Raw genomic sequence first — 57,671 nt, forward strand, 5'->3', positions numbered from 1 at the left:
ACGAAGCCGATAAAAATGACATTGTTGTAATGGACTGGAAGTCTGGTGCTAAAAGTAATATGACGGGCAACTGGGACGAAAGCGTCACCGGAACATCTTTTTGGAGCAAAGATTCTAAAAACATTTATTTCAATGCAGCATTTCGCGGTACAGTTCAACTGTTTTCTGTAGATCTTAAAAATGCAAAGATTAATCAGATTACAAAAGGTGATTTCGACATTACAGATATTTTTGCAGACCAGAAAAATTCACTGTTGGTTTCAAAAACAGACATTAATCATTCAGCAGAACTCTATTCTGTCAATCTTAAAAATGGAGAATTAAAGCAGGTTACCGATGCGAACAAAGATACTTATGCAAAGTTAGCACAGGGGAAATCTGAACTGAAAATGGTGAAAACCACAGACGGAAAAGAAATGGGCGTGTGGTTTCATTATCCACCCAACTTCGATCCAAATAAAAAATATCCAACTTTGGTGTATTGTCAGGGCGGACCACAATCAGCATTAACTCAATTTTTCAGCACAAGATGGAATTTTGCATTAATGGCAGCCAACGGATACATCGTTGTTGCCCCAAACAGAAGAGGTATGCCGGGCTGGGGAACAAAATGGAATGAGGAAATCTCAAAAGACTGGGGCGGACAACCAATCAGAGATTATTTGGCGGCAACAGATTTTGCCAGAACTCTTCCTTACGTTGATGGCGAAAGAGTAGCGGCAGTGGGAGCGAGCTACGGTGGTTACAGCGTTTTTATGCTGGCCGGAGTTCACAACAACAGATTCAAAACTTTCATTGCTCACGACGGTTTGTTTGATATGAAATCATGGTACTTAACAACCGAAGAACTTTGGTTTGCCAACTGGGATTTAGGTTCTCCATGGGAAAAGCCTTTACCAAAAGCTTATACAGAATTTAATCCAAGTAATTTTGTAGATAAATGGAACAGGCCTATCATGATTTTCCAGGGCGGAATTGACTTCAGAGTTGGATATGAGCAAGGCCAGGAAGCTTTCCAAGCAGCAAAACTGAGAGGTCTGAAATCAAAATTTGTATATTTCCCGAACGAAAATCACTGGGTACTTCATCCGCAGAACGGTTTGGTTTGGCAGAGAGAATTTTTTGACTGGTTGAAAGAGACTTTGTAAGTTTAAATCAATCCTAAATAAAATGAATTTCAATTTCACAAATGGGATTTTATGAGATACAATCTTATAAATTTGATACTGTGAATGTTATTTGTCCAGTAATTGTTGTTATTAAAAAACCTTGTCCATTGGACAAGGTTTTTTATGAAATATAATTTTCCGATTAAGTGACTTAGGAAATCGCAGCGTTAAGAAAATTAAAAATCAATTCGTTAAAAAATTCCCACTGTTTGAGTGCGGCTATAATCTTCTTTAATAAATGAAGTTTAAATCCGCACGAGTTTGGGAATTTTAGGATTGATTTTTAATTTTTAGCGAAGAGTTCCAAGTCTTGAACTTTTGGTTCTTTTGTTTCAAGACAAAAGAACTATTTACCATCCTGCGCCCCAAAAACCTTCTGCAGAATACTCGTGGTTCTCATCACAGAATTATTTCTGATGCCGCTTTCTTTTTCCGCCACCATTTTAAAAACGCCGTTGATGGTTTCGTTGGTCACATATCCATTTAAATCTGTGGAAACGGCTTGTCCGGTAAGCGTATTGTATTTAGAAATCAAATTATTCCAGACTTTATCGGCGCCTACTTTTCCTAATGAAGCTTTTACTTTTGGCTGAAAAGCGGTGAATAATTGAGTTTGGGTTTTACTCTGTAAATAATTGGTTGCAGAATTGTCGCCTCCCAATAAAATGTTTTTAGCATCAGTAATCGTCATCGAGGTAATGGCCTTGGTGAAAATCGGAGCTGATTCAGTCACTGCATCTTCGGCAGCTCTGTTCAGTAATTTTACACCCTGATCTGCTAAACTTCCCAATCCGAATGCGCGGAGTTTGGTATCAATCACTCTTAATTTTTCGGGCATTAAAATTTTTACTGCTTCATTTTTCAGGAAACCATCCTGTACAGCGAGTTTTTTCACACCTTCAGTTACACCCAGATTTAAAGCTTCCTTTAAACCAGATGAGATTTGAGTTGAAGTCAGACTTCCCAAATTGACTGAAGAAGTATTTTTTATTGGAGTTTGCTGAGTAGTTGTAGGTGCAGTGGTTGTGTTGGTTTTAGGATTGTTTAAATCAACACCCGTTTGGTTTTTAACCGTAGATTTAATTATATCTAAAATCTGTGCCTGTGCAGAAACCGAAAATAATAATCCGGCTGCCAAAAGAAAAGTTTTTTTCATCATTTAATTTTATACAAAATTAGATGTTTCAAAGCTGAAATAGTTAAATGATAGACTGAATTTTTCAGAAAAGAATTATATTCGCTAAAATCTAAACTCAACCAGATGCAGCGTATTCTTTTGGCCTTTTCTTTATTGATTTCAATGTGTTTTTTTTCTCAAACCAAACTGAATTTAATTCCTTATCCCCAAAAAGTTGAGTTTCTAAAAGGAGAATTTGTTATTCCTGCATCATTTAATTTTAGTAATAATCTTCCTGTAAAAGAGACAGAATATTTAAAAAATAAATTAAAATTAAAATTCAGTAACGCAAAAAATTCGGATGCGCATCTGTTGTATTCTAGATTAGAAAATCAATCAAAACTCAATAATGAGGCTTATTCGATTGAAATTTCTTCCAAACAGATTCATATAAAGTCCTACACAGATCAGGGGTATTTTTTAGCTATTCAAACTCTGATTCAGTTATTTGAAACGCAGAAAAACGGAAGAATTCCTGTATTAAAAATTGAAGATTCTCCAAAATTCGCATGGCGAGGAATGCACCTCGACGTTTGCCGTCATTTTTTCACAGTAGAAGAAGTAAAACAGTACATCGATTATCTGGCAATGTACAAACTCAATACTTTTCACTGGCATTTAACCGACGATCAGGGTTGGAGAATTGAAATTAAAAAATATCCAAAACTGACTGAAATTGGTTCAAAACGTAAAGAATCCATGATTGGTGCTTACGTTGATGATACTTATGACGGCAAACCTTACGGACCCTATTTTTATACTCAGGAACAAATTAAAGATGTCGTAAAATACGCACAGGAAAGACACATCACGATTGTTCCTGAAATTGAAATGCCAGGCCACGCTCTTGCCGCACTTTCTGCGTATCCTGAACTGGCTTGTACAAAAGGACCTTTTGAATCAGCGACAAAATGGGGCGTTTTTGATGATGTTTTCTGTCCGAAAGACGAAACGTTTACTTTTTTGGAAAATGTTTTGGATGAGGTGATTCAGCTTTTTCCTTCGCAATATATTCACATCGGTGGTGACGAATGTCCGAAAACAAGATGGAAGGAATGTGCGCACTGTCAGGCATTAATTAAGAAAAATAATCTGAAAGATGAGCATGGACTGCAAAGTTATTTCATTCATAGAATTGAAAAGTACGTGAACTCAAAAGGCCGGAAAATCATCGGCTGGGATGAGATTCTGGAAGGTGGATTGGCGCCAAATGCGGCAGTAATGAGCTGGACAGGAATTAAGGGTGGAATTGAAGCCGCAAAAACAAATCATTTTGCCGTGATGACGCCCGGAGCATACTGTTATTTCGACCATTATCAGGGCGATCCGCAGACCGAACCGAATGCGTTCGGAGGTTTTACACCTTTGGATAAAGTGTATTCTTACAGTCCGATTCCTGCGGAGTTGAATTCTGAACAGTCGAAATATATTCTGGGAGTTCAGGCAAATTTATGGACGGAATATATTCTGGATTTCAAACAGGTTCAGTACATGATCTTTCCAAGATTATTCGCACTTTCAGAAGTGGGATGGGGAACTTCAAAACCGGAAAATTACAAGGAATTTGAAAACAGAGTGGTGGAGCATTTTAAAATTTTAGATAAAATGAACATCAACTATGCAAAAAGTATTTACAACATTTCAGGAAAGGTAATTCCCAATAGCAAAGGTGTTTCTTACGAACTTTCAACTTCACAAAATCCAGGCGGAATTAAATTTACGACAGATGGAAGTGAGCCAAAAGCAAATTCTTCAACCTACCAGAATCCGATTCCTGTATCAAAAGCGATGACTGTGAAATCTGCTTATTTTGAAAATGGTGAATTAAAATCTGCGGTTTCTTCTCAGAATTTTTCTACCTCAAAAACGACCGGAAAAAAAATCACTTTGGAACATCAGCCCAGCGAAAATTATTCTTTTGGCGGAGCTTTCACTTTAGTTGACGGAATTATCGGAAACGTAAAACAATTGGGAAAAACATGGCTTGGTTTTCAGGGAAAAGATGTGGTTGCGACAATTGATTTAGGCGAAAAAACAAACTTCTCAGAAGTTTACTTTAATACATTAGACAACAAAGGAAGCTGGATTCATCTGGCAAAATCAGCGACGGTTTCCATATCGGATGACGGCAAAACTTTCAAAATCATTAAAGAAATCGGAAAAGAAGAAATTCTTTCGGCAAAAGGAAAAATCAATCTGAAGGTCGGAAATCAACAGGCAAAATTTATTAAAATTAAAATAGAAAACGCAGGAATTATTCCCGCAGGAAATCCAGGAGCAGATTCAAAAGCATGGCTTTTCGTCGATGAAATCGGAGCGAAATAATTCAAGATTCAATATTTAAAATTTAATATTCAAGATTAACCTAAACCTAAACCTTAGCCTCAACCTATGAATTCACGAAGAAAATTTTTAAAAACCACAGGAATATTATCATCCGCATTGTTGCTCAATCCAATGGATTTAATTGCAAAAGAAGTTCCTGAAAATGAAAATACGTTGATCAGTAAACCCATCGTCCTTTCAACCTGGGATTTTGGTTTAAAAGCCAACGAAGAAGCGTGGAAAATTTTAGGAAAGGGAGGAAGAGCTTTGGATGCGGTTGAAAAAGGCGTGCGTCTGGTCGAAAATGACCCGAACGAAAGAAGCGTTGGCTACGGCGGCCGTCCTGACAGAGACGGAAGAGTAACTCTGGATGCTTGCATTATGGATGAAAATTACAACATTGGTTCGGTAGCGTGTCTGGAAAATATTAAAAATCCAATTTCTGTAGCGAGAATGGTAATGGAGAAGACACCTCACGTGATGTTGGTAGGTGATGGAGCGTTTCAGTTTGCCATTTCACAAGGTTTTAAAAAAGAAAATATTCTCACAGCAGAATCCGAAAAAGAGTGGAAAGAATGGCTGAAAGACAGCAAATATAAGCCGATTGTCAACATCGAAAATCACGATACGATTGGAATGATTGCTTTGGATGCTCAGGGAAATCTTTCCGGAGCCTGTACGACGAGCGGAATGGCTTTCAAAATGCACGGCAGAGTAGGTGATTCGCCGATTATCGGTGCAGGTCTGTTCGTTGATAATGAAGTTGGTGCTGCAACGGCAACCGGTCATGGCGAGGAAGTGATCAGGACAGTCGGAACTCATCTCGTTGTGGAGTTGATGCGACAGGGAAGAAATCCGCAACAGGCCTGTAAAGAAGCGGTTGAAAGAATTGTGAAAATTACTCAGCGAAGAAATAAAAATTTAAAAGATATTCAGGTGGGCTTTATTGCCATTAATAAAAAAGGGGAATACGGCTCATATTGCATTCAGGACGGATTTAATTTTGCCGTTTACGACCAGAAAGGAAACCGTCTGGAGAAACCTGAATTTGCTTTAAAGTAAGGAAAGAGCCAAGTAAAAAGTAAAAAGAGCCAGGTGAAAAGAGACAAGGAAAAAGTAAAAAGAGCCAAGTGCAAGATTCTAGTCATAAATCCCTAACCTCACACCTCAAACCTCGAATCCCGAATCCCGAATCCCGAACCTTGAATCCCGAATCTCAAATTTCAAACCTCAAATCTCAAATCAATCTATGTTTTTAGAAATCGCCACCTTCGATATCACATCCGCTGAAATAGCCTTAAATTCCATTGCCGACAGAATTGAATTCTGTGCCGACATCAATTCCGGAGGAATCACGCCCGACCTTGAAGAGTTAAGATATTTAAAAGAAAAATATTCAAAACCGATTCATGTGATGATCCGCCCAGTTGGAGGCGGTTTTATGTACAGCGATGGAGAATTTATTCGAATGCAGAGAGATATTATTGAATTTACAAAAGCGAAGGCTGATGGTTTTGTCTTTGGAATTTTAGATGAAAATCAGGAAATTGATTATGAGAAAAACAAACTTTTGGTCGATCTGGCCAACGGCAAACCTTGCGTTTTTCACCGTGCCATCGATCGAACTAAAAATATTTTCAAATCTTCGGAAAAACTGATTGAATTAGGGTTCAGAGAAATCCTCACTTCCGGCGGAGAAAATTCTGCCATGGAAGGAAAGGAAAATTTAAAAAAACTCATTGAGAACTGTGGCGATGATATTAAAATCTTAATCGGTGGCGGCGTCCGTTCAAATAATATTTCAGAACTGAAAAACGTAACGGGTGGGAAATATTTTCATTCTTCGGCGGTGCTGCCATATGAATCTTTTGCGAATGCTGAGGAGATTAAAAGATTGAAGGTTAATTTGTGAAATTAATCCAATTCTTTTGATTAAATATACATCGAATTTGTCATCCTGAAAGGATCTAAGCACAGATTAAGCATTAGCATATAGTGTAACTATTATCAATCTGAAAAATTAATTTTTATCGTTAAAACCGTTGAGATCCTTTCAGGATGACAAACTGTAGTTCTAAGTCTTATTTACAATCAAATTAAATGAACAAAACCATACTTTTTGCCTTATTTTTCATTCAAACATTCATCAGCGCCCAATTTTCAGAGCGTAATATTTCCGCAGAACAATGGCAGTTTAAAAATGCAAAAGATAATAAATGGCTGACCGCCACGGTCCCGGGAACCGTTCATTTAGATTTGATGGATCATAAAATAATTTCCGATCCGTATAAAGATGAGAATGAAAAAAAAGTGCAGTGGGTTGAAAATGAAGACTGGGATTATCAAACGGTTTTTAAAGTTTCAGATAAAGAATTAGAAAATCAAAATGCCGATTTGGTTTTTCATGGATTGGATACTTTTTCTGAAATTTATTTAAACGGAAAACTGCTGAAGAAAACAGACAACATGTTCAGAACATGGAAAATTCCGGTGAAAAATGATTTGAAAGTTGGAGATAATTCGTTGCAGATAAAATTTAAATCTTCAGTCAATGTCGGAAAAGAATTAGCCAAAAAAGTTCCGTTCACCATGCCGGAATCGCCACGAAGTTTTGTCAGAAAAGCCCAATATCAGTTTGGTTGGGATTGGGGACCAAGATTAGTCACTGCTGGAATCTGGAAAGATGTCAAACTGAATTTCTGGAATCATGCAAAACTTGAAAATATAAAAATAGAGCAGAATTCTTTAACAAAGCAAATAGCTGATTTAAATATTATTGCAGAAATTTTTGCAGAGAATGAAGGTAAATATAGTTTTACAACAGATAAAGCAAATCATGATATTGTTCTGAAAAAAGGTTTAAACAAAATTTCAGTTCCATTTAAAATTGAAAATCCACATTTTTGGCAACCGAACGGATGGGGAAAAGCAATGACTTATGTATTAAAATTTGCGCTGAAAAAGGATGCTCAAATTATTGATCAAAAAGATGAGACAATTGGTCTAAGAACTATAGAATTAATTCAGGAGAAAGATGAAAAAGGAAAATCTTTCTATTTTAAAGTCAATGGAAACCCGATGTACGCAAAGGGAACCAACTGGATTCCGTCTGACAGCTTTACACCTCGAATTACCAAAGAAAAATATCAGAAGCTCATCAAAGACTGCAAAGATGCCAACATGAATATGATCCGCGTTTGGGGCGGCGGAATTTATGAAGATGATGAATTTTACAAAGCCTGTGACGAAAACGGAATTCTCGTGTGGCAGGATTTTATGTTTGCCGGAAGTTTTTATCCGTCAGATGAAGATTTTTTAAATAATGTGAAAGAGGAAGTCAGAGATCAGGTCAACCGGCTTCAAAATCACCCGTCGATTGCCTTGTGGTGCGGAAATAATGAAATTGACGAAGCAATTGTCAACTGGGGATATCAGAAACAGTTCAAATATTCAAAAGAAGATTCGCTGCAGGTCTGGAAGGACTATAAAAAGGTTTTCCATGAGGTAATACCGAATGCTTTGAATGAAAATTTAACTTCAGAAAAAAATATCTACTGGCCGACTTCTCCATCGATCGGTTGGGGACACAAAGAAAGTTTAACCGAAGGCGATTCTCATTACTGGGGCGTTTGGTGGGGCGAATTTCCGTTTGAAATTTACAACGAAAAAGTACCGCGATTTGCCTCAGAGTACGGTTTTCAGGGAATGCCAAGTCTGGAGGCGGTGAAATCTATGTTTTCAGGAAAACCAGATTTAAGTTTAGAAAATCCAACCATCAAAGCACACGAAAAAAATGCCCGTGGTTTTCATATCATCAACGAATATATGAAGCGGGATTATGTGGTTCCGAAAGATTTTGTAAAATACAATTACGTTTCCCAGCTGCTTCAGGCCCGTGGAATGCAAATCGCAATTGAAGCCCACCGCCGCGCAAAACCTTGCAATATGGGAACTTTGTATTGGCAGCTCAACGATTGCTGGCCTGTCATCTCGTGGTCATCGATTGATTATTTGGGAAACTGGAAAGCACTCCATTATCAGATTAAAAGAAGCTTTGAAAATCAGGTGATTTTAACGGAAGAAAAAGACAATATTTTAAATTTTTATGGAATTAATGATGAATTGAAAAAGTTTGACGATGTTTTCATTGAAATTCAGGTGATTGATTTTAATGGTAAAACTGTGACTGAAACAGTGAATGTTCCCAACGGAAAAATCTTAAACGATATCGTGAAATTTGATCCGGTTAGAATTGAAAATTTAATTTCCAATTCAAATAAAAATGAAGTTTTTCTAAAAGTGATCATGAAGGATGTTACTGAAAAAATTATCTCTGAAAACATTCATTTTTTCGCAAAACCAAAAGATTTAAAACTCACAAAGCCTAATCTTAAAATCAAGAAAATTTCACCGACAGAAATTGAAATTTCAACCGATGTTATGTCGAAAGACGTTTATCTGATGGGAGAAACGCATTTCAGCGATAACTTTTTTGATTTACTGCCAAAAACTTCCAAAAGAATTAAACTTTCAAAACCTTTGGAAAAAGTAGAAGTAATGACTTTGTGGGATACGGTGAATTAATTAAACCATGATTGTTCAAAGGTCTTGCTATATCAGATTATTGAATTTATTTTAAGTAGTTTTTTTATTTGGGCAGCTGTATCCGCCCTCCGTTCCCGCTTTTTTTCTGTCATCGCGAACAACTTGTAGCGATTTTACCTGATTTTTTCATCGCAATGCCAGAAAAAAGAGCTCCACTCAGGTCGGGCTGCGAGCGATTCGACATTTTAACAGTATTCATTGTAACGAAGACTCATCCTTAACCTTAACCTTAACCTTAACCTTAACCTTAACCTTAACCTCACAAAAAATTGCACTTCTCTTCAGAAACAATTAATTTTACACATTAAACATTTCTCTTGCACTACGCCCAGATTATTTTACCGCTAAACCTTAAAGGATCTTTCACCTACAAAGTTCCGGAAGAAATTATTGAACAGATTCAATGCGGAATGCGTGTGCTCGTACCTTTTGGCGGAAAAAAAATCTATACGGGGATTGTTTTTGAACTTCATGATCAGGCACCTGAAAATTTCGTTGCAAAGGAAGTAATCAGTATTTTAGACAGCAAACCCATTGTTCCCGATGAACAGATAAAATTCTGGAACTGGCTTTCAGACTATTATCTGTGCAGTTTGGGCGAGATTTACCGTTTTGCATTTCCATCTTCTTTAAAACTGGAAAGTGAAACATATTTAAAATTAAAACCCAATGCGGTCATCAATTTTGAGATTCTGGATGTCAACGAAATGTATCTTATTCAGGCGCTTGAGGTCCGTCAGTTGATTAATCTCACTGATATTGAAGCATTTATTCCGAAGAAAGATATTATTAAAACCATCAATTCATTAATCGATCTTCAATACATTGAAATTGATGAAAAAGTTGCTGAGAAGTACAAAGCCAAAGAAGTTGCGTACGTAAAGATTAACGATGAGGTTCTTAAAAATGAAAGCCTCACAGGAATTCTTTTAGGTTTAACAAAAGCCAGAAAACAGAAAGAATTATTTCTTCACATTCTCGAAAAACAGACCGAAAATCCGAACCAGCCTCTGAAAAAATCAGATTTGTTTGAAGACGGTTATTTTTCGTCTTCTCATTTTAAAGCTTTGGCAGATAAAGGTTTTATTGAGGAATATTACAGGCAGAAAGACAGAATTGAAAGCTACAGCGGAGAAATTGAAGAGATCGAAGAACTTTCGGATATTCAAAAAGTTGCAAAAGAAGAAATCGATATCGCTTTTAAAGAAGGCAAAAATGTGTTGCTTCATGGCGTCACTTCTTCAGGGAAAACGCATATTTATTTAGAAAAAATTGAAGAATGCATTGCTGAGGGCAAAAATGTACTTTTTTTATTGCCGGAAATTTCTTTAACCAAACAGATTACACAGCGTTTAGAGAAAAAATACGGCAGCCAGCTTGGATTTTACCACCAGAAACTGACCGATTTTGAAAGGGTGGAAGTCTGGAAGAGAATCAGCCGTAATGATATAAAAATCCTGATAGGCACGCGGAATGCGCTGTTTTTGCCCTACGAAAATCTGGGTCTGATTATCGTTGACGAAGAGCACGATTCTGCTTACCGACAGAAAGATGTTTCGCCGTATTTCAATGCCAGAGATGTCTCTTTGGTGCTGGGAAATTTCTATGATGCCAATGTGATTTTAGGTTCGGCAACACCTTCGGTGGAAAGCTATTATTTAGGTCAGAAAGACCGTTTGAGATATGTTTTTTTAGATAAAAGATTTGGCGAAGTTGCCCTTCCCGTCTTTGAATTAATTAATTTTAAAGAAGCTCAGGATTCCAAACATGTCAACGGGAATTTTTCTTTCAGAATGCTGGAAGAACTTAAAAAAACAGTTGACGAAAACAATCAGGGCATCATTCTTCACAACCGCCGTGGTTACGCCAATGTAATTGAGTGTGAAAGTTGTGGTTACGTCAATTACTGCTCAAATTGTGACGTGGTGATGACCTATCACAAATCGGCCAACGAGATGAAGTGCCACTACTGCGGTCAGCGTGCTTCAAAACCAAAGGCCTGCCCGAAATGTTTTTCAGAAAATCTCAACGAAAGAGGCGTTGGTGTAGAGCAAATTCATGAGGAAGTTTCAAAATTATTTCCGGATAACGAAGTTGACCGCATGGATGTAGATTCGATGCGTAAAAAATTTGCCTACGAGAAACTCTACGAGAAAATTGAGGAAGGAGAAACCGACATCGTGGTCGGAACTCAGATGATTTCCAAGGGCTTGGACTTTGATCATATTGAACTGGTGGCTATTCCAAAAGCGGATTCTATGCTTTACGTTCAGGACTTCAGAGCGGAAGAACGTGCGTACCAGCTGATCACTCAGGTTTCGGGAAGAGCGGGTCGTGTTTCCGGGGAAGGAAAAATTTTAATTCAAACCTATAATCCGGATCATTCTGTTTTTCAGTTGATTAAAATGAATGATCCTGCGAAAACATATGACTATTTTTTAAAGGAAAGAAAGAAATTTCATTATCCGCCGTACACCAAAATGATTATGCTGCAGCTCAGCCATAGAAAAGAAGACAAAATTACAAGAGCTTCACAGTTTATGGGCTCGGTTCTCCGAAAATACTTGCCTGAAGAATGCGTTTTAGGCCCTGAAAAATCACCGGTTTTTAAAATTAATAATATGTTTCAGTTTCAGATTCTGATCAAACTTCCGAGAGGAAATAAATATGCTTCGTTTAAAAAGTTAGTTTTAAAAAGCATCGAAGAGTTTGATGAGATCACGGCCTATCAGAGCGTCAAAAAACACGTATTAATAGACTTTTAACAAAGTTTAACATATTTTAATTCGTTTTATCAGTGGCTAATGTGCTGATTTCTAACAATAATTTCTACATTTGATCGTTGGTAATATGTTTGACTGTGATGTTTAGGTTTAACTTTTATATCGCAGCTCAATCATAAATACAGACAAAAAAGAAAAAAATTGATAGTAAATTTCAGAAAATACATTTCAGGTATTACGGTATTGGCCTCAGGTTTATTCCTCGCTCAGACTACCGTTTCTACAGTTCTTTTCAATTCCAATTCAGAAAGTCAGAAATCTTTTAACCTTCCGTCGCCGGTTGCGATGATAGAGAAGACAATTCTGTCTCCAAAAGAACTTGTAGATATCAATGTAAACACAATGATGGCTGATCCCGTGCTGAAAAATGCAACCTGGGGATTTGTAATCTATGATCCGAAAACCAAAAAAGTGATTTCATCTTATAATGAAAACACGCCTTTGGTACCTGCTTCTACAACAAAATTGCTCACTACAGAAACCGCTTTAAGCCTTTTAGGTGAAAACTACCGTTGGATGACTCAACTTGAATATTCAGGAAATGTTGATGAAAATGGAGTTTTGAATGGTAATCTTTATATAGTTGGCAGTGGCGACCCGTCTTTGGGAACCAATAAAGCCGGTGCTTGGTCTTATAAAGAGATTATTACAGATTTCACGGAAGGACTTTCCAGAGAAGGTATTAAAAAGGTAAATGGTGATATTGTCATTCAGACAGCGCTTTTCAAAGGTAACATTACGAGACTTCCGGAAAATGTTGTGTGGTTGGAAAACAATAATTACTATCTTCCTGCCGGTACTACCAAGGAAATCAATCCGATGAATGAGAAGCTGATCGTTAAAAAGAATACAACCATCAGCAACGACAAAAAATATTTTTACGTTTCGCCATATACCAATCAGATGGTATATGCTGAAAAATACGACGGCGATGGTATCTTAACAACGAAACTGCCTGATGCACCTGCTTTTCTTGCCAACTCTTTCAGAGCAAGTCTTGTGAAAAGCGGTCTTGCAGTTACCGGAAAAGTACAGACCAAAACTACCGACGCTCAGCCGGAAATCAGAAAGACGGTAAGTATGTATAAATCTCCTACTTTAGCCGATATCGTTTATTACACCAATCAGAGAAGTGATAATTCACTTGCTGAAGCTTTGTTGAAGACAGTTGGTTACTTTAAAAAAGGAAATCAGACTCCGGAAGCAGGCAGGGAAACGGTAACTGAACATTTAAAGGATGCTGCTTTTGACCTTGAAGGCTTGACTTATATGGATGGAAGCGGTCTTTCCAGAAGCAATAAGGTAACCCCAATTTCTCAGGTAAAATATCTGACCTCTTTGATGGGAACAAAATATTATCAGACCTATTTCAATTCTCTTCCAATCGGTGGACAGTCGGGAACCTTAAAAAGAATGTTTCTTGAAACAGGAAACGGACAGGTTTTTGCCAAAACAGGAACTTTAAATAAAGTTAAAGCTCTGGCAGGTTATATTAAAACTAACTCCGGCAAAACTTTGGTTTTCTCTTTATTGGTTAATAATTATGCTGGCTCTGTAGATATGGTAAAGAAAAGAATGGAGCAGTTGATCGAACCAACATTAGATTTGTAAAAAATTTAATTTAGATAAACTTTGAAACCTTTTAATCTCAGATTAAGAGGTTTTTTTTATCTTTGATGCAATATAATTATTGATTTAATGAAAAAAATATATATTCTTTTCCTGGTGAGTTTTACATTTCAAATATTTTCCGCTCAAGACCAAAATATAGATATGAAAGGATTGAGAAGTAAAGAAATGAAATCGTACGCAGCTAAAATGAATGCGGGTAATACCAATCCCAATACACTCAATTACGATTTGCAATATCAACGGATGGATTTGTCTCTAAATCCGGCAGTATACAACGTTTCCGGTTCGGTAACTTCTCATTTTAAGCCCAATCAGGCAATGAGCAGTATTTATTTTGATCTTTCCAATACGCTTACCGTATCGTCGGTTCAGTATCATGGTGTAAATCTTACTTTTCAGCAGCTGGCAACAAAGGAAGTGAAAATTGATTTTCAAAACCCAATCTCTGCTAATGTTCTGGATTCACTTACCATTAATTATAGTGGTGCTCCGTCAACAGCACTCAATGCCTTTTCTACAGGCACACAGGCGGGAACTGCAGTAATGGCAACTTTGAGTGAGCCATATGGAGCTCAGGACTGGTTTCCAACAAAACAAAGTTTGAATGATAAAATCGAAAGATTTGATATTAAAATAACAGCTCCATCTCAATACAATGTAGCCTCAAACGGCAAACTCATGTCTGAAACTACACTTGCAGGAAGTCTTAAACGAACATTTTGGAGAACGCAATATCCTACAGCAGCCTATCTGATCGCAATTTCAATCACAAACTTTACCAAACTTACCGATACGATGGGAACACCTCCGTTTCCGTTTATCAATTACGTGTATCCGTCAACGGCTGCCGACGTCGGAAGTATGGCTAATATTGCATGGACTAAAGAGGTGATGAATACTTTCGAGACCTATTTCGGACTATATCCTTTCCGAAACGAAAAATATGGTCACATGCAGTTCATGTATGGCGGTGGAATGGAACACCAAACGATGTCGTCAATGGGAGGTTGGGATCGGGGCTTAATTGCCCACGAGCTTGCTCACCAATGGTTTGGCGATAAAGTTACCTGTGGAGCATGGAATGATATCTGGCTGAATGAAGGTTTTGCAACTTTCGGTCAGCATCTCGCTTATGAAAAACTGATCATGACCAATGCACAGTTTATGACCTATCTTATCGGCGAGCGGGATTACATCACAGGTCAGCCTGGTGGAAGTGTTTACGTTGCTGATGCCAATCTTGGAAGTGTTGGAACCATTTTCAGCGGAAGATTGTCTTATTCTAAAGGTGCTTACGTTCTTCGAATGATGAAGTGGATTTTGGGCGAAACTGCTTTTTACAATATGATAAAAGACTATCATGCAAGACCTAATCTCGCCTATAATTATGCGGTTACTTCAGATTTTAAAAATTCTGCTTTGACTTCAACAGGTACAGATTTTACAGGTTTTTTCAATGACTGGATTTACGGACAGGGTTACCCAACCTACGATATCCGTTGGAAACAGACCGGAAATACTTTAACTTTTAAAGCGGCGCAAACTCAAAGTCACGCATCTGTAAGTTTCTTCGAAATGCCTTTGCCAATTAAGGTCAACGGAACCGGCGGTCAGGTTGCATATTTTGCTTTGAACAATACGGCCAACAACCAGTATTTTACTGAAACAGTTTCTTTTCCAGTTGCAAGTGTTCAGTTTAATTATGAATATCAGATTTTAGAAAAAAATTCTACAGTAGCTCAGGATGCCACTTTAGGGATTGAAGAAATTGATCTGGAAAATTTCGGATTATATCCAAATCCTGCTAAGAATGAAATTTATCTGAAAGGCGTGAAAAAGTCCACAGATTTTAAGATTTATTCTGCTGATGCCCGTTTGGTGAAAAGTGGTGTTTATAATCCTGCAAAACCCATTAATATTTCAAATCTGTCTCCCGGCATTTATCTCTTACAGATCCATGAGCGCAATTTAAAATTTGTAAAAGAATAATATTGAAATCTGCTTTTAAGAGCAGATTTTTTTGTTTAAAACTTTACCTTAGAGAAAATGTTTAATTGAAATTCAATTTTAGCAATGTTTTGCATATAAGTTTGGTAAATTGTTAATTATTTGGCAGAAATTTTGATGCGATTTTATATTATCAGATGATATTATGAAAATTAATTATTTTATAAATCCCTTAATGAATTATTATTATGAAACATTTATTCTCAGATCCGGAATTTAGTTTTAATCAAATTGTTTTTGAACACCGTAATAAAGAGTACGGAGCTTACGATTTAAGAACAGAATCCAATAGAATCTTAGCAAAATCTTTGTTTTTAAGTTTGGCTGTGATTGCAGGAATTTCTTTGACAGCTTATGTAATATCTCCAAAAGGAGATTCTATTACAGAAACTGAATATACACCTGTTATTTTAGATCCGATCTATGAGATACCGGACAAAAAGCCAGAACCTGAAATAAAAAAGCAGGAACCTCAGGCAGTAAAACCTGCTGCTCAGGATATTAAAACATACGATAACCGTGAGCTTAATCCGACAAGAAATGCGGATGATTCAAAGATTCCAACTAAAAAACCTGATGATGCTGTTGCCGGAACTGTAAATAATCCTGATGGTGCCGTGACGACTCAAAATCAGCCAACAACCATTACACCGGATAATGGCACTGGAAATTTACCAATTAAAGATCCTGTAATCATTAAACCATCTGGTGATGGAGTTGTAGGTACAAATGAATTATCAGTCGCTGCCAATTATGTAGGAGGTATAGATCTTTTCAGAAATAAAGTAATTGATAAATTTGACACTGCAGATTTTGAAAACGAAGGATTACTTTCCACAACGGTAACATTTATCGTAGAAAAAGACGGAACAATCTCCGGTCTTAAAGCGGATGGCAAAAATGCAGATTTCAATAAGGAGGCAATCCGTACAATTATGAGTATAAAGGGAAAATGGACCCCAGGAAAAGATAAATTCGGTCAGGCAGTGAGAAGCTATTTTAAGTTTCCGGTAAAAATGAAATTTGATCAGTAAATTTTAAACAATAAATTTCAATACTTATCCACAAAGATTTTTTTTTGTGGATAATTTTTTTTTAGCTTAAAATGTTTGTTAACAATACTTTAACTCAATTTTGATTTTATCCGTTCGCGCAAAGCAGAGAAAATTGTGTATTTTTGAGCCTTAAAGTTCTAATAATGGGTAAAATCATAGGGATCGCCAATCAAAAGGGAGGCGTTGGAAAAACAACTACCGCTGTAAATCTTGCAGCTGCACTGGGTGTTTTGGAAAAGAAAATCTTAATTATCGACGCCGATCCGCAGGCCAATGCTACGTCTGGTCTCGGGGTTGATGATGTGCAGTATTCTACCTATAACTTGTTGGAACACAGTGTCGATACAAGAACATGCATCAAGCAGACTTCCACGCCGAATCTTGATATTGTACCTTCCCATATTGATCTGGTAGCAGCCGAAATCGAGCTTGTAGACAAGGTTAACAGAGAATATATGATGAAAAAAGCACTGCAGAGTGTGAAAGATGATTACGATTACATCATTATTGACTGTGCACCCAGTTTAGGTTTGATTACTGTAAATGCACTTACTGCCGCAGATTCTGTTATTATTCCAATTCAGTGTGAATATTTTGCTTTGGAAGGTTTAGGAAAACTATTGAATACTATTAAAAATGTTCAGAAAATCCACAATAAAGATCTTGATATTGAGGGATTGTTGCTTACAATGTACGACAGCCGTCTGAGACTTTCAAATCAAGTGGTGGAAGAAGTAAATTCTCACTTCCCGGAAATGGTTTTTGAAACAATCATCAGCAGAAATGTGAGATTAAGTGAGGCACCAAGTTTTGGAGAAAGTATTTTAAATTACGACGCAGAAAGCAAAGGTGCAATTCAGTACATTCAATTGGCTGAAGAAGTATTATTAAAGAACGAAAAATTAGTAAAAAACTAAATTGATTTTGATTCATTTGAGTCAACAGTCAATAATCATTTATAAAAAATGAAAGACAGAAAAAGAGCAATGGGTAGAGGGCTAGGCGCAATTTTGAGTGCTGAGTCCAAAGCGACAATCAACTCTGCAACTGACGAAGGTGCAGACAAATTTGTAGGGAATATTGTAGAGGTCGCTCTTGAAGATATCTACCCGAATCCTACCCAGCCAAGAACTTATTTTGACGAAAAAGCTTTAAACGAACTTGCGCAGTCGATCACGAATTTAGGGGTTATTCAGCCTGTAACTTTGAGAAAAGACGGTGAAAAGTTTGAAATTATCTCTGGTGAAAGACGTTTCCGTGCAAGTAAAATCGCGGGTCTTACTTCGATTCCGGCTTATATCCGTTTGGTAAACGATCAGGAGCTTTTGGAAATGGCTTTGGTTGAAAATATTCAGCGTGAAGATCTTGATGCGATCGAAATTGCATTGACCTATGAAAGGCTGATGGATGAAATTGGTCTTACTCAGGAAAATCTGAGCCAGAGAGTTGGGAAAGACAGAAGTACGATTACCAATTCGATCAGACTGTTAAGATTAAGTCCGGATATTCAGAATGCGATCAGAAGCGGCGAAATTTCTGCAGGTCACGGCCGTGCCATCATCAGTCTTGAAACTGAGGAGCATCAGCAGATTTTGTTTGATTTAATTATCAAGGAAAAACTGAATGTGAGACAGACCGAGCAGGCTGCTTCAGCGATTAAAAACCCAAAAACTCCAGCCGCTAAAAGAGCTAAGGCAGAGCTTTCGAATAATTATAAAAGAGCTCAGAAAACCATTTCCGATATTTTGGATGTAAAAGTAGAAATTAAAACTACCGGAACAGGAAAAAAAGGGAAAATAGTTCTTGACTTTAAAAATGAAGATGAGCTTGAGTATATTTTGTCTCATATTAAATAAATGAAAAAAGTATTTTTAGCCTTTTTTATATTCATTTTCAGTCTGAGTTTTGCTCAGATTGTAACTCCAACAGATTCTCTGCGTCTCGATCATTATGCGAAAGACAGTATTCCTGCTGCGAAGCCGAAAAATGCTGCCAATGTGGTGTCGGAAATTGAAAAAGTAAATGCTCCGGCAAAAAAGAATGCCGTTAAAAAGCTGAATCCTACAAAAGCAGGTCTGTACTCAGCCGTTTTGCCGGGACTTGGACAGGTTTACAATAAAAAATACTGGAAAGTACCTATTGTTTTAGGTGCTGTAGGAACCGGTGCAGGAATTGCCATCTGGAATCAAAATCAGTATTTGAAATACAGAGAATATTTTATCGCAAAACTGAACGGAACACCCAATGAATTTGTCGATGAAAGACCTTATCTTGATGCTATAGCTTTAGGAAATGCACAGGATAGAATTAAAAGACAAAGGGATTATGCAATAGCCATCACAGGGTTAATTTACATTCTGAACATCGTAGACGCCGTGGTTGACGCGCATCTGTACGAAGGTAGAAAAGATCCGGATCTTACAATTGCTCCGGCAGTTATTTACGATGACTTCCGTACACAGCCACCGAAAACAGGTTTGGCTTTAAATTTTAGATTTTAAACAAAACAATACCTGATCGCCATTGAAATCGTTGGTTTCATTTGGCGATTTGATATTTTAAAAATAATAAACTTCAGACATGAAAATAGCATTAGTTGGATATGGTAAGATGGGAAAAATAATTGAGGAGATTTCTCAGAAGAGAGGTCATGAGATTGTAGCCCGTTTAAAGGAAACGCCAACTGCTGAAAACCTCAATAACCCTGATGTTGTAATCGAGTTTTCTGTTCCCGAAGCGGCTTTCAGCAATATTAAAGCCTGTCTTGAAAACAAAATTCCAGTAATATGCGGAACTACCGGATGGCTCGGAAAGAGGGAGGAGATCGACAGAATTGCTAATGAAAATGAAACTGCGTTTTTATATGGGTCAAATTTCAGTTTAGGTGTAAATTTATTTTTTGCTTTAAATGAGAAATTAGCAGATTTGATGAAGAATGTTGATGAATACAATTGTCAGTTAGAAGAAATTCATCATATTCACAAAAAAGATGCTCCAAGCGGAACGGCTATTTCTATTGCGGAAGGAATTTTCAAAAATAATCCAAAATTTGATGCCTGGAAACTGGAGGAGACTAAAGATAATCAATTGGGTATTTTTGCAATTCGTGAAGATGAAGTTCCGGGAACACACAGCGTTTTTTACAGAAGTGAAGTGGATGAAATTGAAATTAAACATACCGCATTCAACAGAAATGGTTTTGCACATGGAGCTGTAGTCGCTGCAGAATTTATTAAAGATAAACAGGGAATTTTTACAATGAATGATGTTTTAGGACTTTAATTCTGTAACAAATTTTGAATTATCATACTAATGCTGATGAAACATAAGTTGATAAAACTTTGTCAAAGTAAAAAAATACCGCTTTACAACTTTGACAAAGTGCAGAAATAATCATCCAAACAATCAGTTTTTATATTAAAAATCATATTTAGAAAATATATGAATTACTTTTTAACCTACGCAGTTTACGTTCTCATTTTATCTGTATTGATGGGACTTTCCAGTTGGAAACTGTTTAAAAAAATGGGATACAGTCCTGCTCTGGCATTTGTTCCTTTTTACAATTATTTTATTATTCTTAAAGAAACCAAACATCCTAAGTGGTGGGCAATTCTGTCTTATCTTCCGATTGTTGGGCCGATTATGATGTCTGTTTTTCATTTGTATCTGATGAAAAAGTTTGGAAAGACTCTGGTGCAGCATCAGATTCTTACCGTCATTTTACCTTTCATTTATATGGCTTCTGTTAACTATTCGAAAGATGCAGAAATTGAGGATGAAGAGGCGAAAAATATGTTTCTGACTGATAAGGAGAAATCATTGAAGAAAAAAGATTCATTTATGGGATCTATTACTTTTGCCGTTGTTTTCGCAACAATCATCCACGTCTTTGTAACGCAGCCATTCGGAATTCCTACTGGTTCCATGGAAAGAACTTTGCTTGTAGGGGATTTCCTTTTTGTGAACAAATGGAGCTATGGTTACAGAATGCCGATGCGTCCTTTGGCAATTCCTTTCCTTCAGGGAACAGTTTATGATTTCCAAAAAGACGGAAACCCTAAAAATGACGGTAAATCTTATGTTGACGGTGTAAAATTACCTTACGAAAGAATTCTTCAGTTTAACAAACCTCAGAGAAATGATATTGTAGTTTTCAATTATCCTCAGGATTCTGTACACACTGCAATCGACAGAAAAGATCCTTATGTGAAAAGATGTGTAGCTGTAGCTGGTGAAACTTTTGAAATGCGTGGCGGAAGACTTTTTGTCAACGGGAAACCTGAGATTGTTTTAGGTGATCAGGAACGACAACACAGATATATCGTCAAAACCAGCAGTCAGCTTGATGTTCCTGGATTGTACGATATTTACGGCTTTTTGCCTGTACAGGAAATTCAAGACGGTAGCGGATTTATTTACGCTTTTCAAGGTCTGACAGATAAAACTGCAGCTGAAATTAAAAAACTTCCTCAGGTAACTGAAATGAAGGAAGATATTATGCAAAAAGGTCAAGCAGCAATTGCATACAAAGATGAGAATAAAACAAAAATTGATACAACTCAATCTATTTTTCCTGTAAACAAAGCGTGGAACCAGGATTGGTACGGTCCGGTAAGAATTCCAAAAAAAGGCGATGTTGTGGCTATAAGCAAAGAAACTTTACCGATGTATCGCTGGATTATTTCTGAATACGAGCATAACAGCGTTTCAGAAAATAACGGTCAGATTTTGATTAACAATCAACCTGCAACAAACTACACCATCAAACAGGATTATTATATGATGGTGGGAGACAACAGAGATGCTTCTTTGGATGCGAGATTTTTTGGTTTTGTACCAGAGGAAAACATTGTTGGAAAACCGATGTTTACGTGGATGAGTTTGGAAGGAGCTTTTAAAGATAATAGTTCAAGCTATCAAGCCAATAAAGGTTGGTTTTTTGGTATGAAGTTTCGTTGGGAAAGAATGTTCAAAGCGACCAACACCGGCGATGCAAACAAAACTTCGTACTGGTGGATTGCAGCAATGATTTTAATTCTCTTCTTCGGCTGGGAGTATTTTGTAAAGCTTTTCAGAAAAAATCAGACAGAAGAATAATAAAATTTTTAATCAATAATTAGATGAAGTATTTGAAAAAGTACTTCATTTTTTCAATATAACAATGCAAAATATATTATTACCGGTATTTTATTTACCACCGATTTCATGGTTTTCAGAATTTTTAAATGATGAAAATGAAATCATCTTTGAACAGTTTGAAAACTTTCCAAAACAGACCTACAGAAACCGTTGCAATGTTTACGGAGCCAACGGAAAACTTTCCCTTATTATACCAATCAATCACAACGGCGTGAGAGAATATAAAAATATTGAAGTCTCTTACCGTGAAAACTGGCAGCATCTTCACTGGAAATCTATAAAAACTGCTTATCAGAGTTCACCTTATTTCGAATATTATGAAGATAAACTGGTTAAAATTTTTGAAAAGAAAGAAAAATTTCTTCTGGATTTTAATTTAAAAAGCCTTGAAACCATTCAGCAGATTCTGAAATCAGAAAAGGCATATTCTTTGAATACAGAATACCGCAAAATTCCGGAGGCTTCAGATTTCAGAGAAAGTTTTTCAGCGAAAAAAGAGTCAGATTATGAAACGGAAGAATATTATCAGACGTTTTCAGATAAGCTCGGTTTTATCAAAGATTTATCCATAATTGATCTTCTTTGTAACAAAGGCCCGGAATCAGCTACTTATATTAAAAATGTAAAAAATATTTCCAGATGAAAATATTTTCCTCAGAATTTGAATCAATTCTTTTAAAGGAAATCACTTTCATCTGATTTTAAAAAATGTAATTATCAGCTTATGAAAAAATTATTCTTAGCAGCGGTTTTTCTTACAGGTTTCACAATGTCTTACGCACAGGAAACCTCTGCACAATCAGCAGATCCTAAGTCGGATAAAGATTTAATGACTTGGTATCATAAAGATTTTTCTACTACCAAAGTTTATGGTGTAAACACTGAAAACGCTTATAAATTTCTTGAATCAAAAGGTTTAAAGCCAAAAACTGTAATTGTTGGGGTTTTAGACAGTGGAGTTCAGGTAGATCACCCGGGATTGGCAAAAAATATGTGGTCAAATCCTAATGAAGTTCCTAATAATGGCAAAGATGATGACAACAACGGTTACATCGACGATATTCACGGATGGAGTTTTATTGGAGGAAAAAATGGCGACATCGATGTTGATAATATGGAAGTAACACGTGTTGTAGCTAAATACAAGCCTGTTTTTGAAGGTGATGATTCCACTAAAAATAAGGCGAATCAGGCAAAAATGCCGGAAGAATTTGCAATGTACATGAAATCTAAAGAAATGTACGGCAAAAAAAGTGTTGAAGGGCAGCAAAGCGTTAAGTTGTACACCATGATTCAGGAATCAATTCCTACAATGGTAAAAATGCTTAATGGAAAGCCTTTCACAGCTGAGACAGTTAAAGCTATAAAACCAGCTGATCAAAATGAAGCGAGAGCTTTACAGGTAATGAATCAGGTTGTAAATAACCCTGAATTCGCCGGAAAATCTGCTGTAGAGTTTGAAAAAACAATGAAGGAGCAGATGAAAGAAGCTTTAGATCACTTCACTCCACAGGCTCAGCAGTATGATATCAACTTTGATCCGAGAAAAGAGATTGTAGGAGACAACTACGACGATTATTCTGAAAAGAAATACGGTAATAACCACTATGAAGGTCCGGATGCAGTTCATGGAACACACGTTGCAGGTATTATCGCAGGTCTTCCTCAGGGGAAAGAAGTTCAGTATGGTGTAGCTTCAAAAGTGGCGAAAATTATGTCTGTTCGTACCGTTCCAAATGGGGATGAAAGAGATAAAGACGTTGCCAATGCAATCAGATATGCTGTAGACAACGGTGCTAAAGTTTTAAATATGTCATTCGGAAAACCGGTTTCTCCAGGGAAAAACGTGGTTTGGGATGCATTCAAATATGCTGAAGACAAAGGTGTTCTTTTGGTAAAAGCAGCGGGTAACGAAAATCAGGATGTTGCCGAGCATACAGCATATCCTACCAACTTTAAAAATGCTTCAGACGCAGCACCTTTTGTAAGCAACGTTTTGGTAGTTGGTGCCAGTACAAACGACAGTGCTTCTCTTAGAGCTGGATTCTCTAACTACAACAAGAAAATGGTAAACGTTTTTGCACCGGGTCAGGAAATTTATTCTACAACTCCGAAAAACGAATATCAGTACTTGCAGGGAACTTCGATGGCTTCACCGGTTGTAGCAGGAGCTGCAGCAGTATTGTTAGCTTATATGCCAAACCTTACTCCGGCACAGATTATTGAATCATTAACAAAATCAAGCAACCTGAGTACTGTGGGAACATTCGCAGATTATTCCCAGGCTGGAGGCGTTATCGATCTCAAAAAAGCTGCAGAATATGCGTTTGCAAATTATTATAAAGGAAATACAGGTAAAGCAAATAAGCCTGCGAAAGCTGCAAAAAAAGCAGTGAGAAAATAAATATCAGCATTTATAGCTGTAAAGAGTCCGCATTTTTTTTGCGGACTTTTTTTGTTTTGTGGCATATTGGCACACTTTTTTATGTCTTTAAATTTTTTATTAAATTATTAAACAGAAATTATGAAAAAGCTAGTTTTAACAGGTTTTGTAGGCATTTCGCTTCTTAACCTTTCCTGCTCAGGAGTAAAGAAAGCAGGAGACGCACAGCAAAACCGATCCGAATTTCTTAAAATGAAAGGTGATTATGATATTGTGAGTATAGATTATGACAAGAAGTTCAAAATAAAACCTTTCGATGATGGCATCGATGCACAGTGTTTTGTAGGAAGTCACTGGAGGCTTATTCCAAATAATTATACCGGAGCTTATACAATCAATGGTGGCGGAAACTGTGGCGGAGGATTCACACAGCCTATTAAAATTGATGTAGTGAACGGATCTACATTTAATTTTAAAAAGATCGCAGACGGTACCAAAGCTAAACAAAATACTGCTGGTTACACCCTAACGCTTGTAAAACAGGCAACTGACCAGTTTTCTTTAGAGCAGAATATTCCTTTCGACGGTGAAAACGTAAGAGTTGTTTACAACTTCGAGAGAACAGGAATGAAATAATCAATTTTTAAAACTTATTTGAAATGAAATTTACAAAAACATATATCGCAGGCTTCTTTTTGTCTTCAGCATTATTGCTTACAAGTTGTGAAGCTGTACAGAATTCTAACCATCAGCAGAGAGGTACCGCAGTAGGTGCTGCTTCTGGTGCTGTTATCGGAGGTATTTTAGGAAATAACGTAGGAAAAGGTAAAAATGCTGCTCTTGGTGCCGTTTTAGGTGGCGTGATCGGTGGTGTTGCCGGAAATGTTATCGGTAATAAAATGGACAAGCAGGCTAAAGAAATTAAGGATACTTTGCCAGGTGCAGAAGTGGAAAGAGTAGGTGACGGTATTAAAATTACCCTTAATGAAAGCATCGTAACTTTTGCTTTTAATTCATCAGATTTAACTTCAACTGCGAAAACAAACTTAGATAAACTGGTAACAGTTTTAAAGAACAATCCTGATACAAACATCAATATCTACGGACATACAGACAGCGTAGGTTCAGATGATTACAACCAGAAATTATCAGAGAGACGTGCTAATTCAGTAAAAGCTTATCTGAATGGAAAAGGCATCGCAACGGCAAGACTTTTTGCATTGGGTGAAGGTGAGTCAAACCCAGTAGCAACCAACGATACAGATGCAGGAAGAGCTCAGAACCGTAGAGTGGAGTTCGCAATTACTGCAAACGAAAAAATGATCAACGACGCAGCTCAGGGTCAGTAATTTATTATTGATTTATTAAAATATCTAAACCGCTTTTATAGCGGTTTTTTTGTGTAAAATCATTATTTTTGCAGCTGATTACACATAAATGAAACAATATTTAAAGCTGCTTAGGGTAGAGCAATGGGTGAAAAACCTTTTTGTATTTGTTCCGCTGTTTTTTGCGGGTAAATTTACCCACACAGATCTCCTTCTTAAAAGTATCGTTGCTTTCATCGTTTTTTCTTTAGCTGCAAGTGTTGTTTATATTTTAAATGATTACAACGATATTGAAGCCGACAGAAAACATCCCGAAAAACGCAGAAGACCCTTAGCGAGTGGTGCAATTTCCAAAAAGAGAGCTCTGGTTATTTTGGCCATTCTTATCGTTGTTAACATTGGTTTTACTTTAGGCTCCCAAATGTATTTTCACGACAGTATCTGGAAATTTGCTCTTATAATTCTGACCTATTTTGTGATGAATCTGGCGTATACTTTTAAATTGAAACACGTTCCGATCATCGATATATTCATTATTGCAACAGGTTTTGTCTTGAGAGTTCAGGCAGGCGGTTCTATTACAGGAATTAATATTTCACAGTGGGCAGTGCTTCTTACATTCGTTCTGGCTTTGGTGCTTGCTATCGGTAAAAGACGTGGAGAGCTTATCAATGCGCAGGTTTCGGGTAAAACAAGAAAAGCTTTAGACGGTTACAACGTGCAGTTTGCGGATATTGCACTTTCAATTTCAGTAACTTTAGCCATCATCTGTTACCTTATGTTTACACTTTCACCGGAAGTTCAGCTTAGGTTTCATCCCAGAGTATTTTACACTGTAATTTTTGTTGTTTTTGCTTTTTTACGCTATCTCCAGCAGACTTTGGTGTACAACAGAACAGAATCACCTACCAAAATTGTGTACCGGGACCGTTACATTCAGGTTACTCTTTTTTTGTGGGTAATTGCATTTTTAATTCAAATTTATTTTAAAGAATGAAACCGAATTTTGTAAAGAAAGTGACCAACTGGGGAAATTTTCCCGTGGTTGAAAAAGAAATGCGTTCGGAAGATCAGTATTCTAAAATAAAAGATTTTGTTTTAAATCATAATGAAGTTATTGCCAGAGGAAACGGCCGTTGCTATGGCGATTCTTCTTTGGCTGAAAGTATTTTTTCGACTAAAAAACTAAACAAATTTATTAGTTTTGACCGTTTAAACGGAATCATCGAATGTGAATCAGGCGTTCTTCTTTCTGATGTTCTGGAAATATCAGTTCCTCAGGGATATTTTCTCTACGTTACGCCGGGAACAAAATTCATCTCCGTTGGAGGTGCGTTGGCGAGCGATGTTCACGGTAAAAATCATCATGCTGAAGGTTGTTTTTCTGAGTATGTTGTCGATTTTAAACTCATGAACGAAAAAGGTGAAATTATTACCTGTTCAAGAGAGGAAAATTCAGATAAATTCTGGGCTACCATCGGAGGAATGGGTCTTACAGGAATTATCCTTTCCGTTAAATTTAAATTAAAAAATATCGAATCGGCTTACATCCGTCAGGAAAGTATTAAAGCCGAAAATCTCGACGAAATATTCCGTCTTTTTGAAGAAAGCGAAAGCTGGACTTACACTGTAGCGTGGATAGACTGTCTGCAAAAAGGAAAAGATCTGGGACGAAGTATCATGATGCGCGGTGAGCACGCTTTTCCTCACGAACTTCCAGAAAAATTAAAGAAAAATCCGTTGAGGTTGAAAAAGAAGTTTTCACCCACGGTACCTTTTTATTTTCCCGGATTTGCGCTGAATTCTTTAACGGTAAAAATTTTTAATTATCTCTATTATAAAAAGCAGGCAAAAAAGGAAGTCAAAAATTTCACCGATTACGATACTTTTTTCTATCCGCTCGATTTTGTCAACGACTGGAACAAAATTTACGGGAAAAAAGGTTTCATTCAATACCAAATGATGATTCCAAAAGACAAAGGCAGAGAAGGAATGCAGAGGATTCTCGAAACGATTGCAAAATCGGGTAGCGGTTCTTTTTTAGCCGTACTGAAGCTGTATGGAAAGGAAAATCCCGAAGCTTACAACTCTTTTCCATTTGAAGGATATTCTTTGGCTTTAGATTTTAAAGTTGACAAAAATTTAAAAAAACTCATTGATCAGCTGGATTCAATTGTGGAGGAATATAACGGTAAAATTTATCTGACCAAAGACAGCATGAGCCGTTCTTCACTGACCAATTATCTTAAAAATGTTGAAAATCCGAAGTTTATCTCGATTCAGCATAAAAGAATTTTAAACAACAACAAAATATGATCGTTCTTGGAAGTACTTCAGAAGTAGCACAGGCATTCGTAGAAAAAGCACTTCAGGAAGGTGAAAAATTTGAAAAAATCTATCTTTTAACTTCCAGCAGGGAAGCATCAGAAAGATTTGCAAAGCATATCGACGTGAAATTTTTTCAGCAGTCTGAAATTATTGAAATCGATCTTGCAAAAGAAATAAATTATACAAAACTCGAACACATCAATTCGAATCTGTTGTTCTGTGCAACAGGTTTTTTGGGCGAGGGCTCTGAGGAAGGACTTTACGACGATAAAAATACAGCAAAAATTATTGAAATCAATTATTCAAAATTAGTTCCGCTGATCAACTTTTTTGCTCACAAATTTGAAAATAAAAGATCGGGAACAATCATCGGTTTGTCTTCCGTAGCCGGTGACCGTGGCAGACAGAGTAATTTCATCTACGGGAGTGCCAAAGCTGCTTTTACGGCTTATCTGAGCGGCCTCAGAAATTATCTTTTTGAGAAGAAAGTTCATGTGATGACCGTAAAACCAGGTTTTATGGATACCAAAATGACTGAAGGACTTCCTCTAAATCCTGCACTGACTGCTACACCCAAAAAAGCGGCGGAGTGCATTTATTCGGGATATAAAAAGCAGAAAAATTCAATATATGTTTTGCCAATTTGGAGCGTTATTATGCTGATCATCAGAAATATTCCTGAATTTATTTTTAAAAAATTAAAATTGTAAAAATATTCTTACTTTGTCAAAGCTTTACAACACAGTAATTTTGCTTTGACAAAGTTTTAACAGAATAAATTTTAACCATCAAACTCTCCAACCCTAAAACCCTCGAACCCTCAAACCCTCAAAACCAGCTCCCCATGAAAAAACTGTATTGTTTCGATTTTGACGGTACCATTACATACAAAGATACCATGTTTATGTATCTTAAATTCTATGATTCTTCTAAATTCCGAATACAGTTTTTAAGACATATTCCGCTTTTTGTTTTGCTGAAACTGAAATTGGCAGAAACCGAAAAGGTGAAAAAAAGTTTCATCGGATCAATTTTAAAAGGTCAGGATGAAAGTAAAATAAAAGAAAAATCCAGACAGTTTTTTGAAGCCCACTATCCGAAAATCGTCCGGGAAAATGCTTTGGATTTCATAAAAAACATAGACAAAGATACCACGGAAAGTCTTTTGGTAACGGCTTCACTGGATATTTGGGCACAGCCATTTGCCGAAGCTTTCAAAATGGAATTGGTTTCTACCAGAGCTGAGTTTAAAAACGGCGTTTTCACAGGTAATTTTATAGGTAAAAACTGCAACGGAAAAGAAAAACTGGAGCGCATTAAAAAAGAAATTTCAGACGAAAAGTTCGATAAAATCATTGCTTTCGGAGACACTTCCGGCGACCGACCAATGTTGAATTGGGCAAATGAAGGTCATTACCGATTTTTTCATTAATTTTGAGTCATCAAAACCGAATCAATGAACAAGTTGCTTTTTTTGTGTCTGGCTTTCGTTTTAAGCTGTAAAACAAATGTTTCAGATAAATCTTCTCAGGATTTAAAACCTCAGATTTTAATCACTTCCTCTCAGGGCGGTGGCGACTCCGAAGGATTTGTCATCATCAGAGACCAACAGCAATTATTGGCAGAAGTGGCAAAGCGAAATACTGTAGAAGACGGCAGCAAGTCCGCATATCCTGCAATTTCAGATAAAAACAAAATTATTATTTACGATTTGGGAAGTTTCAGTTCGGGTGATCACAGAATTACTGAAATTAAAAAAGCCTCAGTCGAAAATAACGTTTTAACCCTTGAAGTTCCCGAATACAAATCCGGTGGAATGGAAATCATGATGGTTTCAAATCCGTGGATGCTTATTTCGGTGCCTTCAGAAAAATCTTTTACTTCCATTAAACTTACATATTCCAAATTATAATGAATAAGATATATTTAGATAACGCTGCCACCACACCGCTTACAGAAGAGGTGATAGATGCCATGGTAAGCACAATGAAAATCAGCTACGGAAATCCGTCTTCTACGCACAGTTTTGGGCAGGAAGCTAAAATTTTGATTGAAAATGTAAGAAGGCAGGTTGCAGATTATCTTCATGTAAGTCCGGCTGAGATTATTTTTACGTCTTGCGGTACAGAATCCAACAATATGATTATTAAATCTGCTGTTTCGCATTTGGGTGTAGAAAGAATTATCAGTTCGCCAATGGAGCACAAGTGTGTCTCTGAAAGTATTTTGGACATGAAATCCAGAAAAGGGGTAGAGGTGAATTACATCCGTCCCAACGAAAAAGGTGATATTGATTTAGCCAAACTGGAAGAACTTTTAAAATCTTCAGATAAAAAAACTTTGGTGAGTTTAATGCATGCCAACAACGAAATCGGAAATCTGATTGACATCAAAAAAGTAGCTGAACTTTGTAAGGAAAACAACGCTCTTTTCCATTCAGATACAGTGCAGACGATGGCGCATATGTCTTTGGATTTTGAAGATATTAAAGTGGACTTTGCATCTTGCAGTGCACACAAATTTCACGGTCCGAAAGGTGTTGGTTTTGCTTTCATAAGAAAATCAAGCGGATTGAAAGGAATCATTACCGGAGGTCCTCAGGAAAGAAGTCTGAGAGCGGGAACAGAGAATGTGGCAGGAATTGTAGGTTTGGGCAAAGCTCTTGAAATTTCTTTAAACAAAATGGAAGAATTTTCAGATCACATGCAGGCGATTAAGGATTATGCTAAAGAAAAACTTTCAGAAGCAATTCCTGGTATCAAATTTAACGGAAGAAGTGCAGAGAAAGAGAACAGTCTTTACACTGTTTTAAGTGCTTTGTTACCATATAAAAATCCTTTAATTGGCTTGCAGCTTGATATGAAAGGTATTGCAGTTTCTCAGGGAAGTGCATGTTCTTCGGGAGCGTCAAAACCTTCAATGGTCATGATGATGGTACTTTCAGAGGACGAAATGGATAGTTGCACCCCGTTGCGCATCTCGTTCAGCCATATGACGACCAAAGCGGAAATTGATGCATTTGTAGAAGCTCTTGGAGAGATATCGGCAGATTTTTTGGTTATAGAAAAAACAAATGTTGAGCATAGATAGGCTTTTCAGATAAAAGAAGTAATTTTGATCTTAGAAATCAAAGAAAATATATTAATTAAAATAAAAGAAACAAAATGGCTTTAGAAATTACAGACAGCTCATTCCAGGAAGTACTTAAATCAGATAAACCGGTATTGGTAGACTTTTGGGCAGTATGGTGCGGACCGTGCAGAACTTTAGGACCAATTATCGAAGAAGTTGCTGCCGATTTTGAAGGAAAAGCAATCGTTGGAAAGGTAGATGTAGACAACAATCAGGATATATCTATGCAGTATGGTATCAGAAATATTCCTACAGTTCTTATTTTTAAGAATGGTGAGGTAGTAGATAAATTGGTAGGTGTAGCACCAAAAGAGGTGATTGCCGAAAAATTAAGTGCACACTTATAAAAAAAATAAGTTTGATAATGAATGCTTTCCGAGTTGGAGAGCATTTTTTTTGTCTAAATATTTGCAGGTTTGCTGAAATGTTGTATTTTTGCAACCACAATAACGAAAGGTATTAGCCTTAGTTATGGCAAGAGATCCGGTAGTTCAGCTGGTTAGAATGCCGCCCTGTCACGGCGGAGGTCGCGGGTTCGAGTCCCGTCCGGATCGCAAAGTTTTTACAATTTTAACTTTAAAAGAAAATTGATCCGGTAGTTCAGCTGGTTAGAATGCCGCCCTGTCACGGCGGAGGTCGCGGGTTCGAGTCCCGTCCGGATCGCTGAAAGTTTTTACAATTTTTCACTTTAAAAGAAAATTGATCCGGTAGTTCAGCTGGTTAGAATGCCGCCCTGTCACGGCGGAGGTCGCGGGTTCGAGTCCCGTCCGGATCGCAGAAGTTTATTCAAATTTCGGCAAAACCCCTTAAAACAAATGTTTTAAGGGGTTTTTTATTTTTAGTTATATCATTAAAAAGGTAAGAATAAGCAATAAAAAGTGGTCTAATTCGGGACCTCTTTTTAAAAAACTAATTTTGGTCCCTCAACTTTTATAAAATTATACTTCCCTTTGAGGTGAGCATATTTTAGAAAAATGACAAAATTTCGCGGGACCAATGTTAAAATTGGTCCCGAATTGAAAAAAATGGGTCCCGAATAGAGGCGGAAATTTATACTATTTCTGATGCTAATTTTAAAATGATGAGCTTTACTTCTCATTGCCTAGTGATTATTTTTGTCTTAATTTAAGAATTTCGAGGGACCAATGGTTAAATTGGTCCCGAATTAACAAAAAATGGGTCCCGAATGGCGAAAAATAAAGTCATTCATATACGGTGTAATGCCTATAAATAGAAGACTTGTCAGTTATGTAATATTTTGTAGATAAAAAATTAGTGAAAATTAGTTTTAATCTATAATTATTAAGTTATGATTACGCATTTATCTATTCTTTTCGTTGTGAAAAGATCAAAATTATCATCAAAAGGGCTATGTCCTATTCACTTACGTGTGACGTTTGAGGGAAAGAGGCTGGAAATTACCACCGGCAGATTTATAGAACCAGAAAAATGGTGCATTGATTCCGGCAAAGTCAAAGGAAAATCTGCAGAAGTTAGAGAGATTAATACTTATCTCGACATTTTGAGATCCCGGATTTATACCATACAGAAGGATCTTATTCAAGCAGGAGAGATCATATCAACGGAAAAGATCAGAAGTAAGTTTTGTGGTGTGGAAGATAATCAGCGATTATTGCTTATTATTCTAAATGATCATAATGTCAAGATGGAGCAGTTAATAGGCAACGAATATGCGAAGGGAACTTTGGTCCGTTATAAATGCTGCTACAGACATTTAAAAAATTTTTTGCGGATAAAATATAATTTATCTGATATTGACATTTCCAAAGTCAATCTTGAATTTATCAATAATTTTGAACACTATCTGAGGACGAAGGATGAAAATCCCTGCAGCAATAATTCAGCAGTTAAGTATATTAAAAACCTGAGTAAGGTCATTCGAATTTGTCTTGCGAATGAATGGATTAAAAGAGATCCTCTTGTAGGTTACAAATCAAAATACACAGAAGTCAACAGGAAATTTTTAGATGATGTAGAGTTGCGAAAATTGGAGAATAAAGAATTTAGTATTGAACGTATGGATGTTGTAAGGGATATGTTTGTTTTTAGCTGCTATACGGGCCTTTCATTTGTTGATGCCCGTAATCTTACGGCGGATAATATTGGTGTGGGAATTGACGGTAGAAAATGGATTTTCACTGCTCGCCAAAAAACTAAAATTTCTTCAAACATTCCTTTGTTGGAAAAGGCTGAGAAAATTCTTCTCAAATATGAAGATTATCCAAGATGTGGACATAGAGCTTCAAAATTATTGCCGATTCTCAGCAATCAGAAAATGAATGCTTATCTCAAAGAAGTAGCTGATCTCTGTGGAATCTCTAAAGAGCTGACATTCCATATCGCGAGGCATACATTCGCTACAACGGTAACTCTATCAAATGGAGTATCCATTGAAAGTGTAAGTAAAATGTTAGGGCATAAAAGTATTAAAACAACTCAGATTTATGCAAAGATTATGGACCGAAAGGTAAGTGATGAAATGGATTCATTAAGCGACCTACTCTCTAAGCGGGAAATTTCTTTGAAGGATAAATTATAAATATTACATTTATGTATAATTTCTGTTTCTTCGTGCTTAACCTTTTGCGGTTAGGCACGAAGAAACCCGAAATTTTCGGGTTCCAACTTTTTAATATTTTAAATTATTCCATCATCCGCAAAAGAAAAATGAGAATCTGAGGTCAGAATAAAATGATCCAGTAAATTCATACTCAAAACTTTTGCAGCCTCTTTAATCTGTGCAGTCATTTTAATATCACACCCAGAAGGCTTTAAATTTCCTGAAGGGTGATTGTGCGCAACAATAATCCCGGAAGCATTACAAAGAAGTGCAGCCTGCATAATTATTCTGACATCCACCAAAGTCGAAGAAATCCCACATTCTGATATTTTCTTAATGCCCAAAACCTTATTCGCCTGATTCAGATACAGTGCATAGAAAGATTCCCTGTAATCTATTTCTTCAGCATCGAAATGTGCCCTGAAAATATTTACTGCATCCACTGACGATGAAACAGACCTTTCACAATTTCCCTTTCTTGAGTAGCTCAACTTAATTTCATTTACAATATTGAATTTCATCTTTTTCGCTCCGGGTACGGCGGAGACCTGTTTTTCCCGCACCTGACATTAAAAAACCTGTAGATTGCAGATTGAAGGAAATTTTGACTTTTTCTATTCTTTACCGAGTTTGACACCAGATGTACTCATTTATAAACGAAGGAATAATTATGATCAAAATTTCAATGAACTGCATTTGCATCTTGTGAGGTTTCTGACTTTTCTATGCGGATTATCATTCAGGCAGGCACAAGGAAAACTGCAATCAATTCCTTGAAAGCAATGAGAAAGAAAATTGATGAAGCTTGAAATGTTTTTGTGGAGGGTTTGGAATCTCTGATTTCGGATACCCAAAAAGATTTTTTTCAGCAGGGACAACGGGAATATATTTGCTATAGAAAATCAATAAGCATAACGAGAAAAAATTCTTGTTTCATTTTTGATCATTGGATATTATAAAATAATTAATGCTCAATAGCTATCTAATCTTTATTGAATAGCAATAAGATAATAAAAAACTTATTAATTTACCAGTGGTGTTAAGATCTCAACATCTGAAATAATAAGCTTCAGTATTTGTTCTAAATTAAACTAAACGGATTTTTAAGAAACATTGTTTTCAGTTTTCATTAGACATAGTATTTTTTCTTCATCCAAAGACTTGCCCGTACAAGCAATATTAAGACGGGAACTTCTACCAAAGGACCAATTACTCCTACGAAGGCCTGATCTGAATTGATACCAAAAACAGAAATTGCTACAGCTATTGCCAGTTCAAAATTGTTACCTGTAGCTGTAAATGCGATAGATGCATTTTTATCATATGGTACTTTCATCGACCAATTGATAACGAAACTGACAAAGAACATCATTATGAAATACACTACGAGCGGTATAGTAATTTTAATAACCTCCATGGGCAGTTCTACTATTTTTTCACCTTTTAGACTGAACATTAAGATAATAGTAAATAATAAAGAATACAGGGTAAAAGGTGAGATTGCCGGTATAAATTTTCTTTTATACCACTCAATACCTTTTGATTTGACTAAGAGATATCGGCTTAAAAAACCAGATAGAAACGGGATACCCAAATATATAATAACACTCTTTGTAACATCTTTGACAGATACACTTATATCAAAATTCCCCAGGCCTAATTTTCCAGGTATAATGTTTATAAATAACCAGAAAGAAAAACTGTAGGTGAATATCTGGAATATACTGTTCAGGGCAACTAATATGGCGGCATATTCTCTATTTCCTTTAGCCAGATCATTCCACACTATAACCATTGCAATACATCTTGCCAAACCTATGAGAATCAATCCTATCATATAATCCGGCTCATTTCGTAAGAAAGTAACAGCAAGCACGAACATCAATATGGGACCAATGATCCAATTTAACAACAGTGATATGCTTATTACCTTTACATCTTTAAATAAAGTCGGCAATAACGAATAATCAACCTTTGCAAGTGGTGGATACATCATCAGAATCAGTCCAATAGCCAATGGAATATTTGTTGCTCCGACAGAAAGCGTATTTGTGATCTCTGTTATGTCAGGATATATGTATCCCAAACCCACTCCAAGTGCCATTGCAAGAAATATCCATAAAGTCAGGTATCTATCGATAAATTTTAGCTTCGGTTGCATATTTTAGAATTTATTTAATGCAGTAATTTTACTTTAGAAAAAACAAAGAACATTTCTACAGCAATCTGTAGACTTCTTTCTATATAAATTTGAGTCTGTTCAGGAGTGTGGTCTGATGCCTTTGGGTCATCATATTTAATAGAGAACCTTGCTTCTGCTCCAATGACTAAGGGGCAGCCTTTATCAGCATTATTACAGGTCATAATCGCAACAAATTCTTTTTTTGGATTAAATTTATTGCTGTATTCTTTTGAAAAGCATATGATTGGAGCTTCGTTGTCTGCATACTTTATGGCGTAGAGAGGATTCGTACTTTCACTCAACATCTGGAACTGAAAACCCTGACGCACCAGTGTCTCAGTTACTTTTGGAAATATTGCAGTCGCCTCTGTTCCGCCAGAATAACAGAATACATTTTTAATATTAAAGTGATAGGCCATTGTTTGCGCCCAAATCTGCGACAGGTGGCTTCGTCGGCTGTTATGTGTACAGATAAAGTTCAGTCTGATAGTTTTATCTGCGTCCAGTTTGTTTTGGATGTATTCTGCTAATTGCTTCAAAACAGTTTTTCTTTCTACTGTAATAGAGTCCAATGAAAGTGATGATATGGTATCTAAAATAGTTTTGTTCATATTGTTCGTATTTTATTTACATAATGTTCTACAAGACAGTTGTCACTCATCCACGTCAGTAATTTTTTATGAGCTATGCAAACCTACCTGCTGGACAGATCATAAAGAGATTCCGGAATACGGCTAATGGCAACTTAACTTTTCTAAATAATAATTCAGGTAAATATTTTCCCATTTCTTTTTTATCTAATGTCTTAATCTAGAACTGGTTTAACAGCAATCTCCGCCCGGTGAACACGTACTGGCTTTAGTAACAGGTAGCTGTATCAGATTCTTCTGAATTTTTCCCGAAGGAATTCCGCAAGCATCCTGAGCAAGACAAGCAGTTGTCTGACATTTAAGAACAAAAGTTTTCCCGTTGAAATTCAGGTCATATTTGCCAATGGTATCGCTTTGATATTCCACTTCGATCTCATTGTTTTCAATTCCTAACATTTCTTCAGAAAGTTTGATGATATTCAACAGTTTTCCAGGTTTCAAACGATGCTCATAGTCGTCTCCATTCCATAACTGAAAATTCACTGCTGATTTTTCTCGAACAACTCCGCCACAATCAATAAATTTTTTACTGATCTGTCCTACTTCTGTAACATGAAAATACTCAGGCACAAAAGTCCCGTCTTCCAATTGAAACTCTACATTCTCCAATGTTGTTAAAATCTCTTTTATTTGTTCTAGTGTCATATAATTTTGTTTAAAATGCTTTTATTCTAATAGTTAAAATTTATTGTAATAATGCAATATTGCGATATTCTGGAAGAAAAAAATGCGTTAGCAGCATTTCTGATCGGTAACTGTACTGATAATTTTTGAAAAATACTCTTTTAATATTTCAAAATTATTTTCATCGATACAGTAGCATACTGAGTTACCTTCGATGGTACCTTTTATCAAACCAGCATTTTTCAGTTCTTTCAGATGCTGGGATATTGTGGGTTGTGCCAAAGGTAATTCATTTACGATCTCTCCGGTGATACAAGTATTTACCTTGAGCAGATATTCAATAATAGCAACTCTGGCAGGGTGTCCTAATGCTTTTGTTATTATTGCAATTTTATTTTGTTGATCTGTAAAGTGATCCGTCTTTGTAGCTCCCATGTTGAAATTATATTGCAATATTACGATATTTAATACTTAGAGAAAATTTTTTCAATAGTTTTTTAACAATCAGTAAAAATCTTGATATTTCAAAACGTTAATCTTTCACAGTAATTATCTGATTAAGAATATCAATAACAAATAGGGTAAAATCAAAGAATCTTTAAGTGCAAAACGAACAAGAAATCTTTCTACCACGTGAACCATGCATCAGATAGCATTTCTCGTACAGCACGAATCTTTTAACCTATAATATTTTAAAATTTTCAATAAAATCTTTCGGTACTCCGAAGAGGTAGTGATTTTTTGTGCCAACCATTTCTAAACTTTGCTTTAACAAAATTTATAAAAATGGTCACATTATCCCTACTCACTAAAGAAGATCTTCAGGACTTTAAGAAAGAGCTCCTGCAGGAAATTACCACTCTGTTTGAAAACATAGGCGGTACACAAAAAAAATGGCTCAGAACGTCAGAAGTTAAAAAGTTGTTGAATCTCTCATCCGGTACTTTACAAAACCACAGGATTAACGGAACGCTCACATATAAAAAGCTAGGGGGCAGTCTGTATTACAGTTATGATGAAATCCAAAAATTAATGCAGTCGGAATAATTGCAATCAATCTAAAAACCTACAATTATGCACATCGAAAGATCAGAATTTATCGCGTGGATGGAAAGAATTATGGAACGATTTGATATCCTGAAAGATTCCATTGTTAGAAAGCAGCTACAAAGTACAGAAATCGACGGAGAACAATTACTGGATAACCAGGATGTTTTGCAGCTCTTGAGAATCAGTTCCAGATCACTGCAAAGATACCGGTCAGATAAAAAGCTGCCCTACTACAAGATCAGTGGGAAGCTTTACTATAAGAAGTCAGATGTTGAACAGTTTATCCGAAATAACTTCCACAGTGGGCTTCGGATTACAGGGAAAGATAATGACAAATAATTCCTCTCGCTTTCAAAGATTAAACAATCAGTTAAAAGCTAAATATTTTCGTATTCACATTTAAACACTACAGTAATGAGCGAAACCAATCAAAGAGAAATTCCTGACTTCGAAGAACTGTCTGATATTTTACTGTTTCACAATAAGAAAAGAATGAAGATTGAGGCTGTGACAGGAATCGATAATAAAGGCAATTTAAAAACAGTGGCTCCTACCAAAAGAAATCAAAACCAGTTTATGAGGGTTGATAAATCGGGTGACCTGTTTTCTAATTTCTTTTCCAACTTTTTCAGCCAGTTAAAAAATCCTACTCAATTCTCTTTTTTTAAAGTTCCGGCATCAGACGCAGAAACCAAAGCCAAAGAACTGCAGGAAAAAATAAATAGGCCTACTAAGGAAAACCAAGAACAACTTGACTCTACAGAAGTACAATTACCAAAAACAGATAAAACAGAAAAAACAATTCAAATGGAAGCAAAAGAGCCAACCACACAAAACAATGAGTACCGATATAATCCTGCACAGATTGATTGGGACATGATGTCCAATCTGGGTCTCAGTAAAGAAAGACTGGAAAAACTAGATATTTTAGATCCACTACTCAAAGGGTACAAAACCAATGATTTAATTTCGATCAGTCTCAACTTTGAGGGTGCAGTCACCAAATTGGATGCCCGACTTTCGCTTCAGCAAAATGAAGAAGGAAAAGTGACTATGGCGATTCACGGTATCAGAAAGGAGCCCCAGCTTAATTTCCCATTTTTCGGACATCAATTTACTGAGGACGATAAGAAAAACCTGTTAACAACTGGAAATATGGGTCGTGTCGTGGAATTGAAACATTTTAAAACAGGCGAACCCATTCCATCCATTATCAGTGTAGACCGACTCACCAATGAGTTGATTGCTTTAAAAACCCAATACATTAGAATCCCTGACGAAGTTAAAGGAGTTACGCTGGATGATCAGCAGAAACAGACTTTGCTTGAAGGAAAGCCGCTCTACATTGAAGGAATGATTTCTAAAAAGGGAGAATCTTTTAATGCGACTGTTCAGTACAATGCCGACAAGAGATACGTAGAATTTCTTTTTGACAGAACCCAGCACAAAGGTCAGTCTCATACAGTAACTCAAGATCAAAAACAAGATCAAAAACAATCTCCAAGCAAAAATGTGGAGGCACCTAAAAATTTCAGAGGAAAAGATCTTGATCAGGAACAGTACAGCAAATTCAAAGCAGGAGAGACAGTGTACATAAAAGGATTAAAAGACAATAAAGGAAAGGAATACCAGGGATATATCACCTTTAATCAGGAAACTTCGAAAACAGAGTTTTCATTCACCAATCCTAACCAATTAAGAGAAAAAGCCACACCTTCTGAGGATCACAAAACACAGACTGCGGTTAATTCAGGAGGCAAAACAAATGAAGCAACCAAAAATATCAAAGAACCGCTAAAGCCAAAACAGAAAGAACCTGCAAATAAACAGCAGGATGATCAGCAGAAAAAACCAACCCGATTAAAGGGGAGAAGAGTATAAGAATAGATGTCTAATCTTCCAATCATTTTATCACTTCATCAAAATCACAACTACCAATCAGTATTATTATGAAAGCAATTATCGCAGAAAAACCCAGCGTTGCGAGAGAAATCGCCCAGCTTCTCAATATCAAAGAGCAAAAAAACGGTTATCTAACGGGGAATGGCTACTGTATTACATGGGCATTGGGACATCTTGTCTCACTGGCCATGCCGGAAGATTATAGTATTCCCTCTTTTCACAGAGAATCTTTACCCATAATTCCACATCCTTTCCAGCTCACCCGAAAGAAGATCAAAAAAGGAAAATCTTACCCACCTGACCCAATGGCAGCAAAACAGCTTAAGATTATTAAAGAAGTCTTTGACCAGTGCAGTAGTATTATTGTAGCGACCGATGCAGGGCGGGAGGGAGAGTTGATTTTCAGATATATCTATGAGTATCTGAAATGTAAAAAACCGTTTGAAAGACTTTGGATCAGTTCACTGACAGAAAAAGCAATTGCTGCAGGATTCCGGAAATTAAAGCCTGGAAAGGATTTCGACGGATTGTACAGCGCAGGAAAGATAAGAAATGAAGCGGATTGGCTGGTGGGGATCAATGCTTCACAGGCTTTGACTATTTCAGCAGGCAACGGACTTTATTCTTTGGGCAGAGTTCAGACCCCGACACTTGCATTGATCTGCAAAAGATTCCGGGAACATCAGAATTTTAACGCTAAAAGATACTGGCAGATTCAATTGAAACATCGAAAAAGTTTTATTGACTTTAAGAGTGATTCATCGGATCACTGGGAAGATAAAAAATCAGCTGAACAAATTTTTAAATCCATTGAGCGGGAAGGAAAGGCTGAGGTTGTGGATGTACACAAGAAAACAATTTCAGAATCTGCCCCTTTGCTTTTTGACCTTACTGCTTTACAAAAAGAAGCGAACCGCAAATTTAGTTTTTCAGCGGATGAGACTCTGCAGATTGCTCAAAGTCTGTACGAGAAAAAATTCATCACCTACCCAAGAACCGGAAGCCGGTACATTCCTGAAGATGTCTGGTCAGAAATTCCTGAACTCGTAAGATGTCTGAGGAATCATGAGAAATTTAAAAAAGCATCTTCCATGCTCCATTTTGGAAGTTTTAACAAAAAGATTGTAAATGATGCTAAAGTTACAGATCATCACGGATTATTGATAACCGGTAAAATTCCTTCATCATTATCCGCACAGGAAAATTCAGTATACGACCTGATTGCTTTCAACCTTTTGGAGACCTTGTCTGATGACTGTATCAAAGAGCAGCACTGCATAATGTTAAAAGTACATCATTATAAGTTCCATTCAAAAGCTATAAAAATGCAGCAAAGGGGCTGGCGCTCCGTGAAAGGAATCCTGTCACTAGAAGCAAATGACAATACTGAAGAAATCCTTTTTGAATTCCCGGATGTCAAAACCGGAGATGATTTAAAAATTTCTCATTTAGAAATTCAGGAAAAATCGACTCAGCCGGCAAAACTCTACACGGAAGCAGATGTATTATCGGCGATGGAACATGCAGGAAAACATATCGATAATGAAGAACAGCAAAAAGTTATACAAAATTTTGGAATAGGTACCCCTGCAACAAGAGCATCAATCATTGAAACCTTGCTAAAAAGAGATTATATCCAGCGCCAAAAAAAGAAAATTATACCTACTCAAAAAGGGTTGCACATTTATGAACTGGTTAAAGATAAAAAGATTGCGAACGTAGAGATGACTGCTGAGTGGGAGATGGCACTTTATGAAATAGAGAGAGGACAAATGGATGCGGAACAGTTCCTCAATAACATTAAAGAATATACTTCTCAGATCACTGCTGAACTATTATCACTGCTCATTCCAAAAGAAGAAGTTCCCAAGCTCACCTGTCCAAAATGTAGAAGTCACGAATTAATTATTAATGATAAAGTATTTAAATGCCCTAATGAAATATGTTCGTGGATTCAATTTCGTCAAGTCTGCGGTATTCAGCTTTCTGTCAATGATATCTGCCTGCTGATTGAAAAAGGCAGGACTGCTCTCATTAAAAATATGATAAGTAAGGCAGGAAAAACGTTTGAAGCATTTATTGTTCTGGAATCTGACGTCACGACAAGATTTGAATTTCCGAAAAAAAAGGTTTTAGATAAGATTCCATAATTCTACACATTTTACTGACTCATCGTTTAAATACCGCCGTCATGAACAAACAAAAACCAGATTTATCCTACTTTGCTTTACGACTGAAAGAGTTTCTGTCTGTAAGCTTTCCCGAGAAATCAAATGATTTTAGATTCATCACTATGCGATCAAAACTTGCAGAAAGCGCATATGAAAATGCATTTAAAGAAGGTCATTCTAACTCCTATTGCACTGAGGTTTCAGAATCTATTTTATTTGAAGAATTAATTTTCTCGAAATATGATCTCCTTTTTAATGTTATCTGCAATGAATTCAGTCTGGTAATAGATGATGAGGATATCCGACCATTAGCACTACAGATGTTGTCCGAATGCGAATCTGTTTTTTCAGGATATGATTTTAATGAAAATTTTGAGGACAGCTCAGATTATGATGTACTGTATACAGAACTGACCGGAAGTATACAAATTTGGATTGAGGATCATGGGCTTCAATAAACATCGTCATTTAGAGGACAATCTGGAAGCTTTGCGTCTGGTTTTTAGCTTGGAGAAGGAAAAACGCAGAGCAACAGCATCTGAAGTTGAAGTTTTAAAACGATACTCAGGTTTTGGAGGATTAAAATTCGTGCTTAATTCTGCTACCACGAAAGATGCTGAAAGATATTGGACGAAATCAGAATTACCTTTTTTACCACTTACAAAAAATCTTCATCAACTTCTGCAGGAATATTCAACCAGTGAAAAGGAATATATCCGTCTCGTAGACAGTCTGCGAAATTCTGTTTTGACGGCTTTTTATACTCCTCCTCAATTGATCAATAGTATTGCTGATATTATACACGGTGAAGGAATTTTATTTCAAAAATTTTTAGAACCCTCAGCAGGTACCGGTGCTTTTATCAGGTCCTTTACAGCTAACTATGACAGTGTTCCATTTTCTCAATCTGGCACGATCCCTTTGAACCATTCTCTAAAGATTACTGCTTACGAAAAAGATATCCTGACAGGTAAGATTTTGAAACAACTTTACCCTGAAAGTCAGATTAACATAGAAGGTTTTGAAGACATACCAGAGCATCATCAGGAAACTTTTGATCTTGTAGCCAGCAATATTCCTTTTGGCGACAACTCTGTATTTGATCTGTCCTATTTAAAAGGTCGGGATTCAGCTCGTGTACAGTCAGCAAGAGCAATTCATAATTATTTTTTCATGAAGGGTTCTGACATGTTACGGGATGGAGGACTCCAAATATACATCACCTCGCAAGGTGTATTGAACAGTCCAAAAAATGAGTTGATACGGGCAGCATTAATGAGAGAAAATAATCTGATTTCAGCAATTCGGCTGCCCAATAATTTATTCAGTGATCATTCAGGAACTGACGTAGGCAGCGATTTGGTTATACTTCAGAAGAATAAACAAAAAACACAGCTTTCAGACTTTGAAACGCTTTTCGTGCAAAGTCAAACCACCTCAGAAAATGGTTCGGTCAACATCCTTTTTCAGGATCGAAAGCGTGTTGTTCATACATCCTTCAAGGAGGGTACGGATATGTACGGAAAGCCAGCCATAGTTTATCACCATGCTGGTGGACTGGAAGGAATTTCCAATGATGTAAAGAATATTCTTACCGAGGACTTATCAATCAACTTTGATAGGAAATTATATGATTCCATCCCTAAGATCAATTCTTATCATCAAATAAAAACTGAGACTTCGAAATTCAGCAATGAAATGTTTGCAAGTTCAACGCCGTTAAAAACTTCTTCCACCCCGGCTGATAAGTCACTCACTGATGTTCAGTTGAGTCTGTTCACGTGGTTTGAGTCAGAAGAAGCCCCAACATCTGCAAACCCAATTACCGCAAAAAAGAATAATCAGTTACAAACCAAAAATACTGCTTACAATAGCAAAGATATCAACCGATCAGACAAAAGGAGAAGGGGTTATCATGCTGCAAGACAGCTGGAATTATTCAATCTGCCTGATGAGCTTGACATCAAGAAAGAAAACGATCAGGATCTTTTTATAAATCAGGAAGCTGCTAATAAAAGCTTTACTCAGCTACAAGATTCAGAAAACTTCGAACCGCATGAATTTACAGAAAAACTGCATCCTTTCTACCGAAATGAATGTTTAGTCATAACTGACGACAAAGTCGGATATCTTAAAGGCTTTGACAGCGGGAATAACACAGTCTATTTTCATCCATTACAACTTCCAATGAAACAGAAATTGAGAACTGAGCAATATATCAAAGTTCGCGATGCTTATCATCAGCTGTATCAGCGAGAATCCGAGACGCAGGTTGAGCACAAAGAACTAAGGGATATTTTGAATAGGCATTATGATGATTTTATCAGACAATTCGGTCATTTAAATACAGGTGAAAATATCAAATTAATTAAGACCGACAGCGCTGGAAAAGAAGTTCCTTACCTGGAGAGAGCAGTTGGTGGAATAGTACATAAAGCAGACCTATTCTACAGACCTGTTTCTTTTTCGGAGATACAGACCACCGTAGAAAATCCGGACGAAGCGCTGGCTGCATCATTAAACAAAACCGGAACTGTAGATCTCGATTTTATGTCTCAAATCAGCGGGTTAAGTAATGAACACCTCAAAGACTCTTTGAAAGACCGGTTATTTTTAAACCCTCTGACAAAACAATATGAGATTGCCGAGCGTTGGATTTCAGGAAATGTGATAGAAAAAACATTCGAAATTGATCAATACGTTTCCAATCATCCGCAGGACAGCGAGGCAAAACGAAGTTTAGAAGTTTTAAAAGATTCCCATCCCAAGAGAATTGAATTTGAAGAACTGGATTTCAACCTGGGTGAGCGGTGGATTCCTATTGGTATTTATAATCATTTTGCTTCCCATCTTTTTGATACCGAGGTGCGAATTACCTATTCTGAGAGTTCAGATGATTTCTCAGTGAAATGCGATCATAAAAATATAATCATTAATGATAAGTACGCTGTAAAATCTGAAAGCAGGACATTTGACGGTGTTGCACTGCTAAAAAATGCCTTGGTTAATACGACCCCAGATATCACCAAAAAAATTTATATTGATGATAGGGAAGTAAAAGTTCGTGATATGGAAGCAATACAGATGGCTAATGCAAAGATCGATGAAATCCGTAAAGCTTTTACAGATTATTTATATGCTCAGAACGATGAATTTAAATCCAGGTTAACAGACCAGTACAACAATACCTTTAATTGTTTTATCCGACCACAATATAGCGGGAGCCATCAGCAGTTTCCGGGTCTTGACAGAAAAGCATTGGGAATTGACGATCTGTACTCCAGTCAGAAAGATGCGGTATGGATGATCAAGCTTAACGGAGGTGCGATCTGTGACCATGAAGTCGGGGCAGGGAAGACATTGATTATGTGTACTGCAGCCCAAGAGATGAAACGCTTAGGACTTGCCCGTAAACCTATGATTATTGGATTAAAGGCTAATGTTCATGAAATCGCAGAAACCTACCGTACTGCGTACCCGTCTGCAAAATTATTATATCCCGGAAAAGAAGATTTTACTCCCCAAAAAAGGTTGCGCATGTTTGGAGATATTAAAAATAATGACTGGGACTGCATCATTCTAACGCATGACCAGTTCGGAATGATTCCCCAGTCTCCGGAACTGCAAAAAGAGATTTTAGAAAACGAACTTAAAAGCGTTGAACAGAATTTGTCAGCTTTGGAAGCTCAGGGAAGAGAGATCTCCAGAGCCATGCTCAAAGGGGTGCTGGTAAGAAAACAGAATCTGGAAGTCAAATTGAAGACATTAGCCCATGATATTGACAACAGAAAGGACGAAGTGGTTGATTTTAAAATGATGGGCATTGATCATCTGTTGGTTGATGAGAGTCATCGATTCAAAAACCTGATGTTCAATACACGGCACGACCGGATTGCCGGATTGGGCAATATGCAGGGAAGCCAAAAGGCGATGAACCTGCTTTTTGCAATCCGTACCATACAGGAACGTACCGGAAAAGATATGGGTGCAACGTTTCTTTCGGGTACTACCATCAGCAACTCTTTAACGGAACTGTATTTACTTTTTAAATATCTTCGTCCAAAAGCTCTGGAAAAACAGGGCATCAACTGCTTTGACGCATGGGCAGCCATCTACGCGCGTAAAACCACTGATTATGAATTTTCAGTAGCCAATAATATTGTCCAGAAAGAACGGTTTCGGTATTTCATCAAAGTTCCTGAACTGGCACAGTTCTATTCAGAAATTACAGATTACCGGACTGCAAGGGATATTGGGATAGACAGACCAGAAAAAAATGAAATCCTGCATCATATTCCACCCACTCCCGATCAGGAAAAATTTATCAAAAATTTAATGGAGTTTGCAAAATCCGGCAATGCGGTTCTTTTAGGCAGGGAGCCACTCTCACCATCAGAGGAAAAAGCAAAAATGTTGATCGCAACCGACTATGCAAGAAAAATGTCACTGGATATGCGGATGATCAGTGACGACTATTCAGATCATCCTGACAGTAAAGCTTCTCAGTGTGCAAAAATAATCTCTGACTACTACCATCGGTTCAATGCTCAGAAAGGTACTCAATTTGTGTTTTCAGATCTGGGAACCTATAAACCGAATCTGTGGAATGTCTATTCAGAGATAAGAAGAAAACTGAAAGATGATTACGGCATCCCACCCGGCGAAATCAGATTTATACAGGAAGCAAAAAACGATAAGCAGAGAAAAGATATTATTAACTCGATGAATGAAGGCAGAGTTCGAATATTATTCGGCTCAACAGATATGCTGGGAACGGGAGTCAACGCTCAAAAAAGAGCAGTAGCCATTCATCATCTTGATACCCCTTGGAGACCCAGCGATCTGGCTCAGAGAGACGGCAGAGCAATACGCAAGGGCAATGAGGTTGCCAAACATTTTGCGGCTAATAAAGTAGATGTGATTATTTATGCTGTGGATAAATCTTTGGACAGTTATAAATTTAATCTTTTGTATAATAAACAGCTGTTCATCGATCAGCTAAAGAACAACAGTTTAAATAAACGCACTATTGATGAAGGAAGTATGGATGAAAAGTCAGGAATGAACTTTTCGGAATATGTTGCAATATTATCCGGAAATACCGATCTTTTGGAAAAAGCCAAACTGGAAAAGATGATTCACGGTTTGGAAAGTGAACGACATTCTTTTAATCGTTCCAGGATGAGTTCCAGACACAAACTCGAAGATCTCTCAGCATCGTTAGAAAGTTCCAGCTCAAAATTACATAGAATGAAAACTGACCGCGACAATCTGCAGAAAAGAATCCAGCATACAGCAGACGGAAATATTGCCAATCCTGTTCAACTGATAGGTCTTCGTGGCAATGCAGATTTAAAATCCATAGGTGTGAAACTAAATGAAATTTCTTCAAAGGCGAGGACGACAGGGCAGTATCAGGAGATTGGAGATCTCTATGGTTTCAGGTTATTGGTCAAAACAGAAATCTCTGAAAAGGAGGGAATTGACATTAAAATAAACCGTTTTTTTATCACTGGTGAAGGCAATATCAAATACTCCCATAATAATGGTCTGATTGCTTCCGATCCCAAACTTGCATCAATGAATTTTCTAAATGCATTGGAAAAACTTCCCGCACTCATCCAGCATGAAGAGAAAAAAGTAATTCAGTTGAATTCCGACATTCCTATTCTTAAAGAGATTGTCAACAGCATTTGGCAGAAAGAAACTTTGTTAACGAATTATAAAAATGACTTAGCTACGATAGAACGGAAGATTCAGTTGACCCTGACAGATCATTCAAAAGCTCAAAACTCTGAAGAAACCAGCGAAAAATTACAAAAATTTACGGATACAAAACCACCTAGTATTAAGATCAACTAGTGTATACATCTGCACAAATCTCACACTTTAAGCAAAAATCAGTTGTAGGTTTAAGCTTGTTTTTTCAAATTGTTAAATATTTGATGGTGAGTACATTGTAAGCAGTAAATTAATAGTTCGGCTTCGGGCTAGCTGTCATATTAAGAAGTGGCTTTGCATACATCAGAAGAAAATTATTTTTCAAAGCCGTGTCCGACTTGTCTATCCTGGATTCCAGACGACTCAAAAAAAAGTTTTTTTCTTCCTCAGTGTACTTTGATGAGCTTGATATTTTTCCTTCAAGCAAATCTTTCGCTATAAATTGTGACGGCCAAAGTTTGTAGTTTTTAAGAATTGAGTGATCTATGATTTTTGCTATTGACTGGAGTTGCTGATTTTTATTCTGTGAAGCTGGAAGTAAGTCTAATTCATGATCAAGAACTTCTCCTGCGTGCAGATGTATTCTCTTTTTCTGTCCCAGGACTCCCTGCAGTATTGATGTAAAGTCTTCGTTATCCGCCTTTATGTATTTTTCATTTTTTGACTGTGCAATTAACTGTGGCATTTTTAGTACATCGGTAGGATCCAACTCGTATGAAATGGATACAGGCACAATTTTCAGTTTTTTAAAGAAGCTGTAAAGTGGTTCTTTGTCTGCGTTCAAAGCCAACATCTTTAATACTCCCGGATTCGTTCGGTCGTCACCGTCTTTGGTGCGCCCTTCCTTCTGTGCAATCCAAACAGAACGGTTATCCTCTTTGAGAAGTTTACAGATATATTGCGAAAGCAACGTTGAACTCTCAAGCTGGCTTCTTACGGGTAAACCTCTCCTAACCAAAAAATTCCGGTTCAGTTTTGCAATTTTCTGAAGAAAATCTTTTTTAACAAGGTTGTCACCTATCGCTGAAGATGTCATTATGCAACCTGAGTCCATCAATGCTAAATTGAGAAGACATGTATCAAGTACAATATCTCTGTGATTGGAAATGTAGAGGTATGATGTGTTCTTATCCAGTTTCTCAAATCCTGAAGTGGTAAAATCCTCACAACTTTCTTTTAGTATTTGTCTGATGGTTTTGGATATGAACTGATGCTGAAAATCGTGTACGGTATTTATTTTTTTAAATTCTTCCAGCCAGAAGCATTCTTTAGACTCAGGAAAAGTGAACTGCATTAAGGAATTCATCATCGGATGATCAGCGATAGTTTTTAATGCGTCATTAACTTCATTATCATAGTAGGATCTGATTGCATCGAACTGGTTCATTACATTATTATTTGGAGTTTGGAATAAGTAAATTTTCTTATTTTGATAATCTGCCAAGCAAAACGCTGACCAAAAAAATATTGTGTAGTGATAAAAAATATTGAAGACAAGAGGAAAAGTAACATCAGATATCTATCCCCATTAAAGAAACCCGATCAGACTGACAATAATCCATTGTGAAGTGCCTGAAACTCAAAAATAAATACTGAGAAGAGCCAAGAAAACTGCTAACTAAAATCTGAACATAAGGAAAACAAAAGTCCGTTCTAAAATTGTAAAAACGGACTATTAACTTTGGGATCAGTTAGTGTATTAACTCTAATCACCCTTTTTGTGCTTATGCTTCTTCAGTGAAGGAACATTGTTAAGGAGATTTCTTATTATTTCTCTGCCGCTTATTCATATTTTTTTACACTGTCTAATGTAACCGGCAGTTGCTTTTTCTTTAAGTCTAAAGCTTAAGCTACATCATAAAGTCTTACAAAATTTCCATTTAAAGTATTATAATATAATACTTCAAATGTTTACTGACTGATTGAATTATCTAAATGAAGCTGAAATTTCTTTTGGTGATATATACAAAAAAGATTTTTTTAAGTTGTATTCGGTGCTATTGTCAGTCTTGAGGGATAATTTTTATGTATATATAAATTGTTTAAAGTTTAATATCTGATGTTTATTTTTGTTAAATTTTCTAATGTACTTCTTCGAAAATATTTATGAATTCTGTAGATGCAATAATCAGATTCTTAAACTATCTTAAGGTTTTTTCTTAATATAGTTTAAGATAGTTATTTAAGAATTACTATGAAATTTGCATTGTACTCTATTTATAATTTTTGAATATTATCGGTTCTAACACTTCTTATTTCAATTCCTTTTAATTCTATAGCAGATTAAAAGCAAATGAAAAGCAAATGAAAATTTGCATCAGTTAATTTCTGTTTATATCAGAAAATGCAGAGTACTTGTATGGTTTGATTATGATTGATAAAAGATTAATTCCGCTGGCTTTGGGCGGATTGAGTTTGGGAACAACAGAATTTGCAATGATGAGTCTGGTTCCTGATGTAGCGGGTTCACTCAGAATCACTATAGCAGGAGCAGGCAACTTTATTTCAGCCTATGCGCTCGGTGTAGTAATTGGTGCACCAATACTAATTACAGGATCGCTTAAGTTTCCACCAAAAAAAGCGCTGATGATATTTATGTTGATGATCATAATATTTAACCTGTTTTCTGCTTTTTCATATAATTACGCTATGATGCTTGCGATACGTTTTCTAGCTGGCTTGCCTCATGGTGCTTTTTTTGGTGTTGGTACTGTGGTAGCTGCTCAAATGGCTGTAGAAGGTAAAGAAGCTAAGAATATTGCCATTATCTTTTCGGGTTTAACTATTGCCAATCTCGCTATGGTACCTTTTTGTCACTTTTGTGGGACATTCATACAGGTGGGAACTTGCATTTGTTATAATTTCAGTAATAGGCATGATCTCCCTGATTTTTATTTTTCTATGGATTCCTGATATCGAAGTGAAGAACAATTTAAATATTCGCGAGGAATTTAGATTTTTGAGGAAAACAAAAATCTGGATTATTCTGGCCATATGTGCATTTGGATTTGGAGGTTTGTTTGCCTGGCTTAGTTATATTGCTCCATTAATGACTTCTATTTCTGGATTTTCCTCGGGCAGTATAGCATATGTAATGATATTGGTTGGCCTTGGAATGGTTATAGGAAACTTTGTTGGAAGTGCTTTAACAGATCGTTTCGGTGACCGTAAAACAATAGTCATTATTTTAGCGTCGATGGCCATTATCTTATTCAGTATTTATCTATTTTCTTCCGTGAAGGCTATCTCTCTTGCTTGCGCTTTTTTATGTGGAGCCTTTTCTATGGCTGGTGCCGCCCCGATCAGTTTACTTATTATGAATGCTGCTCCGGAATCTAAAATGATGGGAAGTGCATTCATACAGTCTGCCGTTAATATTGCAAATTCAGCTGGTGCTTATCTTGGAGGGATTCCTTTAACGTTAGGGTTTTCTTATCAGTATCCAGCTTTGGTGGGTGCAATATTAGCTTTCATAGGTTTTCTTACAACCGTATCTTTCTATAGAAAATTGCACGGGTAATCAGATTGATGTTTGATATAAGATTATTAGCAAAGATGCCAGATATTTATAAAGTTAAATTTACTTGAAGACCAGGTCTTCTGTTCTGTTTTCTATGACAGTAAATGAAATCTTCAATTTTCTTAAACTAGTTCAATATTATTTATTGTTATTGTTTATTGTTATTAGTTTGGAAATCATTGCAATTTTGTCTTGTGATAATTTCTGGATCACAGATTATTTCTAACAACTGTAAATTTAAAAATTATGTCAAACGAACATGAAATCATCATCAGCCGAATAAATGATTATGCTGATATATTAAATCGTAGAAAAACGGAAGGGATCGGAGAGCTCTACGCAGAAGATGCCGTCTTCATACCAGACAATTACAAAACCATTTCTGCACTTGAGTTAAAAAAAAATAAAAGTAAAAGTATTCTGACTAGTAATGAATTTAAAATTCAATATTCAGAGGAAGATGTTTTGATCGATGGCAACTTTGCATTTGTTACAGCTGTGGCAAAAACATCTGAAAAAAACAAACAGACAGATCAAACGGTTTTAAAAAGCAGTAAAGACTTTTTTGTATTTAAAAAAGTTGATGGACAGTGGAAAATATTCCGATATTTATTCAATAACGTAAACATTATAACTGCGTAATATTTATGAAAGCAATTGTTTTATACAGAGCGGGTGGTCCCGAACATTTGTGTCTTGAGGAAAGGGTAATACCTTCTCCTCAGAAAGATCATGTCCTTGTTAAAATAAAAGCTTTTGGATTGAATCGGTCAGAAATAATGACGAGAAAAGGCTATTCTGAGAGTGTTCATTTCCCCAGAATTCTAGGAATCGAATGTGTAGGCGAAATCGTTGAAGATCCGTCAGGCGAATTTGCCACAGGTCAGAAAGTAGCTGCTTTTATGGGCGGAATGGGACGTGATTATGATGGAAGCTATGCCGAATTTGCAGTTTTACCGAAATCAATCATCAGTTCTTTCGAAAGTGATTTGCCCTGGTCAGTTCTTGGTGCTTTACCAGAGATGTTTCAAACTGTTTACGGGTCTCTTCATGTAGCACTTAAGATCAAAAAAGAGGAAACTTTACTCATCCGTGGCGGGACTTCTTCAATAGGTCTTTTGGCTGCCCAATTGGGAAGGTCAGAAGGTTTAAAAATCATCTCAACAACAAGGAATCCCAAGAAAATACATATACTTTTGGAAAATGGCGCGGATGAAGTTATGATTGATGATGGTAATTTGAGTCAAAAAATTAAAGATCGCGATTTTAAAATTAACAAAATTCTGGAGCTTATTGGAACTTCTACTCTGAAAGATTCATTGAATTCTGTCATAACGGGCGGAATTGTCTGTATGACCGGAATGCTTTCTGAACAATGGTCTATCAAAGATTTTGCGCCGATGGATTTTATTCAAACTGCTTCATATCTCACAGTATATGATTCTGGAAAAAAAAGGGTTAACGGCCTATATTTTCAGGAATTTATAAGAAAGGTTGAAGCCAACAAGATTAAACCCGTAATCAAAAAGATTTTTAAATTGGAAGAAATCGCGGAGGCCCACAGTTTTATGGAATCTAATCATAGTGGCGGTAAGATTGTTGTACTCGTCTAAAAGAATTATTATATGAAACCACAACTTGATACAGAACAATATATTGGAACAGTCACCAATGATGATTTTAGATCTGATGTTGTAGAAGGTTTAAAGAAAAGCCCAAAAAAATTACTATCTAAGTATTTTTACGATGAGGCAGGCGACAGACTTTTTCAACAGATTATGGATATGCCGGAATATTATCTTACCAACTGCGAGCTGGATATCTTCAAAAATAAAACTGAGCTCTTAGCAAAAAGTATTTTAATAGACAATGAACCTTTCGATTTGATAGAATTGGGAGCTGGCGATGCAATGAAATCCAGTTATCTGCTTGAACATTTGACCACAAAAAATATCGATTTCACCTATATGCCAATCGATATCTCTGGACATATTCTGGAAGAGTTAAATGAAAAATTCAGCAGAGATTTGCCCGAACTGCAAGTCATTACTTTGGAAGGCGATTATTTTGATATGCTCGACAGGGCAATAACTATCTCACAAAGACGAAAAGTAGTTCTTTTCTTAGGCGGAAATATTGGCAATATGGATTTAGAAGAATCCTATCATTTCTGCAGAGAACTCAGAAGAAAACTCAACCGTGGCGACATTCTCCTAATTGGTTTCGATTTGAAGAAAAATCCACAAACCATTCTCGATGCCTACAATGACGAAGCAGGAATCACGTCATCGTTCAACCTCAATCTGCTCATCAGAATGAACCGCGAACTGGAAGCTGATTTCGATGTTCTGAATTATCAGCATTACCAAACCTATGACCCGATTTCTGGCGCTTGCAAAAGTTATCTTGTGAGTCTTGCGGAGCAAAATGTACATATCGGAAACCAGATTTTTAGCTTCGAAGAAAATGAGTTGATTGATATGGAAATCTCACAGAAATTTTCTCAGGTTGACATCACCAAACTTGCACGGGATTCCAAATTTCACATTATTGATGAGATTGCTGATTCCAAAACTTGGTTTGTAGATTCTATTTGGCAAGTGCTTTAATTTTAAATTTAATTCCAATGAAAGAAAATTCCATTCTCACGATACCAAATTCCTTCACCAATTGGGCAGAGAAATATTCAGAAATTCGAAACCATTCAGTTAAAATCTGCGAGCCGTTAGAAATCGAGGATTATGTCGTTCAGCCAATCGTCGATGTAAGTCCGCCGAAATGGCATTTGGGTCACACGACCTGGTTTTTCGAGACTTTTATTTTAGAACCCAATTTTCCCGGTTATCAGGTTTTTGATGCTCAGTATAACTTTGTTTTCAACAGCTACTATGAAACGATTGGCGCAAGAGTTATCCGTACCGACAGAGGGAATTTGAGCCGTCCTTCCGTTTCTGATATTTATAAATACAGAAAATATGTTGATGAGCAAATGACTGCATTTCTCCAAAGCGAATATTTAACAGAAGAAATCAAACCTTTACTCGAACTCGGCCTCAATCACGAGCAGCAACACCAGGAATTATTATTGACAGATATCAAATATATTTTAGGACATAATCCACTTTTTCCGGCGTATAAAAATGAAGCTATTTCTAGAAAAGAATTTTCTGAAAACATTGAAATGATTCACTTTGATGAAGGAGTTTATCAAATCGGTTTTCAAGGAGAAGGTTTCAGTTTTGATAATGAGTTGGGAAGACATAGAGTGTATCTTAATGATTTTGAAATTGCTGACCGCTTAGTTTCTAACCTAGAATATTTAGAATTTATGGAAGCTGGAGGCTATAAAAATTTCAGACATTGGCACGCTGAAGGCTGGGATTGGGTGAAACAGAATGAAGTTAAATCTCCTCTGTACTGGCAATTGACTGATGGGCAATGGATGAATTACACTTTAAAGGGACTTCAGAAATTAGATTTAAATGATGCCGTTTGTCACATCAACTTTTATGAAGCTTCAGCCTTCGCCTCCTGGAAAGGAATGCGTCTGCCAACCGAAGCTGAGTGGGAAGTTGCCTCCAATCATTTTGAGTGGGGAAACCGTTGGGAGTGGACGAACTCTGCCTATCTGCCTTATCCAGGATTTAAAAAAGAAGCCGGCGCAGTAGGAGAGTACAATGGAAAATTTATGGTCAATCAAATGGTTTTGCGTGGCGCTTCAGATGCAACGCCAAGCGGACACAGCAGAAATACGTACCGCAACTTCTTTCAGACTGGCTTAAAATGGCAGTTTACCGGAATCAGACTTGCTCAGTAGCAAGCTATTTTTGTATCTAATTATTTTAGACGAAATTGAATACTTCCCACTCTTCAGTAGATTTTAAAATATAAGATATTATTTTGGCAGTTTATTCTTGCAATAATAATTAATATCAATCTTTTAGATATATACTCCTTCCATTTACACATTGATGTAGAGCTAAGATCAATGTAAATTTGTTAAGATCAAAAAAGCCGATAACAAATTATAAATCAATTCAAAAAATAGAAATTATGTCAAATTTAAAAGATCAGGTGGTATTCGTGACAGGAGCCGGAGGAGGAATAGGAAAAATTATTGCTATCGAATTTGCAAAATTGGGCGCTAATGTAGCCATTGCGGATCTGAATGAGGAATTATTGAAAACTGCAGTGAAAGATATCGAAGCGTATGGTGGTAAAGCTTTAGGAATAGTTGCTAATGTGACCGATCTGGAATCTATGAGAGAGGCACTTAAAAAAGTGGTTTCAACTTTCGGTAGATTGGATGTCGCTGTTAACAATGCAGGCGTTGTAGGTATCGGTAGCATCGAAGAAATAGAACCTGATGACTGGGATAAAATAATGTCAGTCAACAGCAAAGGTGTTTTTGTATGCACAAAAGCTGAACTTGAAATTATGAAACCTCAAGGTTCGGGCGCGATCATCAACAGTGCATCTATCGCTGGTAAAATGGGAATGGCACATCTCTCTCACTACGTAGCTTCAAAATTTGCAGTAATAGGGTTTACCAACAGTATTGCGAAAGAGGTCGCGACCACAGGCATTACAGTGAATGCTATCTGTCCCGGTATCGTAGGAACCGGAATGTGGCGTGGAGAAGGCGGTGTGGCAGACCGATGGAAACTGGAAGGTGAGACCGAAGAACAATCTTGGGAAAGAAATAAGACATCACTGATACCTCAAGGTATTGATCAAAGTCCACAAGATATTGCGGATGCTGTGATATTTATTTCTCAAGCAAAACATATGACAGGTCAAGCCATCGCAATTGATGGAGGTATGACGATGTAATTATTTAAAGTATAAGGATTCAAACATTGCAGTCGATTGACTGCAATGTTTCTTAAAACAAATAAAACGATGACTAAAGTAATCGGAATTCTTGCAGGTAGCCTGCGAAAAGAATCATTTTCAAAAAAAGTTGCAAAGACTTTGATCGAGTTTGCACCTGAAGGATTTGAATTTAAATTGATTGATCTGAATGATATTCCTGTATATAATCAGGATTTTGATGACCATAATGAAATTCCTGAAGCCATCACAAAGTTCCGAATAGAAATGTCTGCTGTGGATGGTGTCATTTTCGTCACTCCGGAATACAATAGGTCTGTTCCCGCAGTTTTGAAAAATGCAATCGATGTGGGTTCTAGACCTTATGGTAAAAGTGTTTGGGATAAAAAACCAGCTGCTATCTTCAGCAATTCGCCTGGTAATCTTTCCGCTTTTGGAGCTAATCATCATTTGAGACAAAGCCTTGTTTTTCTGAATATGCCAACTATGCAACAACCCGAAGTCTATATTGCGCACGTCAATGACCTTTTTGATAAGGAAGGAAAAATGAAGGATGGTGCAAGCAAAGACTTCATCAAAAAAGCATTGGAATCATACATCATTTGGTTCAATAAAAACGCGGAATAAGCATGCTTTCAGCATTGGTGTTAACATAGGTCAATGCGATTTCTTAAACTTGTTTATGGGTAGCTCATTATTTTTAAAGGGAAATTTGTATCATATAAATCAATTAACATTTTAATCAAGATGACACTCAGATTTTTAAAACAAAATATTCTGATTTCTTTTTTCATTTTGCTGATCTCTATGTCAGCATTTGGTCAGGAAATCAAAGGCTTGAGATATTTTATGCAGGGCAACGCCATAGCAAGTTCTATCCCTTACGGAAATAATGTATCAGCCGGACATTATGTGAAATCTGATGATGCCAAGATCTATTACGAAGTATATGGAAAAGGAAGCCCGATTGTTGTACTGCACGGTGGGATCGTGGGATCTCCTTCGGAAATGGGTCAGCTGATCGATAGTCTTTCTCAGAAACATCAGGTCATCTCCATCTCTACACGAGGTCACGGAAGATCGGAAATGGGTAACAAAATTCCGAGCTATGAGCAGAAAGCCAAAGATGTGAATGCAGTTCTTGACAAAGTGAACAAAGACAAAGTGACGATTGTAGGTTTTAGTGATGGCGCTTACACAGGTTATTTTTTTGCTGAGCAATATCCAGATAGAATTGAAAAGCTCGTAGCCATCGGAGCAGGAGAGTGGAAGAAAGGTTTCCGTGAGTTTAAGATGGATTATAAAACATTTTCCGCAATGGATGAATTGTTTTGGAAACAGCAAATGGCAATACGACCAGAACCAAAAAGG

48 protein-coding genes and 3 tRNA genes (2 of these 51 running past the window's edge) are annotated in these 57,671 nt (G+C 36.7%); 44 read left to right on the top strand and 7 right to left on the bottom strand.

The annotated features are described in order from the left end of the window. Positions 1-1,148: the 3' portion of a S9 family peptidase gene (locus IC610_RS10085; RefSeq protein WP_191736737.1), read on the top strand. It extends 847 nt beyond the left edge of the window; the window shows 1,148 of its 1,995 coding nt (coding positions 848-1,995); the start codon falls outside the window, past its left edge; the stop codon is at positions 1,146-1,148. Between the two features lie 367 nt (positions 1,149-1,515). Here the strand turns inward: IC610_RS10085 and IC610_RS10090 are convergent, their stop codons facing one another. Continuing rightward, positions 1,516-2,325: a DUF4197 domain-containing protein gene (locus IC610_RS10090; RefSeq protein ID WP_228462898.1), complete on the bottom strand. Its 810-nt coding sequence runs from the start codon at positions 2,323-2,325 to the stop codon at positions 1,516-1,518. 105 nt (positions 2,326-2,430) lie between these two features. Here IC610_RS10090 and IC610_RS10095 point away from each other — a divergent pair, with 105 nt between their 5' ends. From IC610_RS10095 to IC610_RS10230, 28 genes are all read left to right on the top strand, one after another. Beyond that, positions 2,431-4,671 (top strand): glycoside hydrolase family 20 protein, encoded by a 2,241-nt coding sequence (locus IC610_RS10095; protein WP_191736739.1) that lies wholly within the window; start codon positions 2,431-2,433, stop codon positions 4,669-4,671. A 66-nt stretch (positions 4,672-4,737) separates the two neighbouring features. Then, positions 4,738-5,733, top strand: a complete 996-nt coding sequence (locus IC610_RS10100) for an isoaspartyl peptidase/L-asparaginase family protein (protein ID WP_191736740.1) — start codon at positions 4,738-4,740, stop codon at positions 5,731-5,733. Positions 5,734-5,920: 187 nt separating this feature from the next. Next, positions 5,921-6,583, top strand: coding sequence for a copper homeostasis protein CutC (locus IC610_RS10105; RefSeq protein ID WP_191736741.1), 663 nt, complete (start codon positions 5,921-5,923; stop codon positions 6,581-6,583). A gap of 188 nt (positions 6,584-6,771) precedes the next feature. Beyond that, positions 6,772-9,255, top strand: a complete 2,484-nt coding sequence (locus tag IC610_RS10110; RefSeq protein ID WP_191736742.1) for a beta-mannosidase — start codon at positions 6,772-6,774, stop codon at positions 9,253-9,255. Positions 9,256-9,593: 338 nt separating this feature from the next. After that, positions 9,594-12,041, top strand: a complete 2,448-nt coding sequence (priA, locus tag IC610_RS10115) for a replication restart helicase PriA (RefSeq protein ID WP_191736743.1) — start codon at positions 9,594-9,596, stop codon at positions 12,039-12,041. A gap of 162 nt (positions 12,042-12,203) precedes the next feature. Next, entirely contained in the window at positions 12,204-13,670 is a 1,467-nt protein-coding gene (dacB, locus tag IC610_RS10120) for a D-alanyl-D-alanine carboxypeptidase/D-alanyl-D-alanine endopeptidase (RefSeq protein ID WP_191736833.1), read from the top strand. A 162-nt stretch (positions 13,671-13,832) separates the two neighbouring features. Then, positions 13,833-15,680 carry a M1 family metallopeptidase gene (locus IC610_RS10125; protein WP_228462899.1) on the top strand — a complete coding sequence of 616 codons (1,848 nt, stop codon included), beginning with the start codon at positions 13,833-13,835 and terminating at the stop codon, positions 15,678-15,680. A 206-nt stretch (positions 15,681-15,886) separates the two neighbouring features. Further along, complete coding sequence (locus tag IC610_RS10130) at positions 15,887-16,732, top strand: energy transducer TonB (protein WP_191736745.1); 846 nt, start codon at positions 15,887-15,889, stop codon at positions 16,730-16,732. A 164-nt stretch (positions 16,733-16,896) separates the two neighbouring features. Continuing rightward, positions 16,897-17,670: a ParA family protein gene (locus IC610_RS10135; RefSeq protein WP_056077229.1), complete on the top strand. Its 774-nt coding sequence runs from the start codon at positions 16,897-16,899 to the stop codon at positions 17,668-17,670. 48 nt (positions 17,671-17,718) lie between these two features. Beyond that, positions 17,719-18,609, top strand: coding sequence for a ParB/RepB/Spo0J family partition protein (locus IC610_RS10140; RefSeq protein WP_191736746.1), 891 nt, complete (start codon positions 17,719-17,721; stop codon positions 18,607-18,609). Beyond that, a complete protein-coding gene (locus IC610_RS10145) occupies positions 18,610-19,254 on the top strand; it encodes a DUF5683 domain-containing protein (RefSeq protein WP_056077233.1) in 645 nt (214 codons plus the stop codon). A 79-nt stretch (positions 19,255-19,333) separates the two neighbouring features. Further along, positions 19,334-20,035, top strand: coding sequence for a 4-hydroxy-tetrahydrodipicolinate reductase (gene dapB, locus IC610_RS10150; protein ID WP_191736747.1), 702 nt, complete (start codon positions 19,334-19,336; stop codon positions 20,033-20,035). 159 nt (positions 20,036-20,194) lie between these two features. After that, positions 20,195-21,853 (top strand): signal peptidase I, encoded by a 1,659-nt coding sequence (lepB, locus tag IC610_RS10155; protein WP_191736748.1) that lies wholly within the window; start codon positions 20,195-20,197, stop codon positions 21,851-21,853. Positions 21,854-21,917: 64 nt separating this feature from the next. After that, on the top strand, positions 21,918-22,538 hold the full coding sequence (locus tag IC610_RS10160) for a WbqC family protein (protein WP_191736749.1): 621 nt from the start codon (positions 21,918-21,920) through the stop codon (positions 22,536-22,538). An 81-nt stretch (positions 22,539-22,619) separates the two neighbouring features. Next, a complete protein-coding gene (locus IC610_RS10165) occupies positions 22,620-24,299 on the top strand; it encodes a S8 family serine peptidase (RefSeq protein ID WP_191736750.1) in 1,680 nt (559 codons plus the stop codon). A gap of 120 nt (positions 24,300-24,419) precedes the next feature. After that, positions 24,420-24,914, top strand: coding sequence for a hypothetical protein (locus IC610_RS10170; protein ID WP_191736751.1), 495 nt, complete (start codon positions 24,420-24,422; stop codon positions 24,912-24,914). A gap of 23 nt (positions 24,915-24,937) precedes the next feature. Continuing rightward, positions 24,938-25,627, top strand: coding sequence for an OmpA family protein (locus IC610_RS10175; protein ID WP_056077246.1), 690 nt, complete (start codon positions 24,938-24,940; stop codon positions 25,625-25,627). Positions 25,628-25,715: 88 nt separating this feature from the next. Beyond that, the gene (locus IC610_RS10180; RefSeq protein ID WP_191736752.1) at positions 25,716-26,603 is read left to right on the top strand and encodes a decaprenyl-phosphate phosphoribosyltransferase; all 888 of its coding nucleotides are present in this window, start codon (positions 25,716-25,718) and stop codon (positions 26,601-26,603) included. Next, positions 26,600-27,922 carry an FAD-binding oxidoreductase gene (locus IC610_RS10185; RefSeq protein ID WP_191736753.1) on the top strand — a complete coding sequence of 441 codons (1,323 nt, stop codon included), beginning with the start codon at positions 26,600-26,602 and terminating at the stop codon, positions 27,920-27,922. The genes IC610_RS10180 and IC610_RS10185 overlap by 4 nt, the downstream gene beginning before the upstream one ends. Continuing rightward, entirely contained in the window at positions 27,919-28,644 is a 726-nt protein-coding gene (locus IC610_RS10190; protein ID WP_191736754.1) for an SDR family NAD(P)-dependent oxidoreductase, read from the top strand. Before IC610_RS10185 ends, IC610_RS10190 begins: the two co-directional genes overlap by 4 nt. Before the next feature lie 134 nt (positions 28,645-28,778). After that, complete coding sequence (locus IC610_RS10195) at positions 28,779-29,366, top strand: HAD-IB family hydrolase (protein ID WP_191736755.1); 588 nt, start codon at positions 28,779-28,781, stop codon at positions 29,364-29,366. Positions 29,367-29,390: 24 nt separating this feature from the next. Further along, a complete protein-coding gene (locus tag IC610_RS10200) occupies positions 29,391-29,846 on the top strand; it encodes a hypothetical protein (protein WP_191736756.1) in 456 nt (151 codons plus the stop codon). Continuing rightward, on the top strand, positions 29,846-31,024 hold the full coding sequence (locus IC610_RS10205) for a cysteine desulfurase family protein (protein WP_191736757.1): 1,179 nt from the start codon (positions 29,846-29,848) through the stop codon (positions 31,022-31,024). Before IC610_RS10200 ends, IC610_RS10205 begins: the two co-directional genes overlap by 1 nt. A gap of 74 nt (positions 31,025-31,098) precedes the next feature. Beyond that, a complete protein-coding gene (gene trxA, locus IC610_RS10210; protein ID WP_056077266.1) occupies positions 31,099-31,413 on the top strand; it encodes a thioredoxin in 315 nt (104 codons plus the stop codon). 133 nt (positions 31,414-31,546) lie between these two features. Continuing rightward, positions 31,547-31,620, top strand: a tRNA-Asp gene (locus tag IC610_RS10215). A 35-nt stretch (positions 31,621-31,655) separates the two neighbouring features. Then, a tRNA-Asp gene (locus IC610_RS10220) sits at positions 31,656-31,729 on the top strand. Between the two features lie 38 nt (positions 31,730-31,767). Beyond that, positions 31,768-31,841, top strand: a tRNA-Asp gene (locus IC610_RS10225). Positions 31,842-32,375: 534 nt separating this feature from the next. Beyond that, positions 32,376-33,626: a site-specific integrase gene (locus IC610_RS10230; RefSeq protein ID WP_191736758.1), complete on the top strand. Its 1,251-nt coding sequence runs from the start codon at positions 32,376-32,378 to the stop codon at positions 33,624-33,626. Positions 33,627-33,724: 98 nt separating this feature from the next. Here IC610_RS10230 and IC610_RS10235 read toward each other — a convergent pair whose 3' ends face one another. From IC610_RS10235 to IC610_RS10255, 5 genes are all read right to left on the bottom strand, one after another. After that, positions 33,725-34,168 (bottom strand): JAB domain-containing protein, encoded by a 444-nt coding sequence (locus IC610_RS10235; protein ID WP_191736759.1) that lies wholly within the window; start codon positions 34,166-34,168, stop codon positions 33,725-33,727. A 608-nt stretch (positions 34,169-34,776) separates the two neighbouring features. Further along, on the bottom strand, positions 34,777-35,808 hold the full coding sequence (gene arsB / locus IC610_RS10240; protein WP_191736760.1) for an ACR3 family arsenite efflux transporter: 1,032 nt from the start codon (positions 35,806-35,808) through the stop codon (positions 34,777-34,779). 14 nt (positions 35,809-35,822) lie between these two features. Further along, positions 35,823-36,440, bottom strand: a complete 618-nt coding sequence (locus IC610_RS10245) for a low molecular weight phosphatase family protein (protein ID WP_191736761.1) — start codon at positions 36,438-36,440, stop codon at positions 35,823-35,825. 210 nt (positions 36,441-36,650) lie between these two features. Beyond that, the gene (locus tag IC610_RS10250; RefSeq protein ID WP_191736762.1) at positions 36,651-37,124 is read right to left on the bottom strand and encodes a DUF6428 family protein; all 474 of its coding nucleotides are present in this window, start codon (positions 37,122-37,124) and stop codon (positions 36,651-36,653) included. 87 nt (positions 37,125-37,211) lie between these two features. Further along, the gene (locus tag IC610_RS10255) at positions 37,212-37,538 is read right to left on the bottom strand and encodes an ArsR/SmtB family transcription factor (RefSeq protein ID WP_191736834.1); all 327 of its coding nucleotides are present in this window, start codon (positions 37,536-37,538) and stop codon (positions 37,212-37,214) included. Between the two features lie 351 nt (positions 37,539-37,889). Here IC610_RS10255 and IC610_RS10260 point away from each other — a divergent pair, with 351 nt between their 5' ends. From IC610_RS10260 to IC610_RS10285, 6 genes are all read left to right on the top strand, one after another. Beyond that, the gene (locus IC610_RS10260; protein WP_191736763.1) at positions 37,890-38,150 is read left to right on the top strand and encodes a helix-turn-helix domain-containing protein; all 261 of its coding nucleotides are present in this window, start codon (positions 37,890-37,892) and stop codon (positions 38,148-38,150) included. A gap of 27 nt (positions 38,151-38,177) precedes the next feature. Continuing rightward, positions 38,178-38,492 carry a helix-turn-helix domain-containing protein gene (locus IC610_RS10265; RefSeq protein WP_056077287.1) on the top strand — a complete coding sequence of 105 codons (315 nt, stop codon included), beginning with the start codon at positions 38,178-38,180 and terminating at the stop codon, positions 38,490-38,492. Positions 38,493-38,567: 75 nt separating this feature from the next. Further along, on the top strand, positions 38,568-40,034 hold the full coding sequence (locus IC610_RS10270) for a DUF3945 domain-containing protein (RefSeq protein ID WP_191736764.1): 1,467 nt from the start codon (positions 38,568-38,570) through the stop codon (positions 40,032-40,034). 68 nt (positions 40,035-40,102) lie between these two features. Beyond that, positions 40,103-42,205 (top strand): type IA DNA topoisomerase, encoded by a 2,103-nt coding sequence (locus IC610_RS10275; RefSeq protein ID WP_191736765.1) that lies wholly within the window; start codon positions 40,103-40,105, stop codon positions 42,203-42,205. A 41-nt stretch (positions 42,206-42,246) separates the two neighbouring features. Next, the gene (locus IC610_RS10280; protein WP_191736766.1) at positions 42,247-42,684 is read left to right on the top strand and encodes a DUF1896 family protein; all 438 of its coding nucleotides are present in this window, start codon (positions 42,247-42,249) and stop codon (positions 42,682-42,684) included. Next, the gene (locus tag IC610_RS10285; RefSeq protein WP_191736767.1) at positions 42,671-48,088 is read left to right on the top strand and encodes an N-6 DNA methylase; all 5,418 of its coding nucleotides are present in this window, start codon (positions 42,671-42,673) and stop codon (positions 48,086-48,088) included. The genes IC610_RS10280 and IC610_RS10285 overlap by 14 nt, the downstream gene beginning before the upstream one ends. A 109-nt stretch (positions 48,089-48,197) precedes the next feature. Here the strand turns inward: IC610_RS10285 and IC610_RS10290 are convergent, their stop codons facing one another. After that, positions 48,198-49,334, bottom strand: coding sequence for a 1-acyl-sn-glycerol-3-phosphate acyltransferase (locus tag IC610_RS10290; RefSeq protein ID WP_191736768.1), 1,137 nt, complete (start codon positions 49,332-49,334; stop codon positions 48,198-48,200). Between the two features lie 983 nt (positions 49,335-50,317). Here IC610_RS10290 and IC610_RS19990 point away from each other — a divergent pair. The 9 genes from IC610_RS19990 to IC610_RS10330 all read left to right on the top strand — a co-directional run. Continuing rightward, positions 50,318-50,860, top strand: coding sequence for an MFS transporter (locus tag IC610_RS19990; RefSeq protein WP_228462900.1), 543 nt, complete (start codon positions 50,318-50,320; stop codon positions 50,858-50,860). Further along, positions 50,823-51,467, top strand: a complete 645-nt coding sequence (locus IC610_RS19995) for an MFS transporter (RefSeq protein WP_228462901.1) — start codon at positions 50,823-50,825, stop codon at positions 51,465-51,467. The genes IC610_RS19990 and IC610_RS19995 overlap by 38 nt, the downstream gene beginning before the upstream one ends. A gap of 246 nt (positions 51,468-51,713) precedes the next feature. Beyond that, positions 51,714-52,109: a nuclear transport factor 2 family protein gene (locus IC610_RS10300; RefSeq protein ID WP_191736769.1), complete on the top strand. Its 396-nt coding sequence runs from the start codon at positions 51,714-51,716 to the stop codon at positions 52,107-52,109. 5 nt (positions 52,110-52,114) lie between these two features. Beyond that, positions 52,115-53,080, top strand: coding sequence for a zinc-binding alcohol dehydrogenase family protein (locus tag IC610_RS10305; protein ID WP_191736770.1), 966 nt, complete (start codon positions 52,115-52,117; stop codon positions 53,078-53,080). Positions 53,081-53,092: 12 nt separating this feature from the next. Further along, a complete protein-coding gene (locus IC610_RS10310) occupies positions 53,093-54,076 on the top strand; it encodes an L-histidine N(alpha)-methyltransferase (protein ID WP_191736771.1) in 984 nt (327 codons plus the stop codon). A 17-nt stretch (positions 54,077-54,093) separates the two neighbouring features. Beyond that, the gene (gene egtB / locus IC610_RS10315) at positions 54,094-55,284 is read left to right on the top strand and encodes an ergothioneine biosynthesis protein EgtB (protein ID WP_191736772.1); all 1,191 of its coding nucleotides are present in this window, start codon (positions 54,094-54,096) and stop codon (positions 55,282-55,284) included. 236 nt (positions 55,285-55,520) lie between these two features. Beyond that, positions 55,521-56,300 carry an SDR family NAD(P)-dependent oxidoreductase gene (locus IC610_RS10320; RefSeq protein WP_191736773.1) on the top strand — a complete coding sequence of 260 codons (780 nt, stop codon included), beginning with the start codon at positions 55,521-55,523 and terminating at the stop codon, positions 56,298-56,300. Positions 56,301-56,369: 69 nt separating this feature from the next. Then, positions 56,370-56,927: an NADPH-dependent FMN reductase gene (locus IC610_RS10325; RefSeq protein WP_191736774.1), complete on the top strand. Its 558-nt coding sequence runs from the start codon at positions 56,370-56,372 to the stop codon at positions 56,925-56,927. Between the two features lie 120 nt (positions 56,928-57,047). Further along, positions 57,048-57,671: the 5' portion of an alpha/beta fold hydrolase gene (locus IC610_RS10330; protein WP_191736775.1), read on the top strand. Its footprint extends 264 nt past the window's final position; the window shows 624 of its 888 coding nt (coding positions 1-624); it begins with the start codon at positions 57,048-57,050; its stop codon lies off the right edge, out of view.

The organism is Chryseobacterium caseinilyticum, assembly GCF_014837145.1.
Classification (GTDB): Bacteria; Bacteroidota; Bacteroidia; order Flavobacteriales; family Weeksellaceae; genus Chryseobacterium; species Chryseobacterium caseinilyticum.

Bases quoted from the DNA above. Each gene is read 5' to 3' on its own strand.
- IC610_RS10310 (WP_191736771.1), top strand. From the start codon at position 53,093: ATGAAACCACAACTTGATACAGAACAATATATTGGAACAGTCACCAAT.
- IC610_RS10175 (WP_056077246.1), top strand. From the start codon at position 24,938: ATGAAATTTACAAAAACATATATCGCAGGCTTCTTTTTGTCTTCAGCA.
- IC610_RS19990 (WP_228462900.1), top strand. From the start codon at position 50,318: ATGATTGATAAAAGATTAATTCCGCTGGCTTTGGGCGGATTGAGTTTG.
- lepB (WP_191736748.1), top strand. From the start codon at position 20,195: ATGAATTACTTTTTAACCTACGCAGTTTACGTTCTCATTTTATCTGTA.
- IC610_RS10165 (WP_191736750.1), top strand. From the start codon at position 22,620: ATGAAAAAATTATTCTTAGCAGCGGTTTTTCTTACAGGTTTCACAATG.
- IC610_RS10205 (WP_191736757.1), top strand. From the start codon at position 29,846: ATGAATAAGATATATTTAGATAACGCTGCCACCACACCGCTTACAGAA.
- IC610_RS10090 (WP_228462898.1), bottom strand. From the start codon at position 2,325: ATGAAAAAAACTTTTCTTTTGGCAGCCGGATTATTATTTTCGGTTTCT.
- IC610_RS19995 (WP_228462901.1), top strand. From the start codon at position 50,823: ATGATCTCCCTGATTTTTATTTTTCTATGGATTCCTGATATCGAAGTG.
- IC610_RS10320 (WP_191736773.1), top strand. From the start codon at position 55,521: ATGTCAAATTTAAAAGATCAGGTGGTATTCGTGACAGGAGCCGGAGGA.
- IC610_RS10095 (WP_191736739.1), top strand. From the start codon at position 2,431: ATGCAGCGTATTCTTTTGGCCTTTTCTTTATTGATTTCAATGTGTTTT.
- trxA (WP_056077266.1), top strand. From the start codon at position 31,099: ATGGCTTTAGAAATTACAGACAGCTCATTCCAGGAAGTACTTAAATCA.
- IC610_RS10190 (WP_191736754.1), top strand. From the start codon at position 27,919: ATGATCGTTCTTGGAAGTACTTCAGAAGTAGCACAGGCATTCGTAGAA.
- IC610_RS10105 (WP_191736741.1), top strand. From the start codon at position 5,921: ATGTTTTTAGAAATCGCCACCTTCGATATCACATCCGCTGAAATAGCC.
- IC610_RS10260 (WP_191736763.1), top strand. From the start codon at position 37,890: ATGGTCACATTATCCCTACTCACTAAAGAAGATCTTCAGGACTTTAAG.
- IC610_RS10275 (WP_191736765.1), top strand. From the start codon at position 40,103: ATGAAAGCAATTATCGCAGAAAAACCCAGCGTTGCGAGAGAAATCGCC.
- IC610_RS10255 (WP_191736834.1), bottom strand. From the start codon at position 37,538: ATGGGAGCTACAAAGACGGATCACTTTACAGATCAACAAAATAAAATT.
- IC610_RS10250 (WP_191736762.1), bottom strand. From the start codon at position 37,124: ATGACACTAGAACAAATAAAAGAGATTTTAACAACATTGGAGAATGTA.
- IC610_RS10245 (WP_191736761.1), bottom strand. From the start codon at position 36,440: ATGAACAAAACTATTTTAGATACCATATCATCACTTTCATTGGACTCT.
- IC610_RS10130 (WP_191736745.1), top strand. From the start codon at position 15,887: ATGAAACATTTATTCTCAGATCCGGAATTTAGTTTTAATCAAATTGTT.
- dapB (WP_191736747.1), top strand. From the start codon at position 19,334: ATGAAAATAGCATTAGTTGGATATGGTAAGATGGGAAAAATAATTGAG.
- IC610_RS10200 (WP_191736756.1), top strand. From the start codon at position 29,391: ATGAACAAGTTGCTTTTTTTGTGTCTGGCTTTCGTTTTAAGCTGTAAA.
- IC610_RS10230 (WP_191736758.1), top strand. From the start codon at position 32,376: ATGATTACGCATTTATCTATTCTTTTCGTTGTGAAAAGATCAAAATTA.
- IC610_RS10135 (WP_056077229.1), top strand. From the start codon at position 16,897: ATGGGTAAAATCATAGGGATCGCCAATCAAAAGGGAGGCGTTGGAAAA.
- IC610_RS10305 (WP_191736770.1), top strand. From the start codon at position 52,115: ATGAAAGCAATTGTTTTATACAGAGCGGGTGGTCCCGAACATTTGTGT.
- IC610_RS10145 (WP_056077233.1), top strand. From the start codon at position 18,610: ATGAAAAAAGTATTTTTAGCCTTTTTTATATTCATTTTCAGTCTGAGT.
- IC610_RS10280 (WP_191736766.1), top strand. From the start codon at position 42,247: ATGAACAAACAAAAACCAGATTTATCCTACTTTGCTTTACGACTGAAA.
- IC610_RS10300 (WP_191736769.1), top strand. From the start codon at position 51,714: ATGTCAAACGAACATGAAATCATCATCAGCCGAATAAATGATTATGCT.
- IC610_RS10110 (WP_191736742.1), top strand. From the start codon at position 6,772: ATGAACAAAACCATACTTTTTGCCTTATTTTTCATTCAAACATTCATC.
- arsB (WP_191736760.1), bottom strand. From the start codon at position 35,808: ATGCAACCGAAGCTAAAATTTATCGATAGATACCTGACTTTATGGATA.
- IC610_RS10185 (WP_191736753.1), top strand. From the start codon at position 26,600: ATGAAACCGAATTTTGTAAAGAAAGTGACCAACTGGGGAAATTTTCCC.
- IC610_RS10235 (WP_191736759.1), bottom strand. From the start codon at position 34,168: ATGAAATTCAATATTGTAAATGAAATTAAGTTGAGCTACTCAAGAAAG.
- IC610_RS10265 (WP_056077287.1), top strand. From the start codon at position 38,178: ATGCACATCGAAAGATCAGAATTTATCGCGTGGATGGAAAGAATTATG.
- IC610_RS10285 (WP_191736767.1), top strand. From the start codon at position 42,671: ATGGGCTTCAATAAACATCGTCATTTAGAGGACAATCTGGAAGCTTTG.
- IC610_RS10195 (WP_191736755.1), top strand. From the start codon at position 28,779: ATGAAAAAACTGTATTGTTTCGATTTTGACGGTACCATTACATACAAA.
- IC610_RS10180 (WP_191736752.1), top strand. From the start codon at position 25,716: ATGAAACAATATTTAAAGCTGCTTAGGGTAGAGCAATGGGTGAAAAAC.
- IC610_RS10100 (WP_191736740.1), top strand. From the start codon at position 4,738: ATGAATTCACGAAGAAAATTTTTAAAAACCACAGGAATATTATCATCC.
- IC610_RS10290 (WP_191736768.1), bottom strand. From the start codon at position 49,334: ATGAACCAGTTCGATGCAATCAGATCCTACTATGATAATGAAGTTAAT.
- IC610_RS10270 (WP_191736764.1), top strand. From the start codon at position 38,568: ATGAGCGAAACCAATCAAAGAGAAATTCCTGACTTCGAAGAACTGTCT.
- IC610_RS10170 (WP_191736751.1), top strand. From the start codon at position 24,420: ATGAAAAAGCTAGTTTTAACAGGTTTTGTAGGCATTTCGCTTCTTAAC.
- IC610_RS10160 (WP_191736749.1), top strand. From the start codon at position 21,918: ATGCAAAATATATTATTACCGGTATTTTATTTACCACCGATTTCATGG.
- IC610_RS10325 (WP_191736774.1), top strand. From the start codon at position 56,370: ATGACTAAAGTAATCGGAATTCTTGCAGGTAGCCTGCGAAAAGAATCA.
- IC610_RS10125 (WP_228462899.1), top strand. From the start codon at position 13,833: ATGAAAGGATTGAGAAGTAAAGAAATGAAATCGTACGCAGCTAAAATG.
- egtB (WP_191736772.1), top strand. From the start codon at position 54,094: ATGAAAGAAAATTCCATTCTCACGATACCAAATTCCTTCACCAATTGG.
- IC610_RS10140 (WP_191736746.1), top strand. From the start codon at position 17,719: ATGAAAGACAGAAAAAGAGCAATGGGTAGAGGGCTAGGCGCAATTTTG.